Source organism: Crocosphaera sp. UHCC 0190 (genome assembly GCF_034932065.1).
Taxonomy (GTDB): domain Bacteria; phylum Cyanobacteriota; class Cyanobacteriia; order Cyanobacteriales; family Microcystaceae; genus UHCC-0190.
In genome coordinates, this window is the sequence record NZ_JAYGHP010000016.1 from 1 (window position 1) to 53856 (window position 53856).

Consider the following 53856-nt stretch of genomic DNA (forward strand, 5'->3'; position numbering starts at 1 on the left):
TAAATTAGCGTAATATTTACGCTAATAATTGTGGTATCTAGATTTTTCTAAAATCATCAATATGTCTTCTATCCCAAGGGAGTTGTAGGACGAAATCCGCTAACTTTTCCCATTTCTTTTCTAACTAGCTAAATTCGGTAAAGTCTTTCACAGAAATCACCTAAGAGCGTGCCACAACCCATCCACCGATGAATCGACTCCTCAACGCGATCGCCCTCCTCACCTACTGCGGTTGGCAGCACAACCGCAGTAGCCCCCTTGGGGAAGTCTGGCAGATCGTCCAATGCCACTAATTTAACGTGAGTTCGATAAAGTTAGAAAATACTTTGGTTATTGCCAAAATTTGAATTAAGACATGGCAATATTGGCAACTGCTTTTTTATAGCAATTGCCAAAAACTCAGGTAAAAATTGTAGCTAAAAAACAGCAGGAGGCAAGGCCAGCTTTCCTTTTTGCTCTAAATCAAGGGAAGGTTTATTCGGTAAATAGGTATAGGCAATCAGTCCACCAAAAAGATTAACTAAAAAGTTCCAAATGCTACGATGTCTCGAATGTTCAATCTGAGATATATTTTTAAGTTTAAATCCATAATGTCATCCTACCGAATTTTTTCCCCATCCTACTAAGCCTTCAAAAACTCTATGTGACTTACTGCGAGCCGGATGACAGACTTCTATCGGAGTTGAATCAATAAAACTAATACCAGTCACTTCTCCTTTTCTAGTCTGTAAGAAGCAACAGAGTAACATCATTGACCAAGGCATAAGTTCTACGAATCGATTATAACTAACTAGACGAGGAAATGCTTTTTTCCAATGGGGTAAAACCGGTAAAGTATAAAATTCTTTGAAAGTTCGATACCCAGACCTATGAAAAGCGATTACAATGGTCATAACTTCACTTAAACTTAGACGAGAACGACATCTTTTTTCTCCCATTGATGCTGTCAATTGAGGGATAGAAGCACAATGCTGTTCAAATCCTTTGTAAAAATCATCTACATCACAAAAAACTTGAGTAAGATCGATACGAGATTTTATATCCATAGCACCAGACCTCAATAAATGATGCTTCTAGCATAGATCTGGTGCTTTCCTTGTTTCTATAAAATTTCCGTCGAACTCACGTTAATTTACCCTTTTTCTCCTTCATAATTCGTTACTTATTGAAGAAACAATACTTAATGTAATATCCTGATTAGCAGTGAGGAAACCATAGCTATCCTAAAACTGGGCATACTAACCCTAAAGTCCCAGTTAACCCATGAGAAAACTAATCCTTTCCTTGCTTCTTGTTTTCGTCTTCGTCCTATCAGGTTGTTTACCGCAGCGTCAACCAACAACTTTAACGCCTCCTTCTCCTCAAACCGTTTCTCTCCCCAACTGCGTCAATTCAGACTGTAACTGTTCAGATTTCGCAACCCAAGAAGAAGCACAGGCCGCATTAAATGCTTTTCCTGATGACCGTTTTAAACTTGATAGAAATTCTGATGGTGTTGCTTGTGAGTCCTTACCTAGAAATACGAATGAAACTATCACTAACGCCCCTCAATCAACTCCTCAACCCCTGGCAACTAATGGCAGTGTTCACTTAAAGTTAGGCAATCCTAGTAATGCCCAAAACAACGATCTCAATAATTACTTACTCGAAAAGCCTCAGTTTGTCATGAGTTATAACTGTGCCAAAGGAATCCCTAACTGGGTTAGTTGGCAGCTTAACACCAGTTGGTTAGGAAACGTTCAACGTTCTGAGGATTTCCGTCCTGACCCTGACTTACCTAGTGGTTGTTATGCTGTACGTCCTAACGATTACCGAGGCAGTGGTTTTGACCGAGGACACATGACCCCATCAGGCGACCGCACGAATACTGAACAAGATAACAGTGCCACCTTTGTGATGAGTAATATGATTCCCCAATCACCCGCTAATAATCGGGAAGTCTGGCAAGAATTGGAAAAGTACAGTCGTGAGTTAGCAAGAGAAGGAAAAACTCTTTATATTGTGGCTGGAGGGGATGGACAATTAAAAACCTTGGCGAATGGTAAAGTTTCGGTTCCTGCTAATACTTGGAAGGTGGCAGTAGTGTTAGATAATCCCAATGCTCCTGTTACTGAAACGACGAGGGTAATTGCCGTAAGGATTCCTAACACTCAAGCGGTAGCTAATACTGACTGGCGGGATTATCGTGTTTCAGTTGATGAGATTGAGAAGGTGACAGGTTTTGATTTCTTATCAAATGTTTCATTACAGATTCAATCAAAAATAGAGAGCCGAGTTGATAATCAGTAATTAATCGTTTTTATGGCGAGGATCTGAGTCGGGAGGGACACCATTTGCTTTTTGTGGAAATTTGAGCATTAATAAGGGTGAAAATTCGTTCTAGTTCTGAAATTCCCCTGTATTCTGCTTCTTCTTCTGAGGAAAGGGAATTAGTCTTTTTCTTCGTTAAAAGTTCTTCAAAACGGGTCTGTAGCTGAGAGGTGAAACTGAACAGGTAAATATTGCCAAATTCTCTCATTTCTACCCCATTCGTCATTAGGGATGAGGGGTTAACCATTAATTGGGGGGTCATGGTTTGTCAACTAAGTATTTTAATTTAATCTATTATAATCTAATTAATAGAAATAAGTCAAAAATATTAGCTTATCAATAAATAAATGAAGTTACAGGTCTTAAACCTTTTACCGACCAGACAAAATCATAGTTTTCAAGTGATGATTGAAATTAGTCAAACACAGCATCAGTTTACGATGACAGTCGAAACTGATAACTTATGTAATCAACCTTTGCAAATTATTCAAGGCGATGATAAGTTTCACTCTCTCTTTCAGTGGAATCGAGAATTAGCTCAAAAAATCTATGAGTTAGTATATCAAGTTTATAACCAAGAGGAACTTAATTTTCCCATTATTTTAGGCAAATTTGATGAAGTTCAAGAACCTGCGATCAATCTGAGTTGAGTCAACATTAAGTCTCAATCACCTTAGTTTGTAACCCTATCAACTGACCTGAACATTGACCAATAATATAAACATCAATCTCACACTTACCCAGTTTATAAACCTTGACATCCTCTAAGTTTTCTTTAAGGAAACTGACTAATTCCTGATAACGCTTAACTTCTGCCTTCTCCTCCTCATTATGCCAGTCTTGTTCAGTTGTACAAGGACAAAAGAAGTCGTCAATGGGCATCGTCTTAATAGCAGTATCAGGTGAATGTCCCGTCTTGAGGCGAAGTTGTTCAGGAGTGATGGCCAAATCATCCCAGACAAAAACCTCAAAGGGATAATCAGCTTCACTCGGCCACAGTAAGCCATCAGTAAGGGTGTTAAGTTGATTGAGCAGTTCAGTTGAGGCTTTCATCAGTATGAATGAATGGGAGCGATGCTCTTATATTTACACAGGTTGAGGAATCAGGGCAGGTAATCCTGTAAACGCCTTACGGCATCAAAGATTGAAACACTAAACATTATTCAGAACGATATGTTTAAAAGTTTTGTGATCAACGCCTTACGGCATCAAAGGTTGAGACAGAATTTTTTCAAGGCGTATCTCTCGAATATATTCCCAGATGTGATCAACGCCTTACGGCATCAAAGGTTAAGACAGTGCGCTCCCCCGTGATGCGAAGGCGATCGCATTCCATGTGATCAACGCCTTACGGCATCAAAGGTTAAGACAGATAAGTGACATCTGACGGGCGATCGCTGTTATAAAGTGATCAACGCCTTACGGCATCAAAGGTTAAGACAGTATTATATTGAGTGGACAAACCAGGCGGGCCCATGTGATCAACGCCTTACGGCATCAAAGGTTAAGACAGTTGACAAAATTATTCGCCAATCAAAAGTTGTCTAGAATGTGATCAACGCCTTACGGCATCAAAGGTTAAGACAGGATTGCTTGCCCAAAAATCATGCGCTGGACAACTGGAGTGATCAACGCCTTACGGCATCAAAGGTTAAGACAGATTTCGGCTTTTCTCTTAGAACGAATTGTTAAACTCGTGATCAACGCCTTACGGCATCAAAGGTTAAGACAGTTTGCTGATACCCTCAAGAAAAGCCATATCAGGATGAGTGATCAACGCCTTACGGCATCAAAGGTTAAGACAGGCTGTGGTCTTCAACGTACTGTAGAAACTGCCTGTTAGAGTGATCAACGCCTTACGGCATCAAAGGTTAAGACAGATAAGTCAGGAATATAAGAAAGTTAAACAAGTTAAGTGTGATCAACGCCTTACGGCATCAAAGGTTAAGACAGGGTACATAGAGAAACGAAAAACTTACTAACGAGGCAAACAAGTGATCAACGCCTTACGGCATCAAAGGTTAAGACAGAGCGACGGCTGAAAGCCTTAATTTATCGATGCCCCTACTCAATTTTACAAGCACCTCTGGTCAAATGGCTAGTGCGCCTCCCCAATTGGGACTTATTGACCAAATCGCGTTAGGCAAAGATGGCTTCGGACATAGATTACAGCGTTTTACAAGCACCTATAAAGCGTGTAAAAATTCATCAAACCCTTATCTACTCTGAAATAGAGGCAGTTTACATGGCCGAAGAAACGAAACAATCAGAGGTGCTTGCATTTTTAGACAACTCGAAATCCCTTCTCATCCAATAACCAAGTATTAGGACGATTATACTTGGGTAAATTTTTCACACATTGTTGAGACAAGCGAATTAGGATTAAATCATCTTCAGTGGTTAGAATTTTCTCTAATTCCCAACGAAGTTTTTCCCGCATTCGTTGACTAAGCCAACAGCGAAAAATAGAGTATTGAAGACGCTCACCATAACCTTCTAAGAGTTTATAGGCTTTACGCCACCGTTTGGGACAGCGAATATCGTAACAGATGAGATACCAATTTTTGAGTTCAGCCATATCTCACCTCACCGTACAATCAACTGACCAAATAAACCGCCTTCCCCACACCATTCTTTTTCGAGTAAGCGGACTTCTAACTCCAACAAACGGCGATAGGTCAAGGAATAGCCCGTTACTGGATGTTTCCAGGATTCTGCTTTACGCTGTTCATAAAGATTGATGAATTTTCGCCGTCCACTGTCACTTAACCAAACTTGTTGTCCTCGTACATCAAAGTCAGCTTCAGTGTCCCATTGCTGACGATTAATAGAAGTCACCACAATCATGTCAACTAAAGGAACTCGAAAAATCTCCATTAAATCTAGTGCCAAGGGAGGAGCTTGGGTGCGAGGTTGATGATAAAATCCTAAAGCGGGTTCAAGTCCCACTGTGAGGATCGCATTCATTACATCCTTTATTAATAAGGAATAACCAAAGCTCAACATGGCATTAAAACGATCTTTGGGAGGACGACGATTACGACCAGCAAACCGCAGTGATTCAGGAATATCTTTCCCTAAAATATTGGGTAATGCTCCAAAATATAAAGCAGCTAAATTTCCTTCAAATCCTAATAATGAGTCAAGAGACTCTACCTTTGGGACTTGTTTAAGAACCGCTTTCATTTGTGAGATGGCTTTTTCTAATTCAGCCGAATCTTGCGATCGCTTTTGCTTTCCTCTCATCAGAAACTTACGCTGTCCTTCCCCTCGACATTTCACCAATTTACGAGCCAATTCTAAGCAAAACTCTGTCTTAGTTAACGCTTCATACTGACGAATACGCCGTTGAATACTGCCAGAACGAGTGTCAAGACTTCCCACATAACGCCCACCTCCTGAGACAAAATGAATGCCAACATCCTTATAAGAGAGAAAATGGAGAGCTTGGGTAGAGATTTGGGAAAAACTATGGAGAACTACTTGACTCACCTGCTGTATAGAAACCGTTTCATCCGGTTCATTACGTCGGCTAATCTTTAGTTGTTCTCCCGTGCGTCCCACTCTGGTTCCTGGTTCAAGCACATGAATGACTTCTCGTTCGTCATCTTGAGGAAACAAACGAACCGGATGCCATTCTTTATTGTGGGCCAGTCTGGCCTCCTCTGGTAAACAAACCGGAGACAGAGAACAACGAGAGCATAAATACTCATTGCTGACCACAGGGGGACGATAAGCCGATGTTCTTAACTCCCGTGCCTGTTTAATCGTATCAGACACCCATTTTCGCCCTTCCTGGTCAAAAGGAACATGAACCAATACATTATCGGCATGATAACGAATTCTCCCCTCTTGAACTGTAATTCCGAGGGCTGCCTCAATTAAACAGCAATAAGCTAGAATTTGCAGCTTATCACTGTCCCAGGCTTGAGGTTGCTTATTCTCATCTCGATGACAACGCCCCCGTTTATGCTCATAAGGGATAGTTTGACCATCACGAGTCCGCAAAGCGTCAACCCGTCCCCGCAGTCCTAAGATTTCATCTTCAAGGTAAAGATCAAGCCATTCCTCATCCTCTTGTTTATCGATTTCCTCATGTAACCGTCGTCCGGCAAAAACCGCCGCATCTTGGGTGTAAAGTTCTTCCACTTCCTCAAGGTAGAATAAACGAGGACAATAAGCAAAGGCATGGAGAGCAGAAACTCTGATGGTATCTTCAGTTAAGTTAATGCTGGTTCTTTGGTCTAAATCAGTTGTTTGCATTGTTACTTTGGGTTTTATTAATGTTGTCTTGCTACCAATCTAATCAAGGAACCAGGCAAAAACTCTTCCGACTTCAAAAGATATTTATTTAATTTTCAAGGTGCGAATTTTAGAATAGCAGAAACTTATGGATAATTAACCGCAGTTTTCTGCTTTACTTCTTTTTTTGAGAACCAGACTTAGCTTTTGTAGCTGGTAAAGGTGCTTTAATTTCAGTCCAACAGTTCTCATCAAATTCATCAGAATTACTTAAAGTAAACCTCTGAAATGTCCCCCTAGTGGTTTGACGATCAATCCAAATAGGTAAACCTATCAAACCTCGATTATCTTTAACCAACCATTGGATTTGTCCATCATCTAATCTATAAGGACGAATTCCGTTAATTAAAGACCAAGATTCTCCTAGTGAGAGTCCGCCAAAACGAGTGATTTGTTCAGGGGAAGATAGAGCGATCACAACTCTTTCATCTAATTTTACCGTAGCTGACTCATTACTGGAGTCTAGTTTAATAACTACTCTTAAATCAGTTAGGAGTTCTTGAAAGTTGGGTTTAGAAAACTGACTAGGAGGGTAAGTTCCCATGTGTGTTTTACTAAACTTGTGATGTCGTTGTTTTCGGACAATTCGAGAAATAGGAGGTATATTTCCAATTATTCCAATTGCTAGTTTAACTCCTAAATGAGCAGTTAAATCTTCTTCTCCTACTAATGAAAGTAAAAACCCGTAAATAGTAGAAGGGGGAGGATAAAGATAGGTTTCTTTGTAATCCCTTGCAAAACTGCGAGGAAAACTTGTACAAGGACATTCTAAATAAAGAAGATCACTCATTAAACTGTTACCTCCGTTTTGAGCATTTCTTTGGCGGCAGCAATCGCTTCTTTAACGCCTCGATACACTTTAACGTTTAAGCTTTTAAGTTTTTCACCATAAGGAGTATCAGCGATTTCTCCTGCGACAATTAATTCCGACGCAAGAATATCTTTTACCTCAACTAAACGAACTAGACGAGGACATCCCACTGAGTCGCCAACTCGTTCAAAACAATTCATGATCCAAGGACTCGGATCTTCTGTGACTCGAATCACAATAGATTCAGGACGAAATTCATATAGGAAACGAGCATAATTTCCCCCAACGTGCTTAATAGCAGGAATAGCATCTAACAATAATTTAGCCCGTTCAGAAGCTTTTAAACTACTGGGAGTTAAAGCCAAAGTATATTGATAAGCGGTGCAGTGAACTTCAGTATTATGAATAGATGTTTTTCCTTTTTCACCTCCTTTAGAACCAAAGACAATATCTCCCCAATAGGGATCTAAACTAATTGCTCGACTCACTTCTAATGCACCACGTCGTTTTTCTGTAGCATTTTTATTGTCCTTATCTTTTTTAGCATCCATAAAACCAAAAAGATCATCATCAATGTAAGTTTGAGGATTGTACTTTTCATCTTTGATGTTATATTTATCAGCTTCCGCGTCAAAAGTTCGATTGACATTATTTGGTTGAGAATTTTGTAAACATTCTCGATATCCCCACCGAATAGCATCAGCACTTACAGTAGTATATTGATCATTCCCCCTTGTGATTTTTTGTAAAGTAGATAAGGTACTACCGTCTCCTTCTCCTCGGTTGTTAGCCGCGACAGCAGTAGGGGTGACGACAGTAACAAAAATGTGTTGAGACATGGTTAATAACTCCTTAAGAATTGTTGATTTACATTGATTAAACAGACATTTCTAACTCTTGTTCAGAATCTAAATTAATGTTAGATTCATCAAGTGCTTCTTCAGGAATTTCTGGTGTTCCATCTTTTCCTTTTCCTGTATAACTAGCGATGGCTAATAAAGCTAAATCTCTGGCTTGTTTCCAGTTATTATCTTTGTGCAGCCATTGATATATTTCTGCACCAACACCTCTGGTTGCTTTGCTACGATGACGACTTAAAAAATCGACCATTGTTTTAGCAAAATCTTGTTGGGTACTTGGTCTTAGTAAACGATTAATGACTTTATCAGTTGCTTGTTTATAATCAAGGGGACGACCTTGTTTTTGAGCTTGTATAATTTGCTCTCGTAAGAAACTACTAAAAGCTCCTTGTACAGCATCAAAAAATGTTTGCTCTAAAACATCAAGATATTGGGACATACTAATTAATCCTTTTCGTTCATAAAGTTCATTTTGTTTGTAGAAGTCGTAGAAACCTGAATACCAGGGTTTACCAGTAATCAGGTTGTCGCAAAGCCAAGGTAAAATCTTGGAAATAGCTAACCATGTTTCTCCTTTATCATTAGTGCGAACTTGAGGTTTAAAAAACTGAAAGGCTGAATCATATAAAGCTAGAATTTCGTCATTAGCTTTGACTCTATAAACGGCTTGTTTGAGGTAACTTTGACTACCATCCCATTGCTGTTTACCCAATTGATAAACTTCACAGTAATCTACTCGAAGATCTTGACTATCTTCAATGAGTTTTTCTTGTAATAAAAAGCGTAATGCCGATTCTCCAGAACTACTAGAACGAAAATCTCGGTAACTACTTCCAGAAAAAATCTTACGCCGTTTTACCCACTCTTTGATATTTTTTATTTCGGGAATAACGACGGCTGAACGATATCCAGATAATTGATAGTAACTACACGCTAATGGCAGAAAAACAAGAGCTAAAAAACCTTGGGGAGATTCTTGATAAGCTCCATGAGCAAAACATTCAACTAAACCGGGTAAATGATGACCTTTGATGGGGATGTTGGGTTTAAATGTTCCCTTGCTGCTGAAAGCATCCTTAAAATCTCTAGTGTAGTAACAATCTTCAATAGGACGAAAAGGGCGAGAAATTTCGGGTTGACCTTCATCGATCATAAAGCTTAAAGATACTTCGTTTTTACTCAGTTTTCTTTGTTGCCCATGTTGAAGGAATGTTCTTGTTACCCCTTCAGTAAAGGTATATTTTCCTTGTTGATCGAGATTAAGTGCAGGAACATCTAAATAACCATCTTCAAGATGATAAGTTTGTCTAAGTAAACTTAAAATAGCTTCTTGATCACTACACTCCCATGACAGATTTACTTCGTCTTCAGTAACTTTCCATGAAAAAGGAACATCCGACGGATTGATAGCATCCAAAGCTAATGCTAAACCAGCGATTCCCCCACGGTGAGGTAATAAGGTATTGGGATCAAAAATAGATAAAGTAAGTTCTGTCATTGTGATTTTTTCTCCTCATTGTTAATTTCATAAGCCCCTAATTCAGAGGAATAAGCCCACTGATTGTTAGGGGCAACTGGATAAAATTTATACTTATCCCAGTCCTTAACCTTTTTTGAATCAGCAGGAATAGGAACGGTATAACGAGGTATTTCTTTTGACCGTAAAGACTTAATAGTTTTCAAATCTTGCTCAAGTAATACCGTCACATTAAAACCAGCCTCTCGCAAAAATGTAGGATAGGTCTGCCAACTTTTATCCAATAAAACTGATTCTTTATCAGGCTTACCTTTTTCGCCAGATTGTTCTAACCATTGTGCTAAATCTGCTTGACAAACTTCATCAGTGAATGACTTAATTAAATTTAATCCATTTTCAAGTTCTTCTTGACTATAGGGATAGCTAACTTTTTCATCAGGATAAAATAAGGCATCTTTTGCCTGTCCGCAATGGCGACGATTTAATCGCCCCAAACGCTGAATTAATCCGGCTGGATTGGCAATTTGACTAACTAATAATGTCGCTGATAAATCAAGGGACATTTCAGCAACTTGGGTAGCGATCACCAACATTGGCTCATGATTTTCTGGTTTAAAAGCATCTACAACATCACGGTGATGTTGTACCCGATCTTGATAGCGAAACCGACTATGGTAGATTAAAGCGTTTAAGCCTTTCGCCTTTGCTTCTTTATAAACAGCAATTGCTGTATTTACCTGATTACAAACCCATAGCACTTTTCCCCTATTGTTAAGTTCTTGTTCAACCCTGTCCCAATCAGGCGTTTCAGTATAGTGGAAATGATAACGGGGTTGTGTTTCTAATTCTTCAGGGCCACTAATAATCTCAATAGGTTCTCCCACAGCTTCTAAGATCATTTCCTTTTGCCAAGGTAAAAATGAAGCTGACATCAGTAAAATAGGTGCTTTGACAACTTCGAGAAAACGTAGTAACGCCCCAAATAGTCGATTATCGTAACAATGAACTTCGTCAAAGACAAAAGCAGCTTGTGCGATCGCAGGAAAACAATAAATGGGTCTACGATTACATTGAAGCAGTCCGAGAACAGTATCTACTGTACAAACAATGGCTTCTCGTCCCCAGGCTTTAAAAGACTCCAATTTAAGCGCACCTTCATTATTAATTCCTTCTCCTGCATCGTCTTCTTCTCCTGTCATTGCCATTTCTAAATCCACATCAGCACGAGAATGAAGAAGAACGGAATCAACTTGATTATGAACATAGTCCAGAAAACCCTCAGTGCTAGTCCCTGTTGTTGGATAACAAAATATCAATTTTCTGCCCAATGCTTTAGATTTTGCCCAATTATAAGCTCCCAATGTTTTCCCTGTACCACAGCCGGCCCGTGCTAGGGTAACTCTTGCTGAACTTTGTGCTAATTTGACTTGAAATGGTCTTAATTGATTTCCCTCAAGTCGAGCATTAATTACTTGTTGAAGTTTCTGCTCATTAAGAGTTCTTGTGACTTCAACTGTAATCCATTCTTTAATAGATGTTCTTCTTTCCTTCTTAATCGATTCATTGGCATTAGGGATGGCGGAACCAATTGCATCTCCGGCAATTAACAGAGCTTTGATAACAGCCAGAAAAACAGGATCTGGTTGCCATTCATTCGAGAGAAACTCTCTAAGTTTTCCTCTCTTATCCTTGATCTCTTTAATTGACCAGACAAGAGAAGCTTCTTCAAAAAGCTGTTTTTTAAACTCCTTTGAAAATTTAATCTTCTCAGGTAAATTTAGAGCTTTTACTCCATATTTTAGCAGTTGATGAAAGTGTCGATTAAATTGAGGTTTCCCCTTAACTCTATCAATGACGTAGAAAGATAATTTATCATCTCCACTCTGACGAATTTCTCCTAATTCATCCGTACATTTTCCTCCTCGACCTCCTAATTTAAGATGATGTCCCCCTGCTGCTGCTAAAGCTATTAAAAAATCGCCTTCTCCTTCCTCTAACCATTCCTTAAATTCCCAAGCTAACAGCACTGAAAGCACTTCATGTCGCAGAAGTTGAGGGTTATCGGGAAGAAATCGTTTGGGATAAGCTTTTGACATTTTAGAACGTACAACTCCTTGAAAATGCTCATTAGCTTTTCCCCAGTCATGAATATATGCACTCTTACGGGCTGTCGCTCTGAGATAGGAGAGGGTATAATTAAGACCAAACTGTTGAATCAGGCGATCACCTAAAATATCAACTAAGGTAGTGACAGCATTGACCACATCTGCGGTGTGTCCAACCAATCCATAAGAACCTTTCCAGTGACCTAAATTAAAGGACTTAGCCAGTAAAATATTAGGGTCTAGTTTAGGATTAAGCTGCATCAATTTCCTCCTTAGCCGAATAAAACCATCCACAGCCAAAATGTTTACGGCCACCTAATCCTAATCCTTGGAGTTTGAGAGAATCGTCTTCATTTAATCCTTCAACCACAACGCCATAACCTAAGACATTTTTCTCTCTAATTTTGATTGCTCTTAAAGCTAAATTTCCTTCGTAATTACTATCAATAAAAGCTTGGCCATTAACTTCAATTCTTTCTAAAGCCTTCTGACAAGATTCTAAAAAGTGAAAAGGGGCTTCTTGACTATTCCATTTTTCTAAACGAAATGTAACTAATCTTGCTTTCAGTGTGTTACTGGTTTCAGGCAAAGTTAAACGAGGTTGAACTAATCGTATTAAATGTCCCCTAATATCTAAAACCTGATTTTGAAGAAAGCGATACCATTGTGTTGCTTGTTCTGCTGGACATCTAAACCGAAAACGAGACTTATTATTAAGATAAATGATTCCATTTTTATCAGGAATACCAGGAATACTAGAGAGTAAAATTTCTGAGGATAAATTTTGGTGATCTAGTAAATTAGGTTGATGTTCTTTACAGATATGTTTGATAGCCGAATACAGTGCATAGCCATGATCAGCCGGTAAAGTTTTGCCCCTCAAGGAACATTGAATCTCCAGAAAATTCACAGTTAACTCCTTTTTAATTGGTAGAATTTTTATAAAGTTGACTCATCCCCTCAACTTCGGCCTTAACCAAGTTGACTAACTCGACTGGTTCTTTAACCACTGCTCCTTTGCCATAACCCAACACCCACCGTTTAAGGTCATTGAGTCCCCCATTCACCAGATGTAAAGTTAATGAACCATCATCATGTTCGGTAATCTCTTGGGTAACGTGCCAACGACGTTCACGAATAAATGGGGCATTAGCAGCATCAAACCAGATTTTAACAGGAACAGGTTTGCCTCCAACCTCTGCTTGAAAGATTTGGTCAAGATAAGTTTGGGCATCAAAGTTAGGCTCACGTTCAAAGGTTTCATCAAGGACTTTTATTTGTTGAATACGATCAATACGAAACCAGCGCATTTCGCCCCGTTTATGACAAAAACCAATGACATAAGGATTAGTGGCACGATACACATGAACTAAATAAGGATCAACCACTCGTTCAGAATATTGATTACGGGTGGCTGCATAATAATGAATCCAAATCCGTTTAGAGGAACGACAGGCTTCTAACAACTTCTGCCATATTTCAGGGTCAAGGTTCGTTTCAGCCCCTGAGCGAAAGACTATCCTCTCATCAGCTAATTGTTGTAAATCAATCCAAGTTTGTTCCGGTAATCGCTCTGATAGCCGTTCTATGGATGACCGTAATTCCTTCTCATAAGCTGAACCCGCATAAGATTGCAGCATTCTTGCTCCCAAAGTCAAGGCAAATAATTCACCAATACTCAAGGAAATACTCGGTAATCGCCAAGTAGAATTGGTGTAATACCACCCCTCTTTCTTGTTATAGTCCAAAGGAGCCATCAAGCGATCGCGCAAGAAATGCAAGTCATCTCTTATAGTCCTTTCTTTGACTTCTAATTTTTCAGCCAAAATTGATTGTGTGATTCGCCTTTGATAGCGAAGTAACTCATCAATTTGCAATAATCGTTCAAGACGACGCGGCGACAAGGCAGTTGTTTGCCCCATTGGAAACCCTCAAAAACTCTTGTTGACCCAATCTTAAGCAACTAACCCGGCAAAAAATGATCCGCCTTTTCAAATTCAGTATTCCCACTTGCTACATTTTTCTATCATCTTTGACCCAAATTGTTTTTGGTGCAGCGTGACTGTCTTTTTCTCTCAAGGAAGATAAGCATTAATACTTAGGATAGAAACTTGGGCTAATCCGCGCTTAGGATTCAGCAACTTTCTCAATTAAATGTTGTAACTTAGGATAATGAGTAAAAGTCTGTTGTTGCCGGTTGATAGGTGAAAAATCATTTAAAGAGGCATAAAAACGAAAACTAATAGGTTATTTCTATATCTCTGTCCCTATTTATAAGTGATGTACAAGAATTATGAAAGGTCAAAATACTCCCTCACTGTCAATCTTTGTCTTATCTCTCTCCATTTTGACGTTCATTACTATTTCTTTAACGATAAACCCTATGATTGTTCAAGCACAACAGCAATTACTTGAAACAACATTAATCGCACAAAGTAACCGTACAAGGCGAATTCAGTTTGATAGAGGTGCTACTTCAAAAACTGTTAAAGATTCTGTTGTTAGAGGAACCAGAGATATTTATTTAGTGGGAGCATCAGCACAACAAACTATGAAAATTTCTCTGAGTTCTCTTGAAAATAATGCAGTTTTTGATTTAGTCACTCCTCAAGGCGCAGTCATTAAAAAAGAAGTAACAAGTGCTAATTTAGTTTTGCCATTAAGTGGAGACTATAAAATCATTGTTGGTGGCACCAGAGGAAATGCTACTTATCAATTATATGTTGAAATTAATAATGCCGTAAAAACTGAAACCTTAAAAACTAAGAACTTTAAAATTACCATTAATTCTAATTGTCAAGAAGGGGAAGTAACCTGTGATCATGTGTCTTATGAGGGAATTAATGTGAATACGGGGGAGTCCCTACAATTAATAGGTAAAACCCTTCATACAACTTGTGCTGATGGAATTACACCCTGTCGATTTCTGGGCTATGAATTTCTCAATGGAAAGTATCGTTATATGGTTACAGAAGATGGCTCACTTTTAGTTTATCAAGGAGAAAAGCTACTCTTAGAAGAACAGGGAACTTGGCACGATTAAGACACAAATTATTACTATTAATCTTCATTTCCACTCCTTCCCAAATGGTTGCCCCCAATACGGCCAACATTCCTTATTGAAAGGACTTCTGTACTTTAATATCAAATCTCGTTCCCATTCTAACAAAACTTTTTTATCAGCAGGAATATGTTCCCAAAAGGCAGACACCACAGCCTCATCAAGTTTATGAATGCGGTGCATTTGGATATAATTTCTGATATAATCCTTACAGTAATGAACTCCTGACCAACGCTGATTAGCTGTTAACTTTGTTTCTCCTACATATAACAAAATTGGTAAGGTATTATCAATGATAAAATAAAGACAGCCGTTACTACTTTCATCTTCAAACTGTTTAGATTCAGGCCTTCTCCAAAACAAAGATGAGTGTATTTTTAAGTCAAAGGGTTTAATATCATCTACGGTATGCCAAGATGTTTTAGGCATTTCAAATAAAGTTTGTTGTTGCGGTGGGTTACTATTTCTGACCTGATTTTGATAGTTAAATATTCTCTGTTTCCATTTAATTAAAGATTCTTTGTCCATGATTAGACTTTCTTTTCTAGGAGTTAGAGATGAGGAGTTAGTATCAAATAAGTTAAGTTGTTTCATTAGTAATTATTCTGTGACTTTTTTCGATAAACTTGATTATTTAATAAAGACTATTTCTTGTTCATTAGATAAAGTTTCATCATAATGATACCCTATTTTAAAATAGGTTTTGTGGTTGCAGGAACCGCAAAAACATCATCAAATACTAAAGTTTTAGCTGAAGAAAGAATTAAAAGCATTCAAAAAGTCAACATTCATAATTGATTATTAGCTTATTCATTTTACCTTAAATTTAAGATTATTTTTCAATCATTAACCTAGTTTTCAGATTTTCATCATCAGAAGATAAATTTTTCAGGGTTAAGTAAAGAAAAACACTAAGCATCGCCGCAAAAAAACACCAAACTGAGACAAAAGTCACTTGAAAGAAGAGGTTACTGAGGATGAATGATATAATAATTAGGGTTCCAAATAATTTTAATAAGAAACGTTCCGTAATCAAGAAAGGAAGTGATATTATCGACAAATATAAATATTTACTCGCTTCATAAAAAGGAATTAATTTTAAATCATAAAATATATTTCCTGAAAAGACTTGAGGTTTAATTCCATGATAAATTGTCCAGGTTAATAAATAAGTACCTAATAAAAATCCGAGAATCGTCAATCCTAATAAAAATTTTTTTTCTTATTGTCTTTCTCTAATAAATAAATAGAAAGAGGACTTAACACTAACCAAAGAAATGTGGCAAACAGTAAAAAACCATAAGTCCCAACTCTAGTAAATTGACTCAATGAACTATTATTAATTCCTGTCCAGACTAATCCTTCTAAACTTTGCTGTAAAGCAAATAAACAAGGAAATGAGCTTAATAAAGCTTCTCTTTTTGATGATGTTTGTCTAATCGTTCCTATTCCTAGTAGTAATAGACTCGCTCCTGCTGTAAAGCTCACTGTTGCAGAAAAGCACATAATATTCTCCTAAGTATTATTAAACCCAACCTCCGAAAATAGCTAATCCCCAAAATCGCCAAGGGTTAGCAACAGTCTTGAATCCGGCTGAAGATAACATCCTTAAATGAGTTTCTAATGTGGCTAAACGATCTTGTGTTGAATAACCTTGTGGCTCACTATTCCCTATACTCGAACGAACTTCTTGTTGAGTTGTCCCTTGGTTTATTGTCCATTGTTCTCTTAACGTCAAATAGATTTCTTGTAATTGTGGTGATTCTTGTAAAATAGGATCTGCATTCCAAAAACAGCCACCATTAGATAAATTCTGTCCAATACAAGTAAATAGCTGTTGTTTCATTTCATCACTGAGATGATGAATGGCTAAAGAAGAAACACAACCATCAAAATTAGTCCCTATTTCCCCTCCCATTTCCCCATTCGCCCATGCTCCAAAATCAGCTTGAATAAAAGTTATACGCTCCGAAAGTTGAGTTGTTTCTAATTTAGATTTTGCCATCTCAATCATTCTGGGAGAATAATCGACACTCACAACTCTCGCATTAGGGCAATGTTTCAACAGTCTTAAACTCAGTTCTCCCGTACCACAGCCTAAGTCTAAAAGACGACGACTATTAGGGGAAATACAAGCAACAAGAGTATCAAGCATTAAATCATAATGAGGGACTAATTGACGAATGCCTGTATCAAAAAGTTGGGTGTCCGCAAAAACTTCCCCTGGATAAATCGTTGCTGCCATATCTGTCATATTTAACCCTAATTATTTTTTATGGGATGAAGTAATTCCATTAGATATTAAGCTCCCTTAAAGCCAAACGAATTTGTTCTAAACGTCGGCGATTTAATCCTAAATCAAACTGACTATTCCGAGAAGCTGAACGCAGTTGAATGAGTGGCTGATTGGGCGGAAAATAAAACTCAAGTTCATCAATTCCCCCGAAAATCTTGCCAGTGGATTCTGCCCTGATATAATTATCAGTTGTTTGAACCACTTTGGTTCTAGGAACAACAGTTAAGACTTTCAATAAGATTTCTCTGGCGTGGTTACTATCAGTATGGTAAGGAATCGGTGCAATATAAGATTTACTTTCTTGACTATCACTTACCACACAACTTACTCCTGATGGACAGGGTAATAAATGACCTTCTCTGAGTCCGTTATTCTCAATTAACTCAGTTCCATAAGCCACTGAATTCGTCAAAAAAAAGCTTAATAATCCCACGATTATAATTGACCAAAAATGACGGCTCATTATTGAGTTTTCCCCCCATTTACTCGTTTCATAGGATACCAGGGTTCACAACCATTTAACCGCCAAATACTGTACACTAATACACAAGCAACGGTGATCCAAACAACAGAAGGGGCAAGTAATAAACCAGCCAATGAAACGGTTTGCCCATAAAGAACTGTGACAACAATTGCTGATAACCAAGGGCCCATAATCACCACCGGAACAGCTGCCCCTAATCTTCCTTCAACGGTAAAAATCGTATTCCAAATGTCACCCAACGCTAAATGAATCACAAAAGCAATGAGAGGAACCGCCAAGAAGTTTTGACCAACCGCTTGCCAAACTAACACAGATGACACTATCCGTAACACACCAATGGTCATCCAAACGATGGGGAACGCTAAAGGAGGAGGGGCCCAGTTGGGTCTAATAACTTGCTGATATCGGCCTGAACTGCGGGTATTGTCTAAGGGGGAAAACAGCCGAGAACGAAGGGTTACTACGGTAAAAAATACACTGGCGATTGCTGTTGGCCACCAACTGTTGTCATTGAGCCTTTCGAGTTGAGTATAAGCTTGTCCAATTGCCCAAAGAGCTAAGACCATGAGGGCAATTTGTACCGCCGTGCCACCTATATATATTAATAGGGCTTTCCCATCAAATTCTTGAGTGTTGATGTTTGAATCATTTGATGGTGATGGGTCTTTAACTCCCATGACAGAATTGACCACATTTTCAAGCCTATTGGTTGTTGACTCTGATTGACTCATATTTCCCTACATTCTTATCTTTTAACATTGTACAGTTACAAGCTCTTGTTGAAAATTATTAGTTTCTTGTCAGAAAGTGACGATTAAGAAAAAGGAGATGGTCAAGGTTTATTATTTAAGAAAACCCACAAACGACACACCCTTAATTATATGACCACTGATGATAAATCTGAACTAATTGCTATCAATGAAGCTTTTTATCGAGCCTTTGAGAAAAGAGAGCTTTCTACTCTCAATCAAATCTGGTGGCAAGGGGCGGGTAGCACCTGTATTCATCCTGGGGGTAATGTTCTTAAAGGATGGGAGCTTATTCGTTCATCTTGGGAAACCATCTTTAAAAATACTGATTATTTAGAAATTGATACAGAAATTATTAACATTGATATGGGTCAAGAAATCGCTTATATTGTTCTGATTGAAAAAGTTACACAAGTTAATAGAGGGAGAAAATTAGAAGCTTTATCAATGGCCACTAATGGATTTAGGAAAATGGCGCAAAAATGGTACTTAATTCATCATCATGGTAGTCCCATTGTGCGAAGGTAAAATTACCAGTAGGAGATAAAGTGGCAATTAATCATCTAAAACCACTGTATAATTAATGGTAAAGCCTGGACAGAAAATAATGAAATCCTTAGTAGTCCCTGACGAATTGGGGGAAATGATTGAAGCAGTAATCGAGTTTTATCAAGATGCTGTTACCTCAATAGAGCCTTCTATCGTTTACCAAGAATTAAGACAAAATCTGCTTAATTGGGTGACAAGAACAGTCGAAAAAATAGAAAGGAATAAGCTACAACAAACTGAACTGACTTTAGACCAATATAGAGCCTATCAAGACATCATTAACTTCATCGAAAGCAACAAGGAACGATACTTTAGATTAAGTGGTTATGCCGGAACAGGAAAAACTCATTTAATGGTCAAAGTTATTCAATGGTTAAAAGAAACAGAGTTTAAGTATATCGTGGCTGCTCCCACTAATAAAGCGGCTAAAAACTTAACTCAAATAGCTCGGAATCAAGGACTACAAATAGAAGCCACTACTGTGGCTAAACTGTTAAGACTGCAACCAGTTATTGATCTAAATACAGGAGAACAACAGTTTGAGTTTATTGAAGGAAAAGAACTAGAATTAAAAGACTATGATGTGATCATCATTGATGAATATTCCATGTTGAATAAAGAAAACTTCCGAGATTTACAACAAGCAATTCAAGGAGAAAAAACACAGCTTATTTTTGTAGGAGACTCAGCACAATTACCACCCGTAAAAGAAAAAGAACCCATTGTTGCTCATCACCCTGATATTAACAGAAATGCCCATTTAACGAGCGTCGTCAGATATGATGGAGAAATAGCAAAAGTCGCAGAAACTATCAGAAGTGACTCACGTTGGAATCGACAAACCTATCCCTTTGAAACTTCTGATGATGGGACAATTATCAAACTGAATGTTGATGATTGGTTTAAGTTTGCCTTAAGTCATTTTGAGCAAGAAGATTGGTTAATTAACCCCGATTATGTGAGAATTATTGCCTGGAGAAATAAGACGGTTGATAAGTACAATGAAGCGATTAGAGAGGCTTTGTATGGTCAAGATGTAGAACAGTTAGTAATCGGGGATAGGTTAATTGCCAAAAAGCCTGTCTTCAGGAAATTACCGGGGGGAAAACAAAGACAAAAAACTATCATCTTGAATAATTCAGAAGAATGTAAAATTATAGAAACTCCCCAATTAAATCATAATAATAAGTATAAATGGGAGTTCTATCAAGTCAAAGTAAGGACGGATGAAGGAGGAACTATTGAGTTAAGAATCCTGACAGAAGAATCGGAAGTTAAACGACAAGAAGAACTGAAAAAGTTAGCAAAAATAGCGATAGAAGACGAAAACTATAGTGAGAAAAAGAAGCGATGGGCTATTTACTTTGAGTTAGATGAATTGTTTGATAACATGGCTTATGCTTACGCTTTAACTTGTCATAAAGCCCAAGGTAGCTCCATTGATAATGTGTTTTTATTGGTGTCTGATATGCACCATTGTCAAGATAAGCAGAAAATGCTTTATACTGGTTTAACCAGGGCGAAAAAATCTTGTTATGTAGCTTGATTGATTAACTGTTTCCCGATACATTTTTCGTCTTAATTAATTAGGAGATAAATTATGGATAATCCTGTAGGTGAATTGATGGGAATGATTCAAAAATATAGACTAAAAAAACCTGACTTTCAGTTTAAAAAGAACCAGGGTCAATGGCAATGTACTTGCGTGATTACCCTTGAAGATACCCAACTAAGAGAAACCGCATTAGGAGCAACAAAAAAGGAAGTCAAAACTCAAACGGCAATGGCTATTGTTCCTATTCTTAAAGAACATTTACAAAAAGTTCATTAAATGACCATTGATTTACCAAATCTACCAGGAACTTATTGTTTAGTTTTCCACTGTTCAACTTCATCACTTGTTACCATAGGAAAACTAGGAACTTATCAAATAAAACCTGGTTATTATTGTTATATTGGTAGTGCCTTTGGTCAGGGTGGGCTAAACTCCAGGGTTCAAAGACATTTACAGATTAATAAACGTCATCACTGGCATCTTGATTATCTTAGACCTTATTTAACTCCTGTTGAAATTTGGTACTCAACTGATACAATTAAGCGAGAACATCAATGGGCTGCGTTATTACTAGAAGATGAACATTCAAGTATTCCTATTAAAAAGTTTGGCTCATCAGATTGTGATTGCCCTGCTCATTTATTTTATTATGAAGAAAGACCCGTATTTGATAAGTTTGATGACAAACTTAATGAATTTGTCCCGAATCATGATGTAATAAAAAAAAAGATTAATTAATAATTTCTTGACTCCAGGCCTCCCCAGGTCGAGGAATTCCAAACCCTGGAAGATTCAGGAATACTCCTATCTTATTAACATGAGAACTAACCATTCCTGGCTTACTAATTTCCATCGTCAGATTCTTTAAAATTTCAGATTCCCAAACTTGTGCCACTCCTTCAATTAAGTCCCATCGTCTCTCGTTATTAAATCCTGATTGTAAAAGACGAATTACTGTCCCATTCTTAAATTCACAGAAACTCACCTCATCAGATACCGTATAAGCAGCTAATCCAATGACTCGTTTCTTTGGGAAAATCTTAGAGACATCTTCAGCATATTCGACTACCTTTTCTGGGTCTTCAACATATAATTGTATCCAAGGGCTTTCATCATGGTAACGAACCGTGAAAGAATAACCTTGCTCGACTAAAATAGAAGAAATTTTTTCAACTTTTTCTATGGCGTTTTCTTGCTGATTAAAAGACAAGTAAATTGCTCCAAATTTAGCCATACTTTATCCTTGACTGTCTGTTTATTCTTGATTATAAAGGTTGTTCATATCCATTAAACATCGACCGAACTTAACCTTAAACCCTTGTAGCATCGGGTTCAAATCTGGGATTTTGGAGATGTCTATTGAACAAAGTTAAAGCTTGTGCATAAGTTCATGGGTTTGACAACTATTAAATGACAGTACCTCACTCAAGGCAACCCTCATGAACCGTCCTCAAGTCTGCACCCTCTTACTCGCCACCACTTTGTTATTGACCGCCTCACCTGTGAAAGCTGAAAATGTAGGCACGATTGAAGGGCCAGGATTAAGAGTGACTCCATCTGCATCCAGTCTTCCCTATGGTCGTAATACTTGTCAACAAGGCTTTGTTTGGCGAGAAGCTTATCCAGGGGATGTAGTCTGTGTGACTCCCCAAACTCGTTCTCAAACTGCTTATGACAATAGCCAAGTTTCTAATCGCATTCAACCAGGAGGAGGCCCCTATGGCCCCTACACTTGTCGTCAAGGTTATGTTTGGCGAGAAGCGACTCAAAGCGATTTAGTCTGTGTCACTCCAGAAACTCGCTCTCAAGCTGCCCAAGATAATAATCAAGCGGCTTCTCGACGGGTCATTCCCTAAGAAACCATCGGCCTTAGATGGTAGAAAGTCGCTTAAGAACCCAGAAAAATGTTAGAACAGAGGAAGCCACATATCAGGAGGCGATGGACAACGGGCTATGAAAATTGAACAATGTAACCGATGCCTCCTCTACTCCCATAATCCTGAACTCCTAATCTGCGCGGTTCATCCAACAGGGGTTAATACAAGCAGTTGCCCAGACTTTAGACAAGACCAAAACTTCATTGAGGAGGAACAATGGGCCCCCGAAGGCTATAGTTTTTACAATGGGGAATTAATACCCAATAGACCTCCAAGATTAACAAGAGAAGAACAATGGAGAAGGCTAAATACTCATCCTATGTTTACGGGTGTTTGTCCTCAGTGCGGGCATCAATTTAATCTTAATAATCCCCCTAAAATTCATTGGGACTGTCCCGTTTGTTCTTGGGTTGATGATTCAGTTTGATAGCTAAAGTTCCATAGAGTCTGTTCTCAATCTTTGCAATAACTCCTCACGACTAAGATTAAGCAACAGACGAGTTACATCCTCAGTCGGTAACTGCAACAACTGAGCGATCACTTCCTTCATTTCCTCATCTAGTTTCCCAAACCGAACCAGCAGTAAGTTCTCAATCATTTCCCGCCTTCCTTCTGTCAGTCCTTCTTGTTTTCCTTCTTGTTTCCAATCTTCACGTTGTTGTAAATAAGCTGGTGATAAGTTCATGATGTCCTCCTGTTCTTCGCTACTTAAATTATCTCTTAATTCCAAATTCTTGCGCCAGTTGGCTAAAATTTCTAATAAATTCTCTCGGAAAGGATTACGTTCGGGCAGTTCAACTAACTCCTCTACTGCTCTTTTTTGTGTGCTGCCCTTCCCTAATATTCTCAACCATAAAGTCTCCTCATTGACTGGTAACTGATGGATTACGACTATCCCTGTTTTGAGAATTAATGGCAAGAAATAAACCCCTTTCTCCCAATTATCCCCTGCCTCAGTTGCTCCTAATCCTTGAATCATTCTCCCACTTAAGGTTGGCGTTAAAATCCATAAAATAGGTAATTCAGACTCAGTAATGCTTAAGTTTGTTCGCTTGGCTTTCCTTAATATATCACCCTGAACGGCATATAACTTTAACAAACAACTGCGAATTTCTACTTCTGAAGGAGGATTGCGGAAAGGCTCAAATAAACAGGGAGTTGTCGCTATTTTACCTAATAACCCTAAAGGGAGTTCAGTCGAAATTGACGAGGTAGTAGGTTCAAAGAACACATCGATTTCCTGAACCTCACTTTTTACTTTTTTACTCTTTTTTATTGTGCCTAGAGGTGTGAGTAACTCCTCTAAATATTCCTTGGCAAATTGGTCATGGGGTTGACGAGTCATTTAAGTTGATAACAGACGTATTGAAATATAAATAATAATCCTATTATATCACGTTGAATATTCAAAATTTATTGAATAATTTCAGCCGCTAATTTACTGAAACTATAATTATTAAGGTAAGCGTGGGATGACTAAAAACTATTAAGCTGAATTGATAATTTCCCAAAAAATGCCCAACGAGACGCGCCTCATGACCTATAATATTGAGAATATTAACGAAGCCGATAACAGAATGAAAATACAGTCAATTAACCATGAACCCATAGAAGGAACGGATACGGTATTAACCACTGTGATTATTAATCAAGTTCCTAGTCAATGTATTTTAGCGAGATTATTGATTGATGCTTTGGGAAAACCAGGGATTGATAATGATCTGGAAATGGTCGGCTCTGGTGATACTTGGACAATCATCTGGAGTCAACCTTTAGCTATCATGGATAATACTAGGAAATTAATGACAAAAGTTATCGCCTAAACTAATGAAACAGATTTTTACATCAATTGTACTATTCACTTCATTGTTAACTTTCAATCAACCTGTTATTAGTCAAACCAACTTTCAGCAAGAAATTTTAAATGCTCATAATAAATATCGTCAACAGGTTAATGTATCTCCTTTAACTTGGTCTAATAATTTAGCTAGTGATGCTCAAAAATGGGCTAACTATTTAGCTTCATTAGGAGGGAAAAAATTACAACATGATTCTAACACAAACGGGCAGGGCGAAAATTTATGGTTAGGTACATCAAACCGATTTACTTATACTCAAATGGTTGACGGTTGGGGACAAGAAAAACAGTATTTAACCTCTCGCCAATTTAACCTTGAAACCGTTAGTTCTACTGGCAATTGGTCTGATGTGGGTCATTACACTCAAATGGTTTGGAAAAATACTAAACAAGTCGGTTGTGCCACAGCAAAAGCGGGCGGTAATGATATTTTAGTCTGTCGTTATAGTCCCCAAGGTAATATTATTGGTCAAGGGATTTATTAATCAACATGGATGATTTTGAGGCTTTTGATTTACTCGATTCTGGGATTGAGTTTGACCCTAGTAACTGGCCAGATTTAGCCGTATTATTTTTAGTAATTGTGTTTTCTCTTGGGGGAGCTTTTTATGCTAAGAATGAACAGAAAAATCGGGAAAGTCAACCAACTCATCAGTATAATCGGGAGACGGGGGAAGTGGAGGAACTTGACAAGTAAGGTTCAGAAATCAAACTATAACAATAACTTAATAATTAATCTCTTTTTATGAGAACTGGCGTGATAATAGAAGTGTTGCCTCTCAAAGTCAGTTTGATTACCGCGCATAACCGCAGAAGTTATCTCATTCGCAACATTAGGAGAAAAGAGATGACCAGATTAAATCGGGTTATCAATGTGACAATAATGACGGCACTTTTGACTACTATTGTCGGTGGAAATCTTGCTCTTTCTCAGACAAGTTATCCTATGACTTGTCGTGGAGGAGGAAATCTTTCTATCAGAAATACTGGCAATAATAATGTGAAAATCAGTTTTCGCCCAGGTTCCGGTGCAGTCTATCAAGGGTTAAATCCTGGGGAATGTACTTGGACAGATAGAGCTTTACGTCCTGGAGAACCAACGATTATTTGTGACAACAGTTCTAGAGTGATTAACTACATTACTCGCTTAGTTCAAAATGATGGCTATGCAACTGTAGATGTTTACAACAACGGCAATGGCTGTATGCAAGTAACTCGATGGGTAAATTAAAATCATTGTTAATCTTTTTGGGATTGTTATTGACGGCATCTCCTGTCATGGCAGGAAGAATGTCTTTAATAAGATTTGACAATTCTTGGCCCAATAGAAATATAACCGTACTTCCCTTGAATTGCTACTGGTGCTAGACCTTCAGCAAAACTGCCCGCGTCATCAAATTGGGGGGAAATAACCAACTTGCCGTTTTTGTCGAGATAACCCCAATTAGTCGCAGGATACCAGCCCCCTGCATCTCTACCCCCACCACTGGTGGCTACAGCCCCTAACCCTTCAGAAAAACTCTGCGCCCCAGTAAAATCTGCGTCATTTTTGGGCGATTTAATGACTAAATTTCCTGTTTTATTGATATAGCCATAATCGCAATAATTGGCAGCAGAACAAGCTCCCCCATTCACTTCTACAACGGCTAATCCTGATGAGAAATTTCCCAGAACATAAGTATCAAATTGGGGACGATTAATGACAAATTTCCCTTGTCGATTAATATATCCTTTGTTCTTACCGGATTGGGATTCTGCTGCGGCCAACCCTTCAGAAAAGCTATAGGCAATAGAGAATTTGAAAGGAAGAACTAGCTGTCCTTTTTGGTTAATATAACCGTACTTTTGTTGGTAAGAATAATCTGGATCTTCAGTCTCTTTTCCTACCACTGCTAACCCTTGAGCAAATTCCGAAGCTGAATCAAACTGAGGGGAAATCATTACCTTACCTTGCTTGTTAATATAGCCCCATTTATTATCAATTTTAACTGGTGCTAATCCTGATGAAAAGTTACCAGCATCCTCAAATTGTGGCTCAATTACAGTTTTTCCTGTTTTGTCTATGTAACCATATCGCTCTACATTTCCATTCCCATCAGAATCTATGCCAATCCAAGCCAAACCTGATGAAAACCTCCCCGCTTGTTTGAATTGGAGGGGAATTACGACTTTACCCGTTAAGTCAATATAACCATAGTTATCGATATCTTTGAAACCATAAGCGTTATCTACTGGTTTCCCAGTTCCGACTTTAGCTAATCCTTCCGAAAAAGAGTTAGCATCATCAAACTGCGGAGTAATCGCAATTTTCCAATTTATTGGCTGCTGTGCTGCTAAGTTCGTTGTCGAAGTTGAGAACACAGAATAAATGCTAGTTAACAATAAGGCTATTAATAATAATTGTAAGAGAAGCCGAACATTCTTTAACATGACATTTCCCATTCTCCTTCAAATTTAATAATTTCTTGAATCTGGTTAAATTTTAGGAGATTGAAGCATTGTCCATTGCAAAACGAACCAAGGAATTTTTAAGTCTGGAATGAGCCAAGGATACTTTTTTAAAGCGGGGATCGCCGAAGGTACAATAAAACGCAGAGAACGCAAAGAAACCGGACGGTTGCCATTTTCATCAACGATATTATAGCGTTGGGCAAGTTCTGCAATAATCTGGACTTTACCTGTTAGATTCATCGTATTTTGTTGGTCGGCTAAAGCAGCAATGACTCTCCCTGTAAACAAAGGTGTTTCCCAATTGTAATAGTCGCGCATCGTAGAATTTTGAGGCTCTTTTTCATCTTCAGTTTTCCACTTCTCAGAAAATCTAAACATTTCTTCGGTTCCGACAATTCCTGGCCACAGAGAAACTGAGGTAATATTATCTGGTTTTAATTCTACTGCCATATCCGAGGCCAGGCGGTCGCAAGCTGCTTTTCCCACGCCATAAGCAGCCCCAAAAATATAAGAGAGTCCTCCCCAAGATGAAATCGTACAAATCAGCCCTTGTTGACGCTTATTCATCAAACGAGCAGCATAAACACTGGCTATATAATGGCTACGAAGACCAACATTATTGATAGCATCCCATAAACTAGGGTCATGTTTCCAAAACGGTTGACCGAATGCGTTGCCGATCTCTTTTACCCCTGAAAAAACATTATTCACCAAGATATCCAGTTGCCCCTTTTGCTCAGTTTCAATACGTTCAAATAGCAACCGTACCTGCTCATCATCACTATGGTCTACTTGAACAGGGATACAGACACCACCCGCGTCAATTACCGCTTGCTGCGTTTCTAAAAGAGTCCCAGAAATGTTTTCATCAGAGGGTTCAAGGGTTCGTCCTGTAATATAAACCGTTGCTCCGGCTTCCCCTAAACCAATAGCAATCCCTTTACCAATCCCTCTGGTTGCCCCCGTAACTAAAGCGACTTTACCCTTAAGGTTTTTCATGATCTCCCTTGACCTCAATAATTATCAATAAATATTAGGATTAACACAATTAGGTAACGGTTGACCTTGTAAACCAGCTAACAGATTTTGAGCAGCCATAATCGCCATTTGAAAACGAGTTTGATAACTCGCACTACCAATATGAGGTGTTACAATCACATTACTCAATGTTAATAATTGATGCTCTTTGGGTAAAGGTTCCGGTTCAGTTACATCAAGAGCCGCTCCTGCTATTTGTCCTTGTTGTAAGGCATAACACAAAGCATTTTGGTCAATAATTCCCCCTCTAGCAGTATTAATTAAAAAAGCTGTTTGTTTCATTAACTTTAATTCATTTTCTCCAATTAAATGATAAGTTCGTTCGGTTAATGGAGTATGTAAACTAATAAAATCTGACTCTTTTAATAACTGTTCAAAAGATACATAATTCACCCCTAATTCTTGTTCTAATTTAGGGTAAAGACGACGAGGTTTATGGTAAATCACCTTCAAATTAAACCCTTTCCCCCGACGAGCAACCGCTTGTCCAATTCTTCCTAATCCGATTATTCCTAATGTTGCCCCAACAAAATCAGCCCCTAATAATCCCATCGGTTGCCAAGTCGTCCATTTTCCTTGTTTTATATACTCTTGTGCCTCAGTAATACGACGGGTAATTGCCATTAATAAAGCCCAAGTTAAATCAGCAGTCGCTTCTGTTAAAACACCTGGGGTATGACCAACCGGAATCCCTCTAATTGTTGCTGTATTAATATCAATGTTATCGTAACCAACAGCCATTTGACTAATGACTTTGAGATGGGGAGCTTGGTTAATTAATTGTTGGTCAATTTGGTCAGTGAGTAAACATAATAACCCCTCGACTTCTTGAACCTTGTCTAACAAAATAGAATAGGGAGGAGGTTCATTTTTCTCCCAGATTTCTAAGTCAACTTTGTCTTTTAATAAATCTAGTCCCGCTTGGGGGATTTGACGAGTAATAAAAACTTTTGGTTTGGACATAATTAATCTGAGTGCCTAATAATTAAATACCATCTGCGCGGCTCGAATATTAGTTAATGGCTAAAATAGATCAATAAATAAAACCAAAGCCCCACAAATAGCTAATAATATCAGCATCACAGTATATAATCGTGTATTCATCAAATTAAGCTGACTTTCTAAGTCTCTTAATTGAGCTTGCATCGCTTTCTTATCAGCTTCATCTCTTTGCTCTAAAGCTTTAATTCGTTGTTCAATTTCTTGTTTATCTAAGGCATCAAGAGCCGGACGATTCAGTTCTTTAACCTCTCGAATCTTCTGCTCCACTTTATCTAACATCTTTTCAATGTCTTGTCCTAATCCTTCTGAGTCATTTCTCATATTTATTCCTTCTTAATGTAAAGTTTTCCAAAGTCCAAAACTGAAGATAACACAGCAGACAAATAATGAAAGGAGAACAAAAGCCGAGAGAGCATAAACAATTCTAAGCTCTTTTTTTAGTCGAGTTAATCGTTCCTGAAGTTCAGCTTTATCCCAAGTTTCCTGCTTTTCTAGTTTACTCAATCGCTCTTTAAATCTGTCCTTTTCCCAAGGGCGCAGAGGACGGTTTAACTCCCTAAGTTGCTCAATCCTTTGCTCAGATTTAGTGAGCATTCGGTCAATTTCTCTATTAAAGTTCGTCGGTTGTTCTTGAGTCATATTACAGAATGTTAAGGTTTTTGACTCCCTTGGGAATACTAACCATAATACCAAGGGAAGAAGTCATGTTTAAAATTTTATCAGCCATCCGTAAACAACCCACCACCGTCAACTATCAACAGTTAATGATAGAATTCCTAACGGGCATCGTTGAAGGCGTAAGGGCTGAACCTGACCCCTTCAAACAGGATTGGCAATACTGGTGTATTGAAGAAATTTTATTAGAACATGGACAGTTTATCAAAGGAGGACAAGCGCAACAAATCGGCATCCCTCAACAATGTTATGAAAACTGTTTAAGTATAATATTCGCTCCTGAAAATCCTGAAGGTTTAATCTATTGTGAAGGCTTGGCTTTGTCTGATACAACTAACCTTTATCCTATTCAACACGCTTGGATAATGTTTGATAATGAAGTTATAGAGCCGACTTGGAATGAATTAAGTCCCTGTTATTTTGGCATACCTTTTAATCAACAATGGGTCATGGAAAAGACGGAAGAAAAACTAGAATCAGGGGATAATATCACCAGCTTGTTAAATTATCAATCTCCTCTGACTATATCCCTTCTTAAGTATGGTTTACCAAATGAAGCTAAAATAATTGATTAAGTTTTGTATCTGCTTCAATGGTAGATAAGCCATGAATCATTATCCTTTTATCCTCATCCCTGAAGTTCTCCAAGCTCAAAGAGAACACATTCCCCAAGCCATTAAACCAACTTATCCCAACCGTCCTAAACCACCACCACCATTACCCCCAGAACCTCAACCCTTGAATGTTCCAGCCTTTCTTGTTGGAGGAGGGATAGGCTTAGGAATTAGTATTTTATCAGGAATATTATTCAGTTTATTTAATTCTGGTTTAGGGGCAGCTTTAATGAGTTTTGGCTTACTCTTAACTTTGATATTAATGGGCATTAATTCATACATTCAGATTAAATCATTTCCTAAACGTAAACAAGCTCATGAACAATTACAACAACGGTATTTATTAAGATTAGAACGTTATGGCTCAAACTTAGCAGAATTTGATAGGAAACAAGCTAATTATGGGACAGCATTAAGGGAATACGGGGAAGCTTTAAAACTTTGGGAACAACAGGTTAAGGTAAATCCCAATGAATTACAATCTATTTTAACTAATCTGAGAACTTATCAGGGAATTAATAGTCAAGCTAAACGAGGTCATTCTGAGGCAAGATTTGAAGGTTATTTAAAACAGTATTTTGGTAATAAAATTAAAATAGGAGTATGGTTACAGAATACTGATTATGACAAAGGTTTTCATTATACTCCTGACTTTGCTTATATTGATGAAGAAACTAATTTACACATTGATATTGAAATTGATGAACCTTATGGCTATAAAAGGAGACAACCTTTACATTACTTAAACTTAGAAAAAGAAATAATCAGAGATTACTTTTTCCTTGACTGTCTATGGATAGTAATAAGATTTAGTGAGGAACAGGTTGTTAAATATCCTCAAAGCTCTTGTAAAGAAATCGCTAAAATTATTAATGAAGTTACAGGGAATGATTCTATTTTATCCCGATTTCTTGAAGTAGAAAATATTGAACCTATTGAGCGTTGGACTTATGAAGAAGCTTTGGAGATGGCGAGTCAGGATTATAGAAAAGGTTATTTGTAGAGAAGCGTTACTGTCGCACTCGCGGAGCGCGAGATCACACCTTGGGAATTTAGGGAAAAATCGACCAAAAGTTGCCTCCCTGAAATTAATTAGATACTTTTGACTAAGATTGTTAAATATTGTTAAAAGGTATTTGACCACGTTTGTCTATATAATTTTAGCGTTAAGTTTCTTATGGTTTTTGTAAGATTGAGGTGAATTTAAAATAACATTAATGATATGAGTACGTTATTTTGCTCTTGCTACATTTTTACGCAACAAAGCGAAGGAGGAGATTGAAATGCTACGTAAAGTCGGTGATCGTTATGCCTGTGAGAAGTGCGGAGCGCAGCTTGTTTATGAGAAGCCTTGTCCCTGTCCAGAAGGTATGTCCCATTCAGAAATCTGCTGTGGAGAGCAGATGAAGCTCGTGCAACAACAGGCTCCCGCGAAGACGGCCAAAGAATGAGTGGAGTAGCCTCATGATTGATATTCTGTATAAGGTGAATATCCCGAAAGTTTCCTTTTTTTGTCCCCTAGGAGTTAATTATACGGAAGGTTTCATTATAATAAATAGTTAGCAGTAAAAGGAAATAGATTCGTGCAAATACGACAATATGAAAAATCTGACTTGGATGCAGTTCTTTCCTCGTGGGAAACAGCGACTCGATTAGCTCATCCATTTATGACGGATGAGTTTATTGCTCAAGAACGAATAAACGTAGCTGAAATATATATGCCTAATACAGATACGTGGGTTGTTGAACTTGATAGTCAAGTTAAAGGTTTTATTGCGTTAATGGGTAACGAAGTTGGAGCAATATTTCTACAGCCAGAATGTCACGGTCAGGGCGTAGGCAAATCGTTAATGGATAAAGCACAAGAATTGCACGGAGATCTTGAAGTAGAAGTATTCAAAGAAAACTCAATTGGCCGTAAGTTTTACTCTAGATATGGTTTTGAGCAACTAGAAGAAAAATTACATGAGGCGACAGGTCAGCAGGTATTGCGCCTAAAATTTACGGCTAACAAGGCCTTGCACTAGGACTTGTTTTTAAGTAGAAAAAATATTGAAGTGTCTTAAAAATTAAAGTTAGTAATCTGTATTTTAGTTGTTTGTAAGAAACCTAGACCGCAATACAGAAAGGTTATAACACACACACAGCTTTTCTATTATACCCCTTAAAAAACCCCGTCAAGGGACTTGTGGGGGCTAAATTTATGTGGTTGCGCCTCGTGCGCCGCATAAAGCTTATTGGTAGGACTCATAGCTTATCTCACGGCGCAGGCGCGTTTTTTAAATGCCCCAACCGCCCTATGACGGGGGGTTATCTCAAGAAGAAAGAATTTGGAAGGGGTGTGTGAGTGTGCGTTGTGTCGTTGGGGGTTTTGTCCCATGTCTGTTTTCTCTTTCCGTTCTGTTGCTGGTTCTGCGCTTGGTTCTGGCTGTGTATCTTGGTGGTGCCGTAGTTCGCTGTCGTCGTTCTCTGGTCGGGTGTTGGTGGCTTGTTTTGTCTCGTTCTCGGCTGCTTCTGGTTTTGCTGGTGTGTGGGCTGGTCGTTGCGGCCGGTCTGTTGCGGTTCGGCGTTGTTCGGTGGGTTGGCTGGTTTCTGTTCCGGTTTCCTAGCTACGTTTGGAGGGGGCTTGTCCTCCCTTTTTTCTTTCTTGTGGGTGGCCGGTTTGGCTGCCTTTTTTTATATGATGTTACGATCGCCTTCACTAAAAGACATTGGACGGTAAGGCGTAACCTGAAAGCTACTGATAATAAAGCAAAGGTTATTGATCCTTTCCCCAGTCGCCCGACTTCGCTATCGCTACGTCCGGCTTAGCTTATGAAATCGTTGAAAATTCAAGACAGGTGAACATCCTTGCCGCCCAACTTCGCTCCGTTCCTCCGCTTCGTCCGGCTGGTTATCGGTACAGAAAATTGCTCGTTCGTCGGGCGGGAGTTCCTGGTTATGAGGGTAGCTGTAGTTCCTGGTTATGATTCGCGCGTCACGCGCCCCTGCGGGGCTGTGTGCCAAGAAAGAGAAGCGGTTGCTCCGTTCCGTTTGCTCCGCTACCGCTACGCAAACTCCACTTCGCATTTGTTTCGCTTTTTGCGCCTGCGGTCTATTATAGCACGGAATAAGGCGTATTTGTAAGAATAAAAAGCTATTCCCCGTGCTAATAAGACCTTGGGGCGCAAAAAGCTAGTTTTTGCCCTCAACTAACTGGTTATGACTCATAGCTTATCCCTACGATTAAAGCCCGTTCGGGCAGAGGGAGAAGAGAGAGAGGAGAGAGAGAGAGGGTAGGGGTGTTGGCTTTTTGGCTTGCTGGTTGGTGTTTCGGGCTTTCTGGTTGTGTGGCTCTCTTGTAGTTCCTGGTGTTTGCTCGCTCGTCGGGCGGGGGTCTTTTCGGCTTCGTTGTCCTCTGTTGGTGGTGTGGCCCCCCGCCTCTCCTCGCTCGCGGTGGCGGTCGGTGGTGGGGCGGGGGTTGGCTCTGGCTCTGGTTTTTTTTTCCTTTTGGGGTTGCCTATTGCATGGCTGCCATGTTATAATGGTTGTATAGTCTGGTTTTGGGGGTTTCTCCTGTGTCTTCTTCTTTGGTTTCGGCTTCTCCTTCTCCTTCCTCTGTTTCTGCTCCGTTTCCTGGGTCTGTTGCCTCTCTCGCTGCTTCTGCTGGTGCTGCTTTTCTCTGTGTTCGTCCTTCTGCTCGTTCCTTCTCTCGGTGGGTTTGTGTTTGCCTGTTTGGGTCTGCTGCTGCTGCTGCTGCTTTTGCGGGTTCGGCTTGTTCTGCTTTTGGCTTTCCGTTTTGTGCTGTTCGGTCTTTGGGTTCGGGGTTTGGGGTTTCCGTTCCCTGCTTTGTTTCTTCCTTCTCCTCTCCGGTGGGTTCTTTGCCCTGTCTCTGGTGTTCCTTCGGTGGTGGTTCTGCCCCTGTTCCCCCGTCTCCTTCTGCACCGTCTTCTCCTTCTCTTCCTTCTGCCGTTTCTTCGGTGTTGTCTTCGGCGGCGGCCGTTGGGTTTTCCGGTTCCCGTCGGTTGGTTCCTGGGGCCGCTGCGGTGGTGGCTGCTGCGGTGGCTGCTGTTCCCCCGTCGGTTCCCTTTTCGGTTGGTTGTGCGCGTGGCGTGGATTCCCTCGCCCGTAGCCTTTGTCCTGGGGCCTCGGTGTTCTCGGTTGCGTCGGGTCGTTGGGGTGTTGGTCGGGGTGCGTTCGCGGGTCGGTCTGTTGCTTGCGTTCGTTCCGTGGCCGTGCCTGGGGGGGTGTGGGTGTCGTTTCCGTCTTCCCCTTGTCCTGTTGGGTTGGCCCCGTCGCCGTCGTCTTCCCGTTGCTTTTCGGGTTCGGGTTCGGGTTCGTGGGCCTCCCTGGCCGTTGCCTTGGGCCTTGGCCTTCGTTGCGTTGTTTGGCTCCCTGCGGGGGTTTCGGCTCCCGTTGGTTGGGGTCTGGTTTCGGTTGGTGGTGGTTGGTGGGTTTTTTCCCCCGCCGCCGTGCAGTTGTCTCTGTTCTAGTTCTTTTGTTCTACCCCCTCTTGGGGGAGTTGTTAATTAATCAATTAAGAGGTCAAAAAAATGACTATAGGAATGTGGGAAAGAATCATCATGAATGGCTATGAACCAGATAATACAATCCGAATCTGGGCAGAACTATCAGAAGATGATAAATGGGAATTTATCGAAATAGAGGGGTTTTTATCTTTTAGAGATGGTTCTAGTCATGTCTGCATTAGAAGGACAGATGAAGGTTTTGATTGGAAAAATGATGATCAAAAGGGAATAGCAAAAAGCTTTGAAGAAGCTTGGGCAAAAATGCCAGGTTTTGTTACACACCCAGATGAATATGAAGATGGAGAAATTATAAAACTATGATTGATTATCCCCCGACTCAGGGGGATTTTTTTCTAACTCAGCAGCGATCGCTTTCCTACAAATTTCCTGCCAATCCTTGATCTTTCCTTCTTTGATAGCTAATTTCATCCTCGGAGGGAGCCTTAATTGTATGCGATCGCTACACGGCTCATCCCAGTCGTGCTTTTTCTCAAATTGGTATTTTTCTAAATCTGGATTCCCCCCAGGCCGGCCACTTGGCATTTTTATTAAACCTCTCTTTTTGATAATTATAACATGGCAGCCCCATAAAAAATACTTATCCTATAACATGGCAGCCATACAAGATCCTGATTATTATAGCATGGCAGCCATGTTATAATAGAATCAGTTAAGTAAAGGAACCGACCAATGACCAACAACGAAACCAGGCAAATCTTAAAAATAGCCCTTAGCGAGTTAAGGAAGATTCAAGAAGATCCCAATCATTTGAATGTTGACCAAGCGCAGGATTTATTCAGAGCCATTGAGAGCTTAGAGAGTCTTAATAATGACTTTCAGCTTATTACTGGTGCTGACATTGCAGTGGTTGATCAACTACTCAATTGCAGAAAGTAAAAAGTTTTAGCCGAGGCGGAACCGACCAAAGCCCAGACCTCGGCTTTAACCCTCAATTAACAAATCAAAGGTAATCATCATGGTACAACAAATCATCAAAACTTCCCCTCATGGAAGTTTCAAAGTAACGCAACTATGCGAAAACGTCGTCATCTGTGAAGACATCCATAATAAGCAGAAATGGGGCAATGAAACCGATACAAAGCCAGCCTTTACCGTTTATGTAGGGTGCAAACGAGACGAAGCATCAGGATATATCAAGACCTTTCAAACTTTTTACAGGATTGAATGGTGCGAAGTTCGTAAGCCCAAATATCTCAATGATTTTGAAGTAGAAATAAAAATACCAGGAATGCAAAGGGAAACAGATACTTACGCCTTTGGCCTTGATTATTTAGTTGATTAAAAACTCATAATTATCCCCCTCTTTTGGGGGAATTACCCTCACATTCATGTAATCAATCATGACCTATTTAGACTTAGCTCAACCCTGGTTAGAGTTGGAAGCCGAGCTTATAGCAGAGGATCAACATAACTGCTATATCAACGGTCAAAACGACGCTTTAACCCTTTTCAAACCCCAAGAACCTCATAACGAATCTTACATGATGGGATGGGAAGAAACGATGAAAAAGATTACAACGGGTGAAATTAAGCCCGAACTAATCAACAGTAATGAGTCAATCTATACATCAGATGAGGAATTTTAACCATGAATGAAACCCCTAAGATTTATGTTGCTTGTTTAGCCGCTTACAACAATGGACATTTACACGGTGAATGGATTGATTGTGACCAAGATGCTGAAGACATCTATGCAGAGATTAAAGAGATGTTAAAAACTTCCCCCGTCCGACATTTTGAATCTTGTGAAGAATGGGCGATCCATGATTACGAAAACTGGCATGAGATTAAACTTCATGAATATGAATCAATCGAAAAAGTAGCAGAATTAGGTCAAGCAATCAAAAAACACGGGGCAGCGATAGCCGCTTATTATGCCCACTTTAAAAGTTTAGAAAATTTTGAAGATTATTCTCAAGGAGAATATGAAAGTGAGGAGGATTTTGTCAAGAATTACTTAACAGAAAATGGTACTTTTGAAGCCATTGAAAAGCTTGGACTATACACATCTTATATAGATTGTGAAGCCATAGCCCGTGACTGGTTTTGTAGTGATTATGTGAGCTTAGAATCAGACGGAAAGACTTACATTTTTACTAATCATTAATCATCATTCCCCCTTAATTGGGGGAAATTAACAACAATTTTGAGAGGTAATCATGAAATATTGGGCAATCTTAGATCAGGATAATCGAGTAATTGGTGAGTGGTTAGGCCCTACTCATTGGGTAAAGATTTTTGAGAAAAAATCAGAAGCTAAGCAAACAGCAATTAGTCTCAATATTCCTAAGTTTCAAATAGTCGATGCTGTTACAGCAATGCAACAAAAACCTAGTCAATTATCTCAGTAATCAGGAGAAAGTAAAATGATTAAAACTTTGGACACCATCAAATATGCAGCCCTAGCTATTCTCAAGAAAGTAGCTGTTAAAATCCTTAACTTTAAACTCTTAGGAAAAGGTCAAACCCCTTGGGCTTATTATGAAGATAAACAGGGTAAAAAACGGGCAACATTTCTTAAAAAGTCTGAGTTTAATGGGTATGCTTGGAATGATAATTATACCGAAGTAACCAACTTAGAAACAGGGGAAGTTTATCAGGTTAATAGTAATTCCTGTACCTGTAAAGATTGGTTTTATCGGGTAAAAACTGGTAAAAAACCTCAATGTAAACATCAGATAATGAGGTCAGAATATGTCAATGATTTTGAGATTAATGATCAAGACTTACCCCCTGGTTGTTTTACTCGTAAATATGAGAACCCCAAATCAATTGAATATCGTTTATATGCTTGGGTGAGGAAGTTCAACGGGGAAGAATATTATCCTGAAGCTGAAGAAATTGGGAGTCTTATTAAAACTCAGTTTTCCGGGTTAGAAGCTTGGACAAAAACGGCGATTAATGGGATTAATTTTGAGTCTGTTAATGATGCTGTTAACTATCTTTTAAGGAAAGCCAACATTAACTTAAAAGAGACAGAACAAGCTTACCAATACGCAGAATTAGGATTTTAAATCTTAATCCTGATTATCCTTTAATCTTAGTCTGAGGAACTTAAAAATGAGTCAACAACATAAATTTATGGCTTACGAACGCTTTCATTTCAACCCCAAAAAACACACTGTATACATAGGAAAAGAGGATGAACCTATCAATGCTTATCACATTCATGCTCCCCTATTAGCCTTAATCAAACGTTTCTGCTTAGGAAAAATGAGGATTAAATATGATGGATTTTACTGTTTAGATTTTGCGGTAAATATTGAACAGTTTTATCATCCTTATCTTGCCCATTTTGATTGGATTTGTCGGGCTTATAATGTCCCCCATCAATTGCTAAAAGACTTTGACCAAGAATTAGTCAATGAAAGGACAAAACTCCGAGCCAAGCAACCTCAACCTATGAATATTGACGATTTTTAATTAATCAATTGGGGGATTATTCCCCCAATCATTACCTATCATGGAGAATTTAAAATGTCTGAAATCATCGCGCATTCCCATAGCGAGCAAACCTCACAGGGGTCGCTCATTAAAATTGAAAACACAGAAGCCCTTGAATTAACAAAGGCTCATTATCAAATAATGACAGCTTTTGTTAAGGGACAAATGAAAGAAAACACAGACTATGGGATAATTCCTGGCACCAATGGCAAGCCAACGCTATTAAAACCAGGGGCAGAAAAGTTATGTCGATTATTAAATCTTAGACCTACTTTTCAACTAATCAGTTCAATAGTTGATTTTGAAAAACCGACCTTTTACTATCACTATCAATGCAGTCTTTATCATAATAGTGAATTAGTGGGACAAGGGGACGGAAGCTGTAACAGTTATGAAAAAAAATACCGTTACAGAAAAGCTGAATTAACTTGTCCTAGTTGTGGTCAACCTACCGTTATTAAGGGTAAAGCAGAATATGGCGGCGGTTATGTTTGTTATAAGAAAAAAGGCGGTTGTGGGGCAAAATTCCGAGATGATGATGAAGAAATTACTAGCCAAGCTGTAGGGTTAATTGAAAATCCTGACATCTTCGATCAAGTCAATACCATTCAGAAAATGGCCGAGAAAAGAGCTTTAATTGCTGCTGTTTTATGTACCGTTGGGGCTTCGGAATTCTTTACCCAAGACTTAGAAGATATGGACTTTGATGAATCACCTCAAAAGACAAGGATATTTAAAAATGTTACCCCCAATCAAACTCAATCATCTTCTAATAATCTCCCAGGAAAAAGCCAAAAAGACTGGTTTGAATTGGGAAAAAAAGATGCACTACTTGGGGAAGAAATGAAATATCCCAAGGTTAAACCTTATACCGATGGTTATTTTGAAGGAGAAAAACAGAAAAAACTCAATGAACTTGAACAAGACATTGAATTTTAATCCATCAGGGGGAAAAGTCCCCCTCATAAACTTCACTTCATTAATCAAGGATTTTTACAATGGAAAACGCTAGACTTTGGGAACTTTCTAACGAAATAGTCGAACTTGAAAGCTTAATTGATGAGATAGAAGACTGTGAAGATTTAACTGAATCTGAGAAAGAAGTTAGACTTAATCATGTCTTTTCTGAATGGCTTAACAGTGATTCAAAGTTTAATGAAAAGGCGGAAAAAGTAGCGCATTTCATTAAATATTTAGAAGCTGTTACAGAAGCCCGCCAAGCTGAAGCTAAACGCCTTAAAACTTTAGCAGAAACCAGCGAGAAACAAGCAACAAAATTACGGGAATATTTAGCTAAAGAAATGCTACGAGTTGATAAACGAAAAGTAGAGGGAGTGACTTGTAAACTCTCAATGAGACGTAAACAACCCCGCATCTGTTTAAATGTTGAACCCGAACAATTACCCAGTGAATACCAACGGGTAAAAATAGAAGCCAATATGACAGAAATTCGGAAAGCTTTGAAAGGTAAAAAGCTTGATTGGGCTTTCTTGAGTGAATCAATTGAATACAGTTTGATGATTAAATAGGAGCAATAAATGTATTATTTTCTTAATTGGCAATTTTTGGGAGAAGTACAAAGAAGATTGAAAAGTCGTGATGTAATTACTTTTACCAAAAAGGATGTAACAGTGCGATTCAGATATACTCATCACCCCAAAAACTGGGATGGAAGCGGTGGTAATTACTACTCAGAAAGTCAATCATTAGAAATGATGGTTTGGTGGAAAGGACAAGATCCTCGATACACGAATTGGCATTAATTAATAGTAATGGGGGATAGTTCCCCCAGGAGGAACAATGAATGTCAAACAGTTAGAATTAAACCTGAAAAATCTCAACACAGATAAAAGCTTGAGAAGCATTGAAAACTTTCTAAATAGAGAGACAAAAACAGAGCAAAGGGTGAAAATATTAACCCAAGATAGGGATGATTTATTAGTCAGAATAGCCCACCTACAAAATCAACTTAATGCCCAATATGACCCCATGCACAAAGACGCTTTATCCTTACAGAACAAACTTGAAGAAAGGATCAATCAACTAGAGAAAGAATGTGATTATCAACAACGGGAAATCTATCGATTAAGTCAAGAAAATAAGAGATTGATTCATCAGTTAGAAGACCTAAAAAAAAACAATTAACCATTCAATTAGGTGATGTTGTTACAGTAGGTAATCAGGCAGGATTAGTATGTACAATTCGAGGAAAAACCATTATTGTCAGACGATTTCGCTTTACACCAGGGGGACAATGGAGAGGCTGTTTTGATAGCCAATATCCACTCTTATTTAGTTCAAGTAGCATCAGAAACTGAGATTAATTCGATACACAATCAAGCGATTAGAGCCGTTAATTTTTATCGGTTTGCTGTTCCTAGAAAAATCTTTTTAATGATTACAGGAGGAGAAGATCATGAGTAAATTTCCTTGGTTATTATTCCATCCTAATATTCCTAAACCTTTGCATGGTTTAGCTCCCAGAGTAATTAAAGGTGATCAATGGTGGAACCAAACAAAACGAGAAGCAAAAGCTAAACTTAATCAACATTGTTGGTCCTGTGGTGTTCATAAATATGATGCTAAATATCATCATTGGTTAGAAGCTCACGAATGTTATTCTATCAACTATGGTAAAGCTGAAGTCAAATATGTAGGTACTTGCGCTTTATGTCATGCTTGTCATAATTATATTCATGATGGGAGAATGCAAATGATCGTCGGTTCTCCTGACTTTCCTCATCAAAAATATGTTAATATCATTCAACACGGAGAAACCGTTTTAAAACAATGGTTTAAATTAAAAGGATGGCAGTGGAAAGGTTATAAAAAAGCTTATGAACCCTTCTGTCCTTATTATGATATCTATCCTAATTTACCCCCATTTTCTGATAAAATAGAATGGATTGAAGGAGAAGGTCAGGCAAACTGGAATGATTATCATTTAATTGTTGATGGGAAACGATACGAAGCCAAGCATAAAAGTTATGAAGATTGGTTACGATTTTATCAAAAATAACTTAATTTTTTAGTGAGTTAATCAATAAGAATAGGGACCCGCCGGAAATGGTTGCTTCGCAGTTATTTCGCCTCCGTTCGTCCCTCTCTCCGGCTAGTTGGCTCCGCATCCGCTACGCATCCGGCTCCCCACCCCCCCAAGCTTATCGGTGAGATACCCGCCCCCCCCGCGTGGGGGGGCTGTTCTTATAAGATTGGTTAAGGTTCTCAGAGGTAAAGCTCGTCAAGTCCATCATATTTTCGACGATAAAATAAAAATGCTAGACATAATTATATTCACCACAATCATCTTAAAAAGCAACGGATATCCTCAATCAGTCTGTGCTACAATGATGACCAGAGAAGAAGAAAAAAAGCTAGAGTTTTTGATAGAAACAGCATCATCTGCTGAAATCGGTAATTTTATATATAAACATAGTGTATGTGCTTACACGGCCGAGGATCACTCAGCTTCAATTATGTTTCATTTAATTGATTCAGATACTGATGGAAAGATTAAAACTTTTTATGATATGAGTCCCGGCTATCGAGGCGGCAAAATGCCAGGCGATGACATTACCAAAGACTATGCTAAGAAACTACTAACAGATAAGCTAGACTTGGATGATCCTTTCTGTCCTTATCCCGACAATACTTCCGACTGCTGACAATACTAATAGAAGAAGACCATAAAAATACTCAAACCTCATTCTAGGGTGATGTTGTTGAAGTTCCTTTTTGCTGATTTCTAGGAGTTGTTGGTTGTGGTGTGGGAGTTGGAGGTACTGGGTTTATTGGTGATGGGGATACTTGCGGTGTCACAAAACCAGGGCTTGGCGAAGCCGAAGGGACAGATTGTTGTCCAGAGGAAGTCTGAAGTACAATCTTTGGAACGAAAATTGCAGCTACCAAAGCCAGTATAAATACAACTACATAAGTAACTCCTATTAGCTTAAACCAACCATAGAACCGATCTTTTAGATCTTTCAGATATTGATCACTGACAATTTCCTTTACCTTGCTTGGATCAAGAATCAGCTTAAAACGATTAAGACGACCTTCAACATTCTTCCATAAAATGTTAAAATATCGCTGTTGATAAGACATATTAAAAATCAAGGGAAATATTAACACATAGAACCCGTAAGCTATTATGCCAATCCTAAAAATCGTTGGATTGAATCCATCCTTGAATAATGCAGCAATAAAAGAGGCTAAAGCCACACCAACAGCCGCTAACATAGTATCAGAAAGACTTTTTATCATAGATGAAACTTGATCGGAAAACGACTGTATCACATTAGCCATATAATCCTCAAGAGCTTTTACTTGACTAATGTAGCCATCTATTTTTCCTTCTGCAAAAGTCTTCCAAAGCCACCTAAGTTCATTAACAATGTGATCTGCTTTCAACAATAGTAAACGGTAACAATCAGAAGGTTCAGTAATTTGTAAAGATCTCATAATAACAAGCTGAAAAAGAGAAATTTCATCCTCTTTTGTTAACGAAGAATAAATCCCTTCAACTCGATCTAGTAGCTTACTCGAACCAGTATAGATTTGTTCATTAGTAATATTAGGAATCTCATCCAATATTATTATTTTCTTACGCTGTTTTTCCCCAGAGTATGTTGCTATATATTGTCCCTCATTGCTAACTAATGTTTGATCAGCCGTGTAAAGAACAATCATTTTAGCTTGATAAAGAAATATTACCCTAGCAATAGGATCATCTTGTGCAGCTTCGACTTGAACCTTAAAATGTAAAGGAGTTAAGTATTTAATATCTATCCTTTTCCACCTTACAAGCTCCTGACATCTCTCGTACATTGATTTGATCTTTTCTTGATTGGGAATTTCGTTGGTTAAAACATCATTTAGTTTGTGTAATTTATTGCCGCCAAGAATCGATAAATAAGCACCATTCAAATAAATTTCATGCTCTGGTATTAATAAAATAACTTTACAAGCTGCTTCAGTTCCCCAAAAGGTAGACTCTAAATCTTCAAGAGATAATCTACAAAGTTTATTTTTGAGTGATTCGACAAACAAGTAAAGAAATATTTTAGAACGGAAATTTATTTCTGAAGGTGTTGATAACTGATTTTTTATTTTTTCAACTAAATGGTTTTTCTCAAGCTCAAATCTAAATGTAATAATAGGAGTTTTTCTTACGGTTTTCTTGAATTCATTAAGTTTTTGTTCATCTAAAGATGAATTTATCTCTAAACTATCTGATGTAAAAGTAAAACATCCTGAAAAAGCATCTCCATAAGTTTCAACAAGGTCAGTTAAATGTGATAACTGAATTTTATTAAGTTTTTGACAATCGAACTCCTCACTATAATATTCTATTCTTTCTAATTCTTCTAAATTTACTAAAGATTCTTTATCTAAATCTATTTGATTCCAGAACTCTAAGAGAGGCATAGATAATTGACTACGTTCTTCCATTTACTTTGTCACCTCTTCCCATTTTCTAGTACGAATTGTAATTTCCCAAAAATTTGATCCATCTATCGGAGGTTTCTCCTTTTTAATAACTTTATTATGATCTTCAAAATTTACTGAAATTGATAAACCATAATCTCCTTTGTAATAAATTTTTTTTCCTAAATTTTTTACATAACCTGAATCTATTGAAAACTCTCTATCAGGTAGATCGCTTAACTTTTCTTCGATTATTCGCTTGCACTGATCATCGATAGGAAGATTATTTATGACTTCATCAACATTAACTTTATTTTGTCTAATAGCACTCTCAAATGCTGAAGATACTGCTTTATTCTGCTCAGGCGTTAGTTGAGAGCGAATCTCATTCATAGCAGCCGTTCCTCCTTGATGAAATCGCTTAGTCCTCTCTCGATCATCAAGAGTTAGCTCTACCTCTAAAAAATCTTCTGTAAAAAACTGAGCAACTTCTTCCTGTTGTCGTATTTGTCGATCAAGAAGTATCATATCATAATCTTCAGGTCTAGGATTTAGACTCTTAATGAAAGCACATTTTTGCAGTTTCTCTTTTGTTGTAGGCATAACATCATTTTCAATTTCAAAACTCACATATCGTCGATTTTGCTCGTCCACCTCGATTTTCTGTCGAAAAACATCTGATGGGTCTATTTTCATCAAAGCAATAAACTTTTGATTTTTATAGTTTTGAGCTTGATAAGTACACATTACCAAGTTACAAAGAGAAATACGTTTATCACGATCAATAATATCCTTCAGGGATTTCGCTATTTTTTGTGATCCTAGTACAAGATCGAATCTTTCTTGAAGCAATAATCGACAAATTCCTGGTACTTTTGCATCATTAAACGTCTCAGTTTTAAATCGAGCAGCTTTTGTAGCTGGATCTTGCAAAGAGTTTTCAATATGCTTGACAAAATAATCAATTAATCTCTGGGTCAAATCCCCTGGATGATCTAAAGGGATACAGCGTTCCGATAAAGTAAGACCATTAGTTTCTCTCGAATTTATGCTGTGAACAATTAGCTGTTTAATCTTTATACCAGTTGAATCGCGCATAAAATTTACCTCATAGTTATTATAACTTTACTTACAGCTTATAAAAAGAAAACTGAACAACAGATCTACAACACCAACATTAAATAATTTATGAATTATACCTAGTTAAACTAAAACCCCAAATTCCGTACCGCCTGCCGTTTAACCGCCTCCCCCCTTCTATCATACTTAGCAGTGGTAACAGGGGAAGCATGACCCGCTAACTTCTGCACCGTCACGATATCAACCCCCGCATCTAACAAATCGCTGCAAAAAGTTCTCCTAAAGTAGATAATGTAGTGGAAATCATTTCTCCCTCTACATTATTATTATGCCTCTGCCGACTAATCTTGCGACACTTGACGGGACACCTCTAACTCCTGCCGAATTAGAAAATAAAGTCATCCTGTTTATCAATGTTGCCAGTCAATGTGGTTTAACCCCTCAATATTCGGGTTTGGTTGAACTTGACAAAAAATACAGTGATCGTGGATTTAAGGTCATTGGCGTTCCTTGTAATCAGTTTGGCGCACAAGAACCTGGGAGTCCTCAACAAATTAAAGATTTTACTAGCAGCAAATACAACGTTGAATTTACTCTGCTCGAAAAACAAGATGTCAATGGGGCCAACCGCAGTCCCCTTTATCAATTCTTAGTTAAAGATGGTGAAGATATTGGTTGGAACTTTGGTAAGTTTCTAGTTGATCGTAATGGTGAAGTGGTGGCACGCTTCGAGCCGACAACTGCCCCTGATGATGCCCAATTGCAAGCCGCCATCGAGAAAGCTTTAAGTTAATCTATTTAATCTGTTTCTAAAAGAAGATTGAGATGAAGATGAAGAGCTAAAGCTAATCATCAGTTATTACCTGTAATATTTTTCCATAACCACGTTACTAAAGCCAATGTCAAAACAGTAAATCCTACCACAATTAGAATTAAAACTACACTTAATCCAATCAGAAAAAGTGTATTAACTTTTTTGTTCTCAGGAGTAAAGTTTAGATGATGTTCTAATAATTCGATATTTCTTACGTTGGCTTTCCAAGTAACATCAAAAACATCCCCTACTACTGGAACTGAACCGGCCAATGAATCTAACAATACGTTAGCTACCATTTGACCAATCACCTTACGGTTTACTCCCATTCTTGCTGATTCCCAAATAATATAAGCTGATAATAAACCAGCTATGGTATCCCCACCTCCTGGTATTAATCCTAAAATGGGGTCTAATCCAATTCGACCTTTTGTCCCTGGAATGGGGATGGCTTTGTCCAAGATATGACTAATCCGATGAAGACGAGTTACTTTTCTTTGACGGGGGGATAATTTAGACATAATAGCTGCACGCTCCACGATATTAACCTTAACCCTACATTGAACAAAGGGGATTAGAATAAGGTCGAAGAATACAACAAAATCTCTCTTACGTTGTATTAGTGGTTCCCGCCCTAATGAATAAACAGCTATCAGGCAACAAAAGTCTAATATAATCAGTAATATTACTGAGATGCGCGTTTAAGCTTGCTTAAATTGCTGTTTTTTGCCTAAAAGCTTTTTGCTTTTTGCCTTGGAGCGAAGGGACTATGACTCCTCTGACCACCTATCACCCCCCCATCACCGAAGTTGATAACGATGCCCAAGTTATCTATTTATGGCTATCGGGGTTAAGTCCTAGTACCCAAAAAACTTACACTCGCACCGTTAACCAATTCTTGAGTTTCGTTGAAAAACCTTTGGCTAAAGTGTTATTAGAGGATCTGACAAGGTGGGTTGATCTGCTCTTTCTTAAAGACTATTCTCAAAATTCCATCGCCCTCAAAGTTTCCACCATTAAAAGTTTATTCTCTTACGCTTGGAAAATTGGCTATTTATCCCTCAATATCGCCAAAGCTGTCAAAGCTCCAAGCGGTATTAGTGCCTTACATGAACGCATTTTAGAACAGCCTGATGTTAAAGCTTTAATTGAAGCGGCGAAAGTAGGACGCGGTGCTACCGCACTCGCGGAGCGAGACCGCACACTATTAACTTTGATTTACGCCACTGGACTTAGGGCAACAGAAGTATTGAGTATTAACTGGCGTGACTTACGACCTCGTAAAGAAGGCGGACAAGTAACCGTTACAGGGAAAGGGGGAAAGGTAAGGACGGTATTAATCAGTCAAAATCTTTATCAACAGTTACAGCAGCTTAAGCGTTCTAATAAAACCGATGCTGTGTTTACGACCTGCCGAGGTAATCGCTTAGACCGTCATCAACTCCATCGTATCGTCAAAGCAGCAGCAGAAAAAGCTGGTATTAATGAACATACGTCAACCCATTGGTTACGTCATGCCCATGCTTGTCATAGCTTAGAAAATGGCTGTGATATTGATGTTTTGATGCGATCGCTTGGCCATTCGTCTTTGACTGTTACCTCTAAATATTTACACGCTAGACCCAATGAAGGCAGTAGTCAATTTATTGATATTTAAAATATTGTCATTTACTATAAGTTAAATCTATTTCACTTTTTTAGGTAATTAGATATTTCCTCACAAACTCCGTTGGTGTCAAACATTCAAAATCTGCTATAGCTTTAATTAATTCTCTATTAGAAGATATAAAACAATCTGATAAACCTAATTTTACTGTCAAATAAACTTCTATATCTTCACTGGGAATACTACCACTGGCTACAATTTCCGTCAGTAAATTACGCCATTGCTCATCAATGTTAACATAATGAAAATTTAAACGTGACCAAATCAAACCAATAGCAAATCCAGCTTTATCTTTATTCCATAGGTATTTTCCAACACGCCGTACTTGGTCAATTATTTCATTAGATAAAACGATTTCAGCTTTGATTATTTGGTATTCTTTGCCAAAGAAACCTATGGCCCTTAAGATTTCAGCTTCGGGAGAATCAATTTCTTCTATTCCTATGATGTAAACATTTGTATCAAGACACAAACGTTTAAGATTAGACATTATTTAGTTCTTCCTTTTTCTGCCAACATTTCTAATTTGACTTGTTGAATCAATTCCATTTTTTTGTCTCTAGAATCATAGCCATTACTTTTAGCCAGTTGACGCATTTCTTCAAATTCATCTAGTTCATTTTTAGCAATAATAACTAGATCGACTTCGCCATCACTCAATTCTGGGGGGGCTTTGGCTCTTAATTCTCCTTGGGAGATTTTACCTATGGTCTGTATTATTCTCATAATCTACCTCTAATAAATTTGAAAGTTCAACCATAATTCTAACATTTTTGCGCTTGACTAGGCTAATTAATTCAGTTATTTAACATTTGTTTTAACAGAAACATACTATAATAAAAGAAGCTCAGTTAATTTTAAACTGAGAAATATAGATTTTGAATAAAGTTTTAATCGTGACTATAATTACTACTTTTAAATACTCTTTTTTGCCATGTCTTTCTCAAATGTAATCACTAACACTTCGACGACTTCCCTCAATGTAAAAACTGAATATTTAACAGGAGTCATTGAGCGCATTACCTATCATGCAGAAGATACGGGTTATACTGTCGCTCGAATGCAAGTCAAAGGGTTTAAAGATTTAGTCACTATTATTGGCAGTTTTCCTAATATTCAAGCAGGGCAAACCCTTCAATTACAAGGGAGTTGGTATAATCATCCCAAACACGGTCAACAATTTAATGTTAGTCAATATACTGAAACAAAACCCGCTACATTAACAGGACTTGAAAAATATTTAGGTAGTGGTCTTATAAAAGGCGTTGGCCCTGTAACAGCAAAGCGCATTGTCAACCATTTTGGACTTGATACGTTAGAGATTATTGAGAATGAGATTGAGCGTCTTGTCGAAGTTCCTGGGATTGGTAAAAAACGGGTCAAAATGATTCAAAAGACCTGGGAAGAACAAAAAGCAATTAAAGATGTTATGGTGTTCTTACAAGGTCATGGAGTGTCAACAACCTATGCCGTTAAGATATATAAACAGTATGGGGAAAAGGCAATTTCAACTGTTACAGATAATCCCTATCAATTAGCAACAGATATTTATGGAATAGGGTTTCACACGGCTGATAAAATAGCAGTTAATATCGGTGTATCTCCCTGGTCAAAGTATCGTTATAAATCAGGAATATTACATATTTTAAGTGAAGCGGCTGAAGATGGTCACTGTTTTCTACCATTACCAGAATTGGTTAATGAAGCTATTGAATTATTGAATTTTGATGAACATCAAACCGATGCTGAGGCCGTCAATCAAGTCGTAATTGCAATGAAGGAGGCAGAGGAATTAATAGTAGAAGAAGTGGGAACAATTAAACTCTGTTATAAACCTACTTTCTACTATACAGAGCAGAATTTAGCTAAATTACTCCTAAAACATTTAGAATCCCCTATAACTGTTGATTTACTCCGTGTTAAAAACTGGATACAACGTTATACCCAAAGTAAACGCATTAGTCTGTCACAGCAGCAGCAAGAAGCCGTAACAATGGCAGCAGCTTCACGCATTATGGTGTTGACGGGGGGGCCAGGAACAGGTAAAACTTTCACCCAAAAAACCATTGTGGCACTTTGGCAGGCCATGGGGAAAAAAATTGGCTTAGCTGCCCCAACGGGAAGGGCCGCCCAACGACTGGGAGAAATGGCCGGACTTGAAGCCAAAACTTTACACCGTTTATTAGAATTTGACCCCGCCAAACGAGGGTTTAAACGGGATAGTGACAACCCCTTGCCCTTTGATGCGGTGATTGTCGATGAAACTTCAATGGTTGATTTGTTCTTGGGCCATTCTTTGATGAAGGCGATCTCACCGACTTGTCAACTTTTAATGGTGGGAGATAATGATCAATTACCCTCCGTCGGCCCTGGTAAAATTTTAGAGGACTTGATCGAATCGGGTAAAATTCCCGTAGTACGATTAACCCAAGTATTCCGTCAAGCGGCCAGCAGTGCCATTATCCGTAACGCGCACCAAATTAATCAGGGGCAATATCCTAAACTTGAACCAATTTCAGATAATCCCAAATCAGATTGTCTTTGGCACAATGGGGGAACAGAACCAGAACATAGTATACAAGCGATTTCAGAATTAGTTACCGAGTTTATCCCCCGTTTAGGTTTTAATCCGGCCACCGATGTACAGGTGTTATGTCCCATGACTAGGGGCGTGGTGGGAACTCGTAACCTTAATCAAGTTTTGCAGCAGCTTCTCAATCCCCCTCATCCTGAGAAACCAGAGATTACTAGAGGGGGAATGATTTTACGAGTAGGCGATAGAGTAATTCAATTAAGAAATGATTACAACCGTCAGATATATAACGGAGATTTAGGAATCGTTAAAGCCATTGATACCATTGAAAAATTAGTCACCATTCAGGTTGATGATAGGAAAGTGGAATATGATTATGCTGATTTAAACGAGATTAGTTTAGCTTGGTCAATTTCTATTCATAAAAGCCAGGGTTCAGAGTATCCCGTCGTTATTATGCCTGTTTCCATGTCTCATTATGTTATGCTGTCACGGAATCTAATTTATACAGGGCTTACCCGTGCCAAACAGTTGGCCATTATTGTGGGGTCATCAAAAGCCCTAGGAATAGGGGTTAAACAAGGTCATCAAAAACAACGGTACACAAGGTTAGTAGACAGATTAGGTTAGAAACAACAATGAATAAGAAACAAACAGTAATTATCAAAGGCGATTCTTAGCAAAATCACCAAGGGATTTCAGAAACTCTCCTAACGCTTCAGGAGGAATCTTTTCAATGACTTTCTCCCAATTATCGGTGTCATTGATTTGCACCGAAACCCCGTTGACCACACTACTCCCACAAAAAATGATGGTTATGGCTGGCCCCAACTGATTGAGGAGTTCCGCCCGTTCCTCTGATGATAAGCCTTTGATTTGATCGATCAACTGTTGCACACTCATTTGTGGTACGAGATCTCCATCGGTATTCATTATCCATTTATTCATCCTTTTGTCGTCGGTAATCTTAGTTAATTCTTAACCTAAGCTTCACTTAAAAAGATACATAAATGGGTGATCTTAATCACACAGCAAGGGGAAATTTACCCTTATTTTCAGTTTTCTTTTGATTGTCTTGATAAATTTCCGTCATTCTTTGGCTGGCTACCTGCCATAAATGCAGGAAGTCCCTCACATCCATTTCTTGGACGGTCTTCTCTAAATTAATCTCCACCCTCATTGTCCTAGCCTTTCCAATTAATTCCGCAAAATCATCTTTGGCTCCTGGACTTAACTGCTCCATCCCTTCCATCATTTCCCAAAGCTTTTCACTCGTAACATCCCGCTTCCCATTCAAGTATTCGCTGATGTGATTCTCACTAATCCCTGTAATCTGGGACAGGGCTTTTCCCGTTACCCGCCGCTCTGCTTTTACCTTCTTAAAGTATTGTCTCAACATAACACTTTTATTAGCGAATACTTGTACAATTGGGAAAGATTAATTATCGCATGGGCTAATTTAGTGACTAGATAGATTAATCTACCTTCAATTATGGCACAAAAATCCTAAACCTAAAAAAAATCGCCCTGAATTTTTAGTAAACAAGGGCGCAATACACAACTAACATGATGACACATTTTCCAAATTCTCGACTTACCTATTCTGTCGATTATCCCCATCAGATTCATTTATTCGGAGAAAATCTCGATAAATTGACTGATCTGAACGCAGCTTGCTTACCATTCGACGTAATTGTTACAGGTGAGGAGGTTGAAAATGGCTAAACATAATCCGATTGAGCAATTTTTCAGGCTCACTCCCAACGTCAGAGACAAATTACTCGAATGTAAGCTAACGGCTGCGGAATGGCGGATGTGGTGTTATCTCGTTAGCCTTGACCCGTTTGGTGATCGCGGTGCTAAATTCTCTCCGGCTGAGTTAATGCTCAAATGCGGAATTAAAAAGACAGCCTACTTTAAAGCTAAAGCAAAATTCCAACAACTCGGACTCTTTGATTTTAAGGATGGAGTCACCAAGGTGATCAACCTCCAAGGTCAATTCTCACACTCCGCAAACCCAGACTATTCTCAACAAGATAAACTTATTGATTCCGCAAACGCGGAGTCTCAGTCCGCAAACGCGGAGTCCCAGTCCGCAAACGCGGAGTCCCAGTCCGCAAACGCGGAGTCCCAGTCCGCAAACGCGGAGTCCCAGTCCGCAAACGCGGAGTCCCAGTCCGCAAACGCGGAGTTTAAACCGCCAAAACCCGCATCAGACAAGGATTCTGGAACGCCTCAGACTATTCAGACTTATTCAGACTTTATAAAGACTCTCTCAGAAGGCGAAAGGGAGAGGTTTTTTAATTTTGTGAGAAAGCAGATCAAGAATTTTCCCAAGCCAATCAATGATTTACAGGCTTGGTTAGCGACACCCAATAAGGCCGGAGAAAACCGATGGGAGGTTTATTACCAAAACTTTTTAAAGGAACAAATGCCGAAAAAGCAACACCGGCCTTTGCGAGAGCAGATTGAAGAACGTCGCCGCAAGATAACTGAACAACGTCGTCAAAAAATGATTGAAGAAGGTGAACAAAACACATCAGATACCATCACCGACAACAAAGATTTGAACGGAGGGCAAACACAATGACGAGTTTACCGCCTCAAAACATTGAAGCTGAAGAATCCATTCTTGGTGGGATTTTAGTCGATCCTGAAGCGATGGGACGGATAGTAGATTTAATCACGGCAGAAGCGTTTTATGTCAAGGGCCATCAAGAGATTTATCAAGCTGCTTTAAAACTTCATCGCTCCTCACAACCAACGGATGTGATGACGGTTAAAAGTACCCTGGAGGATCATCATTTATTGGAACAAGTCGGGGGAATTGAGAAGTTAATGCAATTGGTTGACCGCACGGTTTCGGCCGTAAATATTGATCGCTATGCGTTGTTAGTGATGGAGAAATATTTACGCCGTCAATTAATTGCTGCGGGCCACAACATTGTAGAACTGGGTTTTGAGACAACCCAAGAACTTGATGACATATTTTACCAATCAGAAAAACGGTTATTTGAGGTATCGCAGCAACGCAGCCGTGGGAAAACCCAACCCAACTGTGAGGTGGCGATTGAGGCTTACCAAACCCTGGAAACCGATAGCCCCATTTATCCCACCGGACTCAACAATTTAGATAATCTGATCGTGGGTTGGGAAGCGGGAACCCTCACCCTCCTAGCTGGCCGGCCTTCAATGGGAAAGTCCTTTTGCGCTATGTACTTAGCGGTAGCAATGATGGTGCAATACAACCGCTCTGTGGTCTTTTTCTCCCTGGAAATGACCAAAAAACAGCTTGAATACCGACTTTGGAGCTTATTAAGTGTTTTACCCTACTACAGTCAATGCAATATCATTCCCATCAGTAACGACCGCTTCCGAAGACACCGTGCGGGCTTAGAACGATTAGAAACCGAAGAAATCGCCACTATTGCCCAAATCATGGGACTAGCCGCCGAAATGCCCCTGTATCTCAACGATGACCGCAGCCTCACTGTCTCAGTTATGGCCTCAGAATGCCGTCGCCTCATTAGTGAAAAGAAACCCATTGGATTAATCATTGTCGATTACCTTCAGATGATGGCCGCCGACAGCGAATTGGGCAACCGTAGCTATGAACTGGGGGATGTGGCACGGGAGTTGTACAAATTAGCCGGAGATTTACAGGTTCCTGTGTTGGCCTTGAGTCAAATTTCGCGGGCAGTAGAAAGTCGTAATGATAAACGCCCCATGATGTCGGACTTGTCCCAATCAGGAATTTTAGAAATGGTGGCCGATAACATCATTTTGGCCTATCGAGATGACTACTACAACCCTGATACCCCAGACCCAGAAGTTTTGGAGTTAATCGTCGCTAAAGCCAGACACGGAACCACCGGAACCGCCAAGGTTCTTTTTGACCGAGCTTATGGGCTGATAAAAGTGGGAGAAGAACAATGGTAACAGATCTAATTACTGACCCTTGGCATCATTCCCAGTCTTGGACAGCTTACGGCCATCAATGGCAGTTTACCTATTTTAAGTTAACCGCTAATTACACCATTGCCAATGGCGATCGCTCCCTTACCCTAAAAATCCCCATCACCGAAACCCATCATCATCCTAGTCCCCAAGCTTGGTTAGACCATTGGGCCAAAACTAAAGGGAAACGGCAGTTACAGCAGTTTACACAGGAATTAAAACAACCTAGCTTATTAGACCTTAAACCTGAAAGCTTAAACTCCCCGCCCGTACCAACGAAAACCCCCAAAGGCATTAGTTTTGGTAAAACCATTAACCAACTCTATAACGGG

General features: G+C 38.8%; 70 protein-coding genes, 2 pseudogenes and 1 CRISPR repeat array (1 of these 73 only partly in view). Of the genes and pseudogenes, 39 read left to right on the plus strand and 33 right to left on the minus strand.

From position 1 onward, the window contains the following. Positions 1-416 precede the first annotated feature (416 nt). Positions 417-1046, minus strand: a pseudogene (locus tag VB715_RS18370) (transposase). A 217-nt stretch (positions 1047-1263) separates the two neighbouring features. Here VB715_RS18370 and VB715_RS18375 point away from each other — a divergent pair. Beyond that, positions 1264-2289, plus strand: coding sequence for a DNA/RNA non-specific endonuclease (locus VB715_RS18375; RefSeq protein ID WP_323302674.1), 1026 nt, complete (start codon positions 1264-1266; stop codon positions 2287-2289). Between the two features lie 10 nt (positions 2290-2299). Here VB715_RS18375 and VB715_RS18380 read toward each other — a convergent pair whose 3' ends face one another. Next, positions 2300-2572: a hypothetical protein gene (locus VB715_RS18380; protein ID WP_323302675.1), complete on the minus strand. Its 273-nt coding sequence runs from the start codon at positions 2570-2572 to the stop codon at positions 2300-2302. A gap of 85 nt (positions 2573-2657) precedes the next feature. Between VB715_RS18380 and VB715_RS18385 the strand changes: the two genes are divergently transcribed. Beyond that, entirely contained in the window at positions 2658-2960 is a 303-nt protein-coding gene (locus tag VB715_RS18385; protein ID WP_323302676.1) for a hypothetical protein, read from the plus strand. A 7-nt stretch (positions 2961-2967) separates the two neighbouring features. Here the strand turns inward: VB715_RS18385 and VB715_RS18390 are convergent, their stop codons facing one another. From VB715_RS18390 to VB715_RS18430, 9 genes are all read right to left on the minus strand, one after another. After that, positions 2968-3363, minus strand: coding sequence for a nuclease A inhibitor family protein (locus tag VB715_RS18390; protein ID WP_323302677.1), 396 nt, complete (start codon positions 3361-3363; stop codon positions 2968-2970). A gap of 135 nt (positions 3364-3498) precedes the next feature. Next, positions 3499-4340: a CRISPR direct-repeat array (repeat unit 36 nt; unit sequence GTGATCAACGCCTTACGGCATCAAAGGTTAAGACAG). Between the two features lie 254 nt (positions 4341-4594). Further along, positions 4595-4888, minus strand: a complete 294-nt coding sequence (cas2, locus tag VB715_RS18395; RefSeq protein WP_323302678.1) for a CRISPR-associated endonuclease Cas2 — start codon at positions 4886-4888, stop codon at positions 4595-4597. Positions 4889-4896: 8 nt separating this feature from the next. After that, positions 4897-6573 (minus strand): type I-MYXAN CRISPR-associated endonuclease Cas4/Cas1, encoded by a 1677-nt coding sequence (locus VB715_RS18400; RefSeq protein ID WP_323302679.1) that lies wholly within the window; start codon positions 6571-6573, stop codon positions 4897-4899. A 154-nt stretch (positions 6574-6727) separates the two neighbouring features. Then, positions 6728-7402 (minus strand): type I-MYXAN CRISPR-associated protein Cas5/Cmx5/DevS, encoded by a 675-nt coding sequence (cas5, locus tag VB715_RS18405; protein WP_323302680.1) that lies wholly within the window; start codon positions 7400-7402, stop codon positions 6728-6730. Then, a complete protein-coding gene (cas7i, locus tag VB715_RS18410; RefSeq protein WP_323302681.1) occupies positions 7402-8262 on the minus strand; it encodes a type I-B CRISPR-associated protein Cas7/Cst2/DevR in 861 nt (286 codons plus the stop codon). Before cas7i ends, cas5 begins: the two co-directional genes overlap by 1 nt. 37 nt (positions 8263-8299) lie before the next feature. Next, a complete protein-coding gene (gene cas8a1 / locus VB715_RS18415) occupies positions 8300-9781 on the minus strand; it encodes a type I-MYXAN CRISPR-associated Cas8a1/Cmx1 (protein WP_323302682.1) in 1482 nt (493 codons plus the stop codon). Further along, entirely contained in the window at positions 9778-12126 is a 2349-nt protein-coding gene (gene cas3 / locus VB715_RS18420) for a CRISPR-associated helicase Cas3' (protein ID WP_323302683.1), read from the minus strand. The genes cas8a1 and cas3 overlap by 4 nt, the downstream gene beginning before the upstream one ends. Beyond that, positions 12116-12775: a type I-MYXAN CRISPR-associated protein Cas6/Cmx6 gene (cas6, locus tag VB715_RS18425; RefSeq protein ID WP_323302684.1), complete on the minus strand. Its 660-nt coding sequence runs from the start codon at positions 12773-12775 to the stop codon at positions 12116-12118. Before cas6 ends, cas3 begins: the two co-directional genes overlap by 11 nt. A gap of 13 nt (positions 12776-12788) precedes the next feature. Further along, positions 12789-13787, minus strand: coding sequence for a helix-turn-helix transcriptional regulator (locus VB715_RS18430; RefSeq protein WP_323302685.1), 999 nt, complete (start codon positions 13785-13787; stop codon positions 12789-12791). Positions 13788-14248: 461 nt separating this feature from the next. On the opposite strand from VB715_RS18430, the gene VB715_RS18435 reads away from it, so the two are divergent. Next, the gene (locus VB715_RS18435) at positions 14249-14908 is read left to right on the plus strand and encodes a hypothetical protein (protein ID WP_323302686.1); all 660 of its coding nucleotides are present in this window, start codon (positions 14249-14251) and stop codon (positions 14906-14908) included. 24 nt (positions 14909-14932) lie between these two features. Here the strand turns inward: VB715_RS18435 and VB715_RS18440 are convergent, their stop codons facing one another. The 6 genes from VB715_RS18440 to VB715_RS18465 all read right to left on the minus strand — a co-directional run bounded on the left by VB715_RS18440 (position 14933) and on the right by VB715_RS18465 (position 18437). After that, positions 14933-15520, minus strand: a complete 588-nt coding sequence (locus VB715_RS18440) for a GIY-YIG nuclease family protein (protein WP_323302687.1) — start codon at positions 15518-15520, stop codon at positions 14933-14935. A 238-nt stretch (positions 15521-15758) separates the two neighbouring features. Then, positions 15759-16127, minus strand: coding sequence for a DUF6629 family protein (locus VB715_RS18445; protein ID WP_323302688.1), 369 nt, complete (start codon positions 16125-16127; stop codon positions 15759-15761). 2 nt (positions 16128-16129) lie between these two features. Further along, positions 16130-16432, minus strand: coding sequence for a hypothetical protein (locus tag VB715_RS18450; RefSeq protein WP_323302689.1), 303 nt, complete (start codon positions 16430-16432; stop codon positions 16130-16132). Positions 16433-16451: 19 nt separating this feature from the next. Beyond that, positions 16452-17180: a class I SAM-dependent methyltransferase gene (locus VB715_RS18455; protein ID WP_323302690.1), complete on the minus strand. Its 729-nt coding sequence runs from the start codon at positions 17178-17180 to the stop codon at positions 16452-16454. Between the two features lie 40 nt (positions 17181-17220). Beyond that, positions 17221-17685 carry a DUF1499 domain-containing protein gene (locus VB715_RS18460; protein WP_323302691.1) on the minus strand — a complete coding sequence of 155 codons (465 nt, stop codon included), beginning with the start codon at positions 17683-17685 and terminating at the stop codon, positions 17221-17223. After that, positions 17685-18437, minus strand: coding sequence for a TspO/MBR family protein (locus VB715_RS18465; protein WP_323302692.1), 753 nt, complete (start codon positions 18435-18437; stop codon positions 17685-17687). Before VB715_RS18465 ends, VB715_RS18460 begins: the two co-directional genes overlap by 1 nt. Before the next feature lie 150 nt (positions 18438-18587). Between VB715_RS18465 and VB715_RS18470 the strand changes: the two genes are divergently transcribed. The 4 genes from VB715_RS18470 to VB715_RS18485 all read left to right on the plus strand — a co-directional run bounded on the left by VB715_RS18470 (position 18588) and on the right by VB715_RS18485 (position 21297). Further along, on the plus strand, positions 18588-18983 hold the full coding sequence (locus tag VB715_RS18470) for a nuclear transport factor 2 family protein (RefSeq protein WP_323302693.1): 396 nt from the start codon (positions 18588-18590) through the stop codon (positions 18981-18983). Positions 18984-19062: 79 nt separating this feature from the next. Further along, a complete protein-coding gene (locus VB715_RS18475) occupies positions 19063-20550 on the plus strand; it encodes an ATP-dependent DNA helicase (RefSeq protein ID WP_323302694.1) in 1488 nt (495 codons plus the stop codon). Positions 20551-20604: 54 nt separating this feature from the next. Next, positions 20605-20835, plus strand: a complete 231-nt coding sequence (locus VB715_RS18480; protein ID WP_323302695.1) for a hypothetical protein — start codon at positions 20605-20607, stop codon at positions 20833-20835. Beyond that, complete coding sequence (locus VB715_RS18485) at positions 20836-21297, plus strand: GIY-YIG nuclease family protein (protein WP_323302696.1); 462 nt, start codon at positions 20836-20838, stop codon at positions 21295-21297. On the opposite strand, the gene VB715_RS18490 is transcribed toward VB715_RS18485, so the two are convergent. Continuing rightward, positions 21290-21793, minus strand: a complete 504-nt coding sequence (locus tag VB715_RS18490; protein ID WP_323302697.1) for a hypothetical protein — start codon at positions 21791-21793, stop codon at positions 21290-21292. The two genes, VB715_RS18485 and VB715_RS18490, sit on opposite strands and share 8 nt — an antisense overlap. 205 nt (positions 21794-21998) lie before the next feature. Between VB715_RS18490 and VB715_RS18495 the strand changes: the two genes are divergently transcribed. Then, positions 21999-22415 (plus strand): hypothetical protein, encoded by a 417-nt coding sequence (locus VB715_RS18495; protein ID WP_323302698.1) that lies wholly within the window; start codon positions 21999-22001, stop codon positions 22413-22415. A gap of 97 nt (positions 22416-22512) precedes the next feature. Continuing rightward, positions 22513-22863 (plus strand): hypothetical protein, encoded by a 351-nt coding sequence (locus VB715_RS18500; protein ID WP_323302699.1) that lies wholly within the window; start codon positions 22513-22515, stop codon positions 22861-22863. A 3-nt stretch (positions 22864-22866) separates the two neighbouring features. Here VB715_RS18500 and VB715_RS18505 read toward each other — a convergent pair whose 3' ends face one another. Beyond that, a complete protein-coding gene (locus tag VB715_RS18505) occupies positions 22867-23781 on the minus strand; it encodes a hypothetical protein (RefSeq protein ID WP_323302700.1) in 915 nt (304 codons plus the stop codon). Between the two features lie 190 nt (positions 23782-23971). On the opposite strand from VB715_RS18505, the gene VB715_RS18510 reads away from it, so the two are divergent. The 4 genes from VB715_RS18510 (at position 23972) to VB715_RS18525 (ending at position 25525) form a co-directional block, all read left to right on the plus strand. Further along, the gene (locus VB715_RS18510; RefSeq protein ID WP_323302701.1) at positions 23972-24259 is read left to right on the plus strand and encodes a hypothetical protein; all 288 of its coding nucleotides are present in this window, start codon (positions 23972-23974) and stop codon (positions 24257-24259) included. A 4-nt stretch (positions 24260-24263) separates the two neighbouring features. Beyond that, the gene (locus VB715_RS18515) at positions 24264-24779 is read left to right on the plus strand and encodes a CAP family protein (RefSeq protein ID WP_323302702.1); all 516 of its coding nucleotides are present in this window, start codon (positions 24264-24266) and stop codon (positions 24777-24779) included. Positions 24780-24784: 5 nt separating this feature from the next. Further along, entirely contained in the window at positions 24785-24991 is a 207-nt protein-coding gene (locus VB715_RS18520) for a hypothetical protein (RefSeq protein WP_323302703.1), read from the plus strand. 150 nt (positions 24992-25141) lie between these two features. Beyond that, a complete protein-coding gene (locus VB715_RS18525; protein ID WP_323302704.1) occupies positions 25142-25525 on the plus strand; it encodes a hypothetical protein in 384 nt (127 codons plus the stop codon). 65 nt (positions 25526-25590) lie between these two features. Here the strand turns inward: VB715_RS18525 and VB715_RS18530 are convergent, their stop codons facing one another. Genes VB715_RS18530 through VB715_RS18550 form a run of 5 tightly spaced genes read right to left on the minus strand, consistent with a single transcriptional unit; the run spans position 25591 to position 29424 of the window. After that, positions 25591-26724 carry a WG repeat-containing protein gene (locus tag VB715_RS18530; protein WP_323302705.1) on the minus strand — a complete coding sequence of 378 codons (1134 nt, stop codon included), beginning with the start codon at positions 26722-26724 and terminating at the stop codon, positions 25591-25593. Positions 26725-26769: 45 nt separating this feature from the next. Continuing rightward, positions 26770-27744 (minus strand): SDR family NAD(P)-dependent oxidoreductase, encoded by a 975-nt coding sequence (locus VB715_RS18535; RefSeq protein ID WP_323302706.1) that lies wholly within the window; start codon positions 27742-27744, stop codon positions 26770-26772. Positions 27745-27768: 24 nt separating this feature from the next. Continuing rightward, positions 27769-28746: a D-glycerate dehydrogenase gene (locus VB715_RS18540; protein ID WP_323302707.1), complete on the minus strand. Its 978-nt coding sequence runs from the start codon at positions 28744-28746 to the stop codon at positions 27769-27771. Between the two features lie 60 nt (positions 28747-28806). Next, positions 28807-29106 (minus strand): hypothetical protein, encoded by a 300-nt coding sequence (locus tag VB715_RS18545; RefSeq protein WP_323302708.1) that lies wholly within the window; start codon positions 29104-29106, stop codon positions 28807-28809. A 12-nt stretch (positions 29107-29118) separates the two neighbouring features. Further along, positions 29119-29424, minus strand: a complete 306-nt coding sequence (locus tag VB715_RS18550; protein WP_323302709.1) for a hypothetical protein — start codon at positions 29422-29424, stop codon at positions 29119-29121. A 65-nt stretch (positions 29425-29489) separates the two neighbouring features. On the opposite strand from VB715_RS18550, the gene VB715_RS18555 reads away from it, so the two are divergent. The 6 genes from VB715_RS18555 (at position 29490) to VB715_RS18580 (ending at position 34903) form a co-directional block, all read left to right on the plus strand. Then, positions 29490-30035, plus strand: a complete 546-nt coding sequence (locus tag VB715_RS18555; protein ID WP_323302710.1) for a hypothetical protein — start codon at positions 29490-29492, stop codon at positions 30033-30035. A gap of 31 nt (positions 30036-30066) precedes the next feature. Then, the gene (locus tag VB715_RS18560; protein ID WP_323302711.1) at positions 30067-31077 is read left to right on the plus strand and encodes a hypothetical protein; all 1011 of its coding nucleotides are present in this window, start codon (positions 30067-30069) and stop codon (positions 31075-31077) included. Positions 31078-31657: 580 nt separating this feature from the next. Continuing rightward, positions 31658-32101, plus strand: coding sequence for a GNAT family N-acetyltransferase (locus tag VB715_RS18565; RefSeq protein WP_323302712.1), 444 nt, complete (start codon positions 31658-31660; stop codon positions 32099-32101). 813 nt (positions 32102-32914) lie between these two features. Further along, positions 32915-33043, plus strand: a complete 129-nt coding sequence (locus VB715_RS18570) for a hypothetical protein (protein WP_323302713.1) — start codon at positions 32915-32917, stop codon at positions 33041-33043. 588 nt (positions 33044-33631) lie between these two features. Continuing rightward, on the plus strand, positions 33632-34546 hold the full coding sequence (locus VB715_RS18575; RefSeq protein ID WP_323302714.1) for a hypothetical protein: 915 nt from the start codon (positions 33632-33634) through the stop codon (positions 34544-34546). Positions 34547-34606: 60 nt separating this feature from the next. Beyond that, positions 34607-34903 carry a hypothetical protein gene (locus tag VB715_RS18580; protein ID WP_323302715.1) on the plus strand — a complete coding sequence of 99 codons (297 nt, stop codon included), beginning with the start codon at positions 34607-34609 and terminating at the stop codon, positions 34901-34903. On the opposite strand, the gene VB715_RS18585 is transcribed toward VB715_RS18580, so the two are convergent. After that, on the minus strand, positions 34898-35125 hold the full coding sequence (locus VB715_RS18585) for a hypothetical protein (RefSeq protein ID WP_323302716.1): 228 nt from the start codon (positions 35123-35125) through the stop codon (positions 34898-34900). The two genes, VB715_RS18580 and VB715_RS18585, sit on opposite strands and share 6 nt — an antisense overlap. Positions 35126-35272: 147 nt before the next feature. Between VB715_RS18585 and VB715_RS18590 the strand changes: the two genes are divergently transcribed. From VB715_RS18590 to VB715_RS18655, 14 genes are all read left to right on the plus strand, one after another. Further along, positions 35273-35479, plus strand: coding sequence for a hypothetical protein (locus VB715_RS18590; protein WP_323302717.1), 207 nt, complete (start codon positions 35273-35275; stop codon positions 35477-35479). A 79-nt stretch (positions 35480-35558) separates the two neighbouring features. Beyond that, the gene (locus VB715_RS18595) at positions 35559-35885 is read left to right on the plus strand and encodes a hypothetical protein (protein WP_323302718.1); all 327 of its coding nucleotides are present in this window, start codon (positions 35559-35561) and stop codon (positions 35883-35885) included. 58 nt (positions 35886-35943) lie between these two features. Continuing rightward, on the plus strand, positions 35944-36189 hold the full coding sequence (locus tag VB715_RS18600) for a hypothetical protein (protein WP_323302719.1): 246 nt from the start codon (positions 35944-35946) through the stop codon (positions 36187-36189). Between the two features lie 2 nt (positions 36190-36191). Then, entirely contained in the window at positions 36192-36710 is a 519-nt protein-coding gene (locus VB715_RS18605) for an antirestriction protein ArdA (RefSeq protein ID WP_323302720.1), read from the plus strand. Positions 36711-36762: 52 nt separating this feature from the next. Then, on the plus strand, positions 36763-36954 hold the full coding sequence (locus VB715_RS18610; protein WP_323302721.1) for a hypothetical protein: 192 nt from the start codon (positions 36763-36765) through the stop codon (positions 36952-36954). A 15-nt stretch (positions 36955-36969) separates the two neighbouring features. Further along, positions 36970-37617: a hypothetical protein gene (locus VB715_RS18615; protein WP_323302722.1), complete on the plus strand. Its 648-nt coding sequence runs from the start codon at positions 36970-36972 to the stop codon at positions 37615-37617. A 46-nt stretch (positions 37618-37663) separates the two neighbouring features. Continuing rightward, positions 37664-38026, plus strand: a complete 363-nt coding sequence (locus VB715_RS18620) for a hypothetical protein (protein ID WP_323302723.1) — start codon at positions 37664-37666, stop codon at positions 38024-38026. A 54-nt stretch (positions 38027-38080) separates the two neighbouring features. Then, positions 38081-38986: a hypothetical protein gene (locus tag VB715_RS18625; protein WP_323302724.1), complete on the plus strand. Its 906-nt coding sequence runs from the start codon at positions 38081-38083 to the stop codon at positions 38984-38986. A gap of 59 nt (positions 38987-39045) precedes the next feature. After that, positions 39046-39576, plus strand: coding sequence for a siphovirus Gp157 family protein (locus VB715_RS18630; protein ID WP_323302725.1), 531 nt, complete (start codon positions 39046-39048; stop codon positions 39574-39576). A gap of 9 nt (positions 39577-39585) precedes the next feature. Further along, on the plus strand, positions 39586-39810 hold the full coding sequence (locus tag VB715_RS18635) for a hypothetical protein (protein WP_323302726.1): 225 nt from the start codon (positions 39586-39588) through the stop codon (positions 39808-39810). A gap of 37 nt (positions 39811-39847) precedes the next feature. After that, positions 39848-40192: a hypothetical protein gene (locus tag VB715_RS18640; RefSeq protein WP_323302727.1), complete on the plus strand. Its 345-nt coding sequence runs from the start codon at positions 39848-39850 to the stop codon at positions 40190-40192. 75 nt (positions 40193-40267) lie between these two features. After that, positions 40268-40471, plus strand: coding sequence for a hypothetical protein (locus tag VB715_RS18645; protein WP_323302728.1), 204 nt, complete (start codon positions 40268-40270; stop codon positions 40469-40471). Then, entirely contained in the window at positions 40464-41066 is a 603-nt protein-coding gene (locus VB715_RS18650; RefSeq protein ID WP_323302729.1) for a hypothetical protein, read from the plus strand. Before VB715_RS18645 ends, VB715_RS18650 begins: the two co-directional genes overlap by 8 nt. Before the next feature lie 328 nt (positions 41067-41394). Beyond that, a complete protein-coding gene (locus tag VB715_RS18655; protein WP_323302730.1) occupies positions 41395-41712 on the plus strand; it encodes a hypothetical protein in 318 nt (105 codons plus the stop codon). Between the two features lie 43 nt (positions 41713-41755). Here the strand turns inward: VB715_RS18655 and VB715_RS18660 are convergent, their stop codons facing one another. The 3 genes and pseudogenes from VB715_RS18660 to VB715_RS18670 form a co-directional block, all read right to left on the minus strand. Further along, a complete protein-coding gene (locus VB715_RS18660; protein WP_323302731.1) occupies positions 41756-43498 on the minus strand; it encodes a hypothetical protein in 1743 nt (580 codons plus the stop codon). Then, complete coding sequence (locus VB715_RS18665) at positions 43499-44572, minus strand: nucleoid-associated protein (RefSeq protein WP_323302732.1); 1074 nt, start codon at positions 44570-44572, stop codon at positions 43499-43501. 110 nt (positions 44573-44682) lie between these two features. Further along, positions 44683-44838 (minus strand): annotated as a pseudogene (locus VB715_RS18670) (tyrosine-type recombinase/integrase); the annotation flags it as partial. Positions 44839-44882: 44 nt separating this feature from the next. Here VB715_RS18670 and VB715_RS18675 point away from each other — a divergent pair. Further along, positions 44883-45347 (plus strand): glutathione peroxidase, encoded by a 465-nt coding sequence (locus VB715_RS18675; RefSeq protein WP_323302733.1) that lies wholly within the window; start codon positions 44883-44885, stop codon positions 45345-45347. A gap of 59 nt (positions 45348-45406) precedes the next feature. Here the strand turns inward: VB715_RS18675 and VB715_RS18680 are convergent, their stop codons facing one another. After that, a complete protein-coding gene (locus VB715_RS18680; protein ID WP_323302734.1) occupies positions 45407-45889 on the minus strand; it encodes a DUF4112 domain-containing protein in 483 nt (160 codons plus the stop codon). 248 nt (positions 45890-46137) lie between these two features. On the opposite strand from VB715_RS18680, the gene VB715_RS18685 reads away from it, so the two are divergent. Then, entirely contained in the window at positions 46138-47025 is an 888-nt protein-coding gene (locus tag VB715_RS18685; RefSeq protein WP_323302735.1) for a tyrosine-type recombinase/integrase, read from the plus strand. 40 nt (positions 47026-47065) lie between these two features. Here VB715_RS18685 and VB715_RS18690 read toward each other — a convergent pair whose 3' ends face one another. Together VB715_RS18690 and VB715_RS18695 are read right to left on the minus strand one after the other, a co-directional pair. Then, positions 47066-47524 (minus strand): hypothetical protein, encoded by a 459-nt coding sequence (locus VB715_RS18690; protein ID WP_323302736.1) that lies wholly within the window; start codon positions 47522-47524, stop codon positions 47066-47068. Continuing rightward, positions 47524-47760, minus strand: a complete 237-nt coding sequence (locus VB715_RS18695; protein ID WP_323302737.1) for a hypothetical protein — start codon at positions 47758-47760, stop codon at positions 47524-47526. The genes VB715_RS18690 and VB715_RS18695 overlap by 1 nt, the downstream gene beginning before the upstream one ends. 208 nt (positions 47761-47968) lie before the next feature. Between VB715_RS18695 and VB715_RS18700 the strand changes: the two genes are divergently transcribed. Further along, complete coding sequence (locus tag VB715_RS18700) at positions 47969-50197, plus strand: ATP-dependent RecD-like DNA helicase (protein ID WP_323302738.1); 2229 nt, start codon at positions 47969-47971, stop codon at positions 50195-50197. 33 nt (positions 50198-50230) lie between these two features. Here VB715_RS18700 and VB715_RS18705 read toward each other — a convergent pair whose 3' ends face one another. Together VB715_RS18705 and VB715_RS18710 are read right to left on the minus strand one after the other, a co-directional pair. Continuing rightward, complete coding sequence (locus VB715_RS18705; RefSeq protein WP_323302739.1) at positions 50231-50515, minus strand: hypothetical protein; 285 nt, start codon at positions 50513-50515, stop codon at positions 50231-50233. Between the two features lie 76 nt (positions 50516-50591). After that, entirely contained in the window at positions 50592-50966 is a 375-nt protein-coding gene (locus VB715_RS18710) for a helix-turn-helix transcriptional regulator (protein ID WP_323302740.1), read from the minus strand. Positions 50967-51284: 318 nt separating this feature from the next. Between VB715_RS18710 and VB715_RS18715 the strand changes: the two genes are divergently transcribed. The 3 genes in view from VB715_RS18715 to VB715_RS18725 are tightly spaced (each overlapping or abutting the next) and all read left to right on the plus strand, a layout consistent with a single transcriptional unit that may run on beyond the window. Continuing rightward, positions 51285-52157, plus strand: a complete 873-nt coding sequence (locus tag VB715_RS18715) for a hypothetical protein (RefSeq protein WP_323302741.1) — start codon at positions 51285-51287, stop codon at positions 52155-52157. Next, positions 52154-53506 carry a replicative DNA helicase gene (dnaB, locus tag VB715_RS18720; protein WP_323302742.1) on the plus strand — a complete coding sequence of 451 codons (1353 nt, stop codon included), beginning with the start codon at positions 52154-52156 and terminating at the stop codon, positions 53504-53506. The genes VB715_RS18715 and dnaB overlap by 4 nt, the downstream gene beginning before the upstream one ends. Beyond that, positions 53500-53856 carry the 5' portion of a hypothetical protein gene (locus VB715_RS18725; RefSeq protein ID WP_323302743.1) on the plus strand. 1290 nt of this gene lie beyond the right edge of the window, so only the first 357 of its 1647 coding nucleotides appear in the window; it begins with the start codon at positions 53500-53502; its stop codon lies beyond the right edge, outside the window. Before dnaB ends, VB715_RS18725 begins: the two co-directional genes overlap by 7 nt.

Coding starts and splice junctions, on each gene's coding strand:
- VB715_RS18375 (WP_323302674.1), top strand. CDS start 1,264: ATGAGAAAACTAATCCTTTCCTTGCTTCTTGTTTTCGTCTTCGTCCTA.
- VB715_RS18380 (WP_323302675.1), bottom strand. CDS start 2,572: ATGACCCCCCAATTAATGGTTAACCCCTCATCCCTAATGACGAATGGG.
- VB715_RS18385 (WP_323302676.1), top strand. CDS start 2,658: ATGAAGTTACAGGTCTTAAACCTTTTACCGACCAGACAAAATCATAGT.
- VB715_RS18390 (WP_323302677.1), bottom strand. CDS start 3,363: ATGAAAGCCTCAACTGAACTGCTCAATCAACTTAACACCCTTACTGAT.
- cas2 (WP_323302678.1), bottom strand. CDS start 4,888: ATGGCTGAACTCAAAAATTGGTATCTCATCTGTTACGATATTCGCTGT.
- VB715_RS18400 (WP_323302679.1), bottom strand. CDS start 6,573: ATGCAAACAACTGATTTAGACCAAAGAACCAGCATTAACTTAACTGAA.
- cas5 (WP_323302680.1), bottom strand. CDS start 7,402: ATGAGTGATCTTCTTTATTTAGAATGTCCTTGTACAAGTTTTCCTCGC.
- cas7i (WP_323302681.1), bottom strand. CDS start 8,262: ATGTCTCAACACATTTTTGTTACTGTCGTCACCCCTACTGCTGTCGCG.
- cas8a1 (WP_323302682.1), bottom strand. CDS start 9,781: ATGACAGAACTTACTTTATCTATTTTTGATCCCAATACCTTATTACCT.
- cas3 (WP_323302683.1), bottom strand. CDS start 12,126: ATGCAGCTTAATCCTAAACTAGACCCTAATATTTTACTGGCTAAGTCC.
- VB715_RS18430 (WP_323302685.1), bottom strand. CDS start 13,787: ATGGGGCAAACAACTGCCTTGTCGCCGCGTCGTCTTGAACGATTATTG.
- VB715_RS18435 (WP_323302686.1), top strand. CDS start 14,249: ATGATTGTTCAAGCACAACAGCAATTACTTGAAACAACATTAATCGCA.
- VB715_RS18440 (WP_323302687.1), bottom strand. CDS start 15,520: ATGAAACAACTTAACTTATTTGATACTAACTCCTCATCTCTAACTCCT.
- VB715_RS18450 (WP_323302689.1), bottom strand. CDS start 16,432: ATGTGCTTTTCTGCAACAGTGAGCTTTACAGCAGGAGCGAGTCTATTA.
- VB715_RS18455 (WP_323302690.1), bottom strand. CDS start 17,180: ATGACAGATATGGCAGCAACGATTTATCCAGGGGAAGTTTTTGCGGAC.
- VB715_RS18460 (WP_323302691.1), bottom strand. CDS start 17,685: ATGAGCCGTCATTTTTGGTCAATTATAATCGTGGGATTATTAAGCTTT.
- VB715_RS18465 (WP_323302692.1), bottom strand. CDS start 18,437: ATGAGTCAATCAGAGTCAACAACCAATAGGCTTGAAAATGTGGTCAAT.
- VB715_RS18470 (WP_323302693.1), top strand. CDS start 18,588: ATGACCACTGATGATAAATCTGAACTAATTGCTATCAATGAAGCTTTT.
- VB715_RS18475 (WP_323302694.1), top strand. CDS start 19,063: ATGAAATCCTTAGTAGTCCCTGACGAATTGGGGGAAATGATTGAAGCA.
- VB715_RS18480 (WP_323302695.1), top strand. CDS start 20,605: ATGGATAATCCTGTAGGTGAATTGATGGGAATGATTCAAAAATATAGA.
- VB715_RS18485 (WP_323302696.1), top strand. CDS start 20,836: ATGACCATTGATTTACCAAATCTACCAGGAACTTATTGTTTAGTTTTC.
- VB715_RS18490 (WP_323302697.1), bottom strand. CDS start 21,793: ATGGCTAAATTTGGAGCAATTTACTTGTCTTTTAATCAGCAAGAAAAC.
- VB715_RS18495 (WP_323302698.1), top strand. CDS start 21,999: ATGAACCGTCCTCAAGTCTGCACCCTCTTACTCGCCACCACTTTGTTA.
- VB715_RS18500 (WP_323302699.1), top strand. CDS start 22,513: ATGAAAATTGAACAATGTAACCGATGCCTCCTCTACTCCCATAATCCT.
- VB715_RS18505 (WP_323302700.1), bottom strand. CDS start 23,781: ATGACTCGTCAACCCCATGACCAATTTGCCAAGGAATATTTAGAGGAG.
- VB715_RS18510 (WP_323302701.1), top strand. CDS start 23,972: ATGACCTATAATATTGAGAATATTAACGAAGCCGATAACAGAATGAAA.
- VB715_RS18515 (WP_323302702.1), top strand. CDS start 24,264: ATGAAACAGATTTTTACATCAATTGTACTATTCACTTCATTGTTAACT.
- VB715_RS18520 (WP_323302703.1), top strand. CDS start 24,785: ATGGATGATTTTGAGGCTTTTGATTTACTCGATTCTGGGATTGAGTTT.
- VB715_RS18525 (WP_323302704.1), top strand. CDS start 25,142: ATGACCAGATTAAATCGGGTTATCAATGTGACAATAATGACGGCACTT.
- VB715_RS18530 (WP_323302705.1), bottom strand. CDS start 26,724: ATGTTAAAGAATGTTCGGCTTCTCTTACAATTATTATTAATAGCCTTA.
- VB715_RS18535 (WP_323302706.1), bottom strand. CDS start 27,744: ATGAAAAACCTTAAGGGTAAAGTCGCTTTAGTTACGGGGGCAACCAGA.
- VB715_RS18540 (WP_323302707.1), bottom strand. CDS start 28,746: ATGTCCAAACCAAAAGTTTTTATTACTCGTCAAATCCCCCAAGCGGGA.
- VB715_RS18545 (WP_323302708.1), bottom strand. CDS start 29,106: ATGAGAAATGACTCAGAAGGATTAGGACAAGACATTGAAAAGATGTTA.
- VB715_RS18550 (WP_323302709.1), bottom strand. CDS start 29,424: ATGACTCAAGAACAACCGACGAACTTTAATAGAGAAATTGACCGAATG.
- VB715_RS18555 (WP_323302710.1), top strand. CDS start 29,490: ATGTTTAAAATTTTATCAGCCATCCGTAAACAACCCACCACCGTCAAC.
- VB715_RS18560 (WP_323302711.1), top strand. CDS start 30,067: ATGAATCATTATCCTTTTATCCTCATCCCTGAAGTTCTCCAAGCTCAA.
- VB715_RS18580 (WP_323302715.1), top strand. CDS start 34,607: ATGACTATAGGAATGTGGGAAAGAATCATCATGAATGGCTATGAACCA.
- VB715_RS18585 (WP_323302716.1), bottom strand. CDS start 35,125: ATGCCAAGTGGCCGGCCTGGGGGGAATCCAGATTTAGAAAAATACCAA.
- VB715_RS18590 (WP_323302717.1), top strand. CDS start 35,273: ATGACCAACAACGAAACCAGGCAAATCTTAAAAATAGCCCTTAGCGAG.
- VB715_RS18595 (WP_323302718.1), top strand. CDS start 35,559: ATGGTACAACAAATCATCAAAACTTCCCCTCATGGAAGTTTCAAAGTA.
- VB715_RS18600 (WP_323302719.1), top strand. CDS start 35,944: ATGACCTATTTAGACTTAGCTCAACCCTGGTTAGAGTTGGAAGCCGAG.
- VB715_RS18605 (WP_323302720.1), top strand. CDS start 36,192: ATGAATGAAACCCCTAAGATTTATGTTGCTTGTTTAGCCGCTTACAAC.
- VB715_RS18610 (WP_323302721.1), top strand. CDS start 36,763: ATGAAATATTGGGCAATCTTAGATCAGGATAATCGAGTAATTGGTGAG.
- VB715_RS18615 (WP_323302722.1), top strand. CDS start 36,970: ATGATTAAAACTTTGGACACCATCAAATATGCAGCCCTAGCTATTCTC.
- VB715_RS18620 (WP_323302723.1), top strand. CDS start 37,664: ATGAGTCAACAACATAAATTTATGGCTTACGAACGCTTTCATTTCAAC.
- VB715_RS18625 (WP_323302724.1), top strand. CDS start 38,081: ATGTCTGAAATCATCGCGCATTCCCATAGCGAGCAAACCTCACAGGGG.
- VB715_RS18630 (WP_323302725.1), top strand. CDS start 39,046: ATGGAAAACGCTAGACTTTGGGAACTTTCTAACGAAATAGTCGAACTT.
- VB715_RS18635 (WP_323302726.1), top strand. CDS start 39,586: ATGTATTATTTTCTTAATTGGCAATTTTTGGGAGAAGTACAAAGAAGA.
- VB715_RS18640 (WP_323302727.1), top strand. CDS start 39,848: ATGAATGTCAAACAGTTAGAATTAAACCTGAAAAATCTCAACACAGAT.
- VB715_RS18650 (WP_323302729.1), top strand. CDS start 40,464: ATGAGTAAATTTCCTTGGTTATTATTCCATCCTAATATTCCTAAACCT.
- VB715_RS18655 (WP_323302730.1), top strand. CDS start 41,395: ATGATGACCAGAGAAGAAGAAAAAAAGCTAGAGTTTTTGATAGAAACA.
- VB715_RS18660 (WP_323302731.1), bottom strand. CDS start 43,498: ATGGAAGAACGTAGTCAATTATCTATGCCTCTCTTAGAGTTCTGGAAT.
- VB715_RS18665 (WP_323302732.1), bottom strand. CDS start 44,572: ATGCGCGATTCAACTGGTATAAAGATTAAACAGCTAATTGTTCACAGC.
- VB715_RS18675 (WP_323302733.1), top strand. CDS start 44,883: ATGCCTCTGCCGACTAATCTTGCGACACTTGACGGGACACCTCTAACT.
- VB715_RS18680 (WP_323302734.1), bottom strand. CDS start 45,889: ATGTCTAAATTATCCCCCCGTCAAAGAAAAGTAACTCGTCTTCATCGG.
- VB715_RS18685 (WP_323302735.1), top strand. CDS start 46,138: ATGACTCCTCTGACCACCTATCACCCCCCCATCACCGAAGTTGATAAC.
- VB715_RS18690 (WP_323302736.1), bottom strand. CDS start 47,524: ATGTCTAATCTTAAACGTTTGTGTCTTGATACAAATGTTTACATCATA.
- VB715_RS18695 (WP_323302737.1), bottom strand. CDS start 47,760: ATGAGAATAATACAGACCATAGGTAAAATCTCCCAAGGAGAATTAAGA.
- VB715_RS18700 (WP_323302738.1), top strand. CDS start 47,969: ATGTCTTTCTCAAATGTAATCACTAACACTTCGACGACTTCCCTCAAT.
- VB715_RS18705 (WP_323302739.1), bottom strand. CDS start 50,515: ATGAATAAATGGATAATGAATACCGATGGAGATCTCGTACCACAAATG.
- VB715_RS18710 (WP_323302740.1), bottom strand. CDS start 50,966: ATGTTGAGACAATACTTTAAGAAGGTAAAAGCAGAGCGGCGGGTAACG.
- VB715_RS18715 (WP_323302741.1), top strand. CDS start 51,285: ATGGCTAAACATAATCCGATTGAGCAATTTTTCAGGCTCACTCCCAAC.
- dnaB (WP_323302742.1), top strand. CDS start 52,154: ATGACGAGTTTACCGCCTCAAAACATTGAAGCTGAAGAATCCATTCTT.